General features: G+C 74.2%; 48 protein-coding genes and 1 pseudogene. 27 read left to right on the top strand and 22 right to left on the bottom strand.

The window, feature by feature from the left end:
• Positions 1-866: 866 nt before the first annotated feature.
• The gene (locus ACGFZP_RS37055; protein ID WP_392941280.1) at positions 867-1,850 is read left to right on the top strand and encodes a GlxA family transcriptional regulator; all 984 of its coding nucleotides are present in this window, start codon (positions 867-869) and stop codon (positions 1,848-1,850) included.
• A 131-nt stretch (positions 1,851-1,981) separates the two neighbouring features.
• The gene (locus ACGFZP_RS37050) at positions 1,982-2,644 is read left to right on the top strand and encodes an isochorismatase family protein (protein WP_392941278.1); all 663 of its coding nucleotides are present in this window, start codon (positions 1,982-1,984) and stop codon (positions 2,642-2,644) included.
• 34 nt (positions 2,645-2,678) lie between these two features.
• Here ACGFZP_RS37050 and ACGFZP_RS37045 read toward each other — a convergent pair whose 3' ends face one another.
• Positions 2,679-3,473 (bottom strand): glutamate racemase, encoded by a 795-nt coding sequence (locus ACGFZP_RS37045; protein WP_392941276.1) that lies wholly within the window; start codon positions 3,471-3,473, stop codon positions 2,679-2,681.
• A gap of 18 nt (positions 3,474-3,491) precedes the next feature.
• Between ACGFZP_RS37045 and ACGFZP_RS37040 the strand changes: the two genes are divergently transcribed.
• Together ACGFZP_RS37040 and ACGFZP_RS37035 are read left to right on the top strand one after the other, a co-directional pair.
• The gene (locus ACGFZP_RS37040) at positions 3,492-4,670 is read left to right on the top strand and encodes a glycosyltransferase (protein WP_392941275.1); all 1,179 of its coding nucleotides are present in this window, start codon (positions 3,492-3,494) and stop codon (positions 4,668-4,670) included.
• Positions 4,671-4,694: 24 nt separating this feature from the next.
• Positions 4,695-5,444, top strand: coding sequence for an SAM-dependent methyltransferase (locus ACGFZP_RS37035; RefSeq protein ID WP_392941274.1), 750 nt, complete (start codon positions 4,695-4,697; stop codon positions 5,442-5,444).
• Positions 5,445-5,509: 65 nt separating this feature from the next.
• Here ACGFZP_RS37035 and ACGFZP_RS37030 read toward each other — a convergent pair whose 3' ends face one another.
• From ACGFZP_RS37030 to ACGFZP_RS37005, 6 genes are all read right to left on the bottom strand, one after another.
• On the bottom strand, positions 5,510-6,388 hold the full coding sequence (locus ACGFZP_RS37030) for an alpha/beta fold hydrolase (RefSeq protein WP_392941273.1): 879 nt from the start codon (positions 6,386-6,388) through the stop codon (positions 5,510-5,512).
• A gap of 104 nt (positions 6,389-6,492) precedes the next feature.
• Complete coding sequence (locus ACGFZP_RS37025) at positions 6,493-7,692, bottom strand: glycosyltransferase family 4 protein (RefSeq protein WP_392941271.1); 1,200 nt, start codon at positions 7,690-7,692, stop codon at positions 6,493-6,495.
• A 2-nt stretch (positions 7,693-7,694) separates the two neighbouring features.
• The gene (locus tag ACGFZP_RS37020; protein WP_392941269.1) at positions 7,695-8,894 is read right to left on the bottom strand and encodes an ABC transporter ATP-binding protein; all 1,200 of its coding nucleotides are present in this window, start codon (positions 8,892-8,894) and stop codon (positions 7,695-7,697) included.
• Positions 8,884-9,789 (bottom strand): ABC transporter permease, encoded by a 906-nt coding sequence (locus ACGFZP_RS37015; RefSeq protein ID WP_392941268.1) that lies wholly within the window; start codon positions 9,787-9,789, stop codon positions 8,884-8,886. The genes ACGFZP_RS37020 and ACGFZP_RS37015 overlap by 11 nt, the downstream gene beginning before the upstream one ends.
• A gap of 260 nt (positions 9,790-10,049) precedes the next feature.
• A complete protein-coding gene (locus ACGFZP_RS37010; RefSeq protein ID WP_392941266.1) occupies positions 10,050-10,721 on the bottom strand; it encodes a thiol:disulfide interchange protein DsbA/DsbL in 672 nt (223 codons plus the stop codon).
• Between the two features lie 252 nt (positions 10,722-10,973).
• Positions 10,974-12,083: a glycosyltransferase family 4 protein gene (locus ACGFZP_RS37005; protein ID WP_392941265.1), complete on the bottom strand. Its 1,110-nt coding sequence runs from the start codon at positions 12,081-12,083 to the stop codon at positions 10,974-10,976.
• A gap of 306 nt (positions 12,084-12,389) precedes the next feature.
• On the opposite strand from ACGFZP_RS37005, the gene ACGFZP_RS37000 reads away from it, so the two are divergent.
• The 10 genes from ACGFZP_RS37000 to ACGFZP_RS36955 all read left to right on the top strand — a co-directional run bounded on the left by ACGFZP_RS37000 (position 12,390) and on the right by ACGFZP_RS36955 (position 26,257).
• Positions 12,390-13,535: a glycosyltransferase family 4 protein gene (locus tag ACGFZP_RS37000; RefSeq protein ID WP_392941263.1), complete on the top strand. Its 1,146-nt coding sequence runs from the start codon at positions 12,390-12,392 to the stop codon at positions 13,533-13,535.
• A 325-nt stretch (positions 13,536-13,860) separates the two neighbouring features.
• On the top strand, positions 13,861-15,708 hold the full coding sequence (locus ACGFZP_RS36995) for a tyrosine-protein kinase family protein (protein ID WP_392941262.1): 1,848 nt from the start codon (positions 13,861-13,863) through the stop codon (positions 15,706-15,708).
• The gene (locus ACGFZP_RS36990) at positions 15,705-16,844 is read left to right on the top strand and encodes a glycosyltransferase (RefSeq protein ID WP_392941260.1); all 1,140 of its coding nucleotides are present in this window, start codon (positions 15,705-15,707) and stop codon (positions 16,842-16,844) included. Before ACGFZP_RS36995 ends, ACGFZP_RS36990 begins: the two co-directional genes overlap by 4 nt.
• A gap of 65 nt (positions 16,845-16,909) precedes the next feature.
• Positions 16,910-17,968, top strand: a complete 1,059-nt coding sequence (locus ACGFZP_RS36985; RefSeq protein ID WP_392941258.1) for a GNAT family N-acetyltransferase — start codon at positions 16,910-16,912, stop codon at positions 17,966-17,968.
• Positions 17,968-19,491 (top strand): hypothetical protein, encoded by a 1,524-nt coding sequence (locus ACGFZP_RS36980; RefSeq protein WP_392941256.1) that lies wholly within the window; start codon positions 17,968-17,970, stop codon positions 19,489-19,491. The genes ACGFZP_RS36985 and ACGFZP_RS36980 overlap by 1 nt, the downstream gene beginning before the upstream one ends.
• Positions 19,488-20,681 (top strand): DegT/DnrJ/EryC1/StrS family aminotransferase, encoded by a 1,194-nt coding sequence (locus tag ACGFZP_RS36975; protein ID WP_392941254.1) that lies wholly within the window; start codon positions 19,488-19,490, stop codon positions 20,679-20,681. The genes ACGFZP_RS36980 and ACGFZP_RS36975 overlap by 4 nt, the downstream gene beginning before the upstream one ends.
• 128 nt (positions 20,682-20,809) lie before the next feature.
• Positions 20,810-21,253: a large conductance mechanosensitive channel protein MscL gene (gene mscL, locus ACGFZP_RS36970; protein WP_392941252.1), complete on the top strand. Its 444-nt coding sequence runs from the start codon at positions 20,810-20,812 to the stop codon at positions 21,251-21,253.
• A gap of 452 nt (positions 21,254-21,705) precedes the next feature.
• Entirely contained in the window at positions 21,706-22,518 is an 813-nt protein-coding gene (locus ACGFZP_RS36965; RefSeq protein ID WP_392941250.1) for a DUF6643 family protein, read from the top strand.
• A 186-nt stretch (positions 22,519-22,704) separates the two neighbouring features.
• Positions 22,705-23,583, top strand: a complete 879-nt coding sequence (locus ACGFZP_RS36960; protein ID WP_392941249.1) for an MOSC domain-containing protein — start codon at positions 22,705-22,707, stop codon at positions 23,581-23,583.
• A gap of 280 nt (positions 23,584-23,863) precedes the next feature.
• Entirely contained in the window at positions 23,864-26,257 is a 2,394-nt protein-coding gene (locus ACGFZP_RS36955) for a right-handed parallel beta-helix repeat-containing protein (protein WP_392941247.1), read from the top strand.
• 74 nt (positions 26,258-26,331) lie between these two features.
• Here ACGFZP_RS36955 and ACGFZP_RS36950 read toward each other — a convergent pair whose 3' ends face one another.
• Positions 26,332-26,922 carry a TetR/AcrR family transcriptional regulator gene (locus tag ACGFZP_RS36950; RefSeq protein ID WP_392941246.1) on the bottom strand — a complete coding sequence of 197 codons (591 nt, stop codon included), beginning with the start codon at positions 26,920-26,922 and terminating at the stop codon, positions 26,332-26,334.
• Positions 26,923-27,048: 126 nt separating this feature from the next.
• Between ACGFZP_RS36950 and ACGFZP_RS36945 the strand changes: the two genes are divergently transcribed.
• Positions 27,049-27,501, top strand: coding sequence for a DUF4267 domain-containing protein (locus tag ACGFZP_RS36945; protein WP_392941245.1), 453 nt, complete (start codon positions 27,049-27,051; stop codon positions 27,499-27,501).
• Positions 27,502-27,584: 83 nt separating this feature from the next.
• Here the strand turns inward: ACGFZP_RS36945 and ACGFZP_RS36940 are convergent, their stop codons facing one another.
• Positions 27,585-28,694 carry a PLP-dependent cysteine synthase family protein gene (locus tag ACGFZP_RS36940; protein ID WP_392941244.1) on the bottom strand — a complete coding sequence of 370 codons (1,110 nt, stop codon included), beginning with the start codon at positions 28,692-28,694 and terminating at the stop codon, positions 27,585-27,587.
• 159 nt (positions 28,695-28,853) lie between these two features.
• Positions 28,854-30,032 carry an ROK family protein gene (locus ACGFZP_RS36935; protein ID WP_392941298.1) on the bottom strand — a complete coding sequence of 393 codons (1,179 nt, stop codon included), beginning with the start codon at positions 30,030-30,032 and terminating at the stop codon, positions 28,854-28,856.
• A gap of 116 nt (positions 30,033-30,148) precedes the next feature.
• Here ACGFZP_RS36935 and ACGFZP_RS36930 point away from each other — a divergent pair, with 116 nt between their 5' ends.
• Together ACGFZP_RS36930 and ACGFZP_RS36925 are read left to right on the top strand one after the other, a co-directional pair.
• Positions 30,149-31,378 carry an MFS transporter gene (locus ACGFZP_RS36930; RefSeq protein ID WP_392941243.1) on the top strand — a complete coding sequence of 410 codons (1,230 nt, stop codon included), beginning with the start codon at positions 30,149-30,151 and terminating at the stop codon, positions 31,376-31,378.
• An 82-nt stretch (positions 31,379-31,460) separates the two neighbouring features.
• Positions 31,461-32,072, top strand: a complete 612-nt coding sequence (locus ACGFZP_RS36925; RefSeq protein WP_392941241.1) for a HutD family protein — start codon at positions 31,461-31,463, stop codon at positions 32,070-32,072.
• 74 nt (positions 32,073-32,146) lie between these two features.
• Here ACGFZP_RS36925 and ACGFZP_RS36920 read toward each other — a convergent pair whose 3' ends face one another.
• Entirely contained in the window at positions 32,147-33,118 is a 972-nt protein-coding gene (locus ACGFZP_RS36920; RefSeq protein ID WP_392941239.1) for an esterase/lipase family protein, read from the bottom strand.
• A 114-nt stretch (positions 33,119-33,232) separates the two neighbouring features.
• Here ACGFZP_RS36920 and ACGFZP_RS36915 point away from each other — a divergent pair, with 114 nt between their 5' ends.
• Positions 33,233-34,579, top strand: coding sequence for a PucR family transcriptional regulator (locus ACGFZP_RS36915; protein ID WP_392941237.1), 1,347 nt, complete (start codon positions 33,233-33,235; stop codon positions 34,577-34,579).
• Between the two features lie 24 nt (positions 34,580-34,603).
• On the opposite strand, the gene ACGFZP_RS36910 is transcribed toward ACGFZP_RS36915, so the two are convergent.
• Positions 34,604-35,359, bottom strand: a complete 756-nt coding sequence (locus ACGFZP_RS36910) for an acyltransferase (protein WP_392941236.1) — start codon at positions 35,357-35,359, stop codon at positions 34,604-34,606.
• A gap of 203 nt (positions 35,360-35,562) precedes the next feature.
• Here ACGFZP_RS36910 and ACGFZP_RS36905 point away from each other — a divergent pair, with 203 nt between their 5' ends.
• Positions 35,563-36,318, top strand: coding sequence for a maleylpyruvate isomerase family mycothiol-dependent enzyme (locus tag ACGFZP_RS36905; RefSeq protein ID WP_392941234.1), 756 nt, complete (start codon positions 35,563-35,565; stop codon positions 36,316-36,318).
• 43 nt (positions 36,319-36,361) lie between these two features.
• Here ACGFZP_RS36905 and ACGFZP_RS36900 read toward each other — a convergent pair whose 3' ends face one another.
• Complete coding sequence (locus ACGFZP_RS36900; RefSeq protein ID WP_392941233.1) at positions 36,362-37,135, bottom strand: enoyl-CoA hydratase family protein; 774 nt, start codon at positions 37,133-37,135, stop codon at positions 36,362-36,364.
• Positions 37,136-37,833: 698 nt separating this feature from the next.
• On the opposite strand from ACGFZP_RS36900, the gene ACGFZP_RS36895 reads away from it, so the two are divergent.
• Positions 37,834-38,313, top strand: coding sequence for a RidA family protein (locus ACGFZP_RS36895; RefSeq protein ID WP_392941231.1), 480 nt, complete (start codon positions 37,834-37,836; stop codon positions 38,311-38,313).
• A 71-nt stretch (positions 38,314-38,384) separates the two neighbouring features.
• Here the strand turns inward: ACGFZP_RS36895 and ACGFZP_RS36890 are convergent, their stop codons facing one another.
• Positions 38,385-39,677 carry an MFS transporter gene (locus ACGFZP_RS36890; RefSeq protein WP_392941230.1) on the bottom strand — a complete coding sequence of 431 codons (1,293 nt, stop codon included), beginning with the start codon at positions 39,675-39,677 and terminating at the stop codon, positions 38,385-38,387.
• An 81-nt stretch (positions 39,678-39,758) separates the two neighbouring features.
• Here ACGFZP_RS36890 and ACGFZP_RS36885 point away from each other — a divergent pair, with 81 nt between their 5' ends.
• Both ACGFZP_RS36885 and ACGFZP_RS36880 read left to right on the top strand, forming a co-directional pair.
• Positions 39,759-40,751, top strand: coding sequence for an ArsR/SmtB family transcription factor (locus tag ACGFZP_RS36885; protein ID WP_392941229.1), 993 nt, complete (start codon positions 39,759-39,761; stop codon positions 40,749-40,751).
• A gap of 286 nt (positions 40,752-41,037) precedes the next feature.
• Positions 41,038-43,308: a glycosyl hydrolase family 18 protein gene (locus ACGFZP_RS36880; protein ID WP_392941297.1), complete on the top strand. Its 2,271-nt coding sequence runs from the start codon at positions 41,038-41,040 to the stop codon at positions 43,306-43,308.
• Positions 43,309-43,463: 155 nt separating this feature from the next.
• Here ACGFZP_RS36880 and ACGFZP_RS36875 read toward each other — a convergent pair whose 3' ends face one another.
• Positions 43,464-44,750, bottom strand: coding sequence for a geranylgeranyl reductase family protein (locus tag ACGFZP_RS36875; protein ID WP_392941227.1), 1,287 nt, complete (start codon positions 44,748-44,750; stop codon positions 43,464-43,466).
• Positions 44,751-44,922: 172 nt separating this feature from the next.
• Between ACGFZP_RS36875 and ACGFZP_RS36870 the strand changes: the two genes are divergently transcribed.
• Positions 44,923-46,290: a dipeptidase gene (locus tag ACGFZP_RS36870; protein ID WP_392941226.1), complete on the top strand. Its 1,368-nt coding sequence runs from the start codon at positions 44,923-44,925 to the stop codon at positions 46,288-46,290.
• On the opposite strand, the gene ACGFZP_RS36865 is transcribed toward ACGFZP_RS36870, so the two are convergent.
• Together ACGFZP_RS36865 and ACGFZP_RS36860 are read right to left on the bottom strand one after the other, a co-directional pair.
• A complete protein-coding gene (locus tag ACGFZP_RS36865) occupies positions 46,266-47,078 on the bottom strand; it encodes a DUF4184 family protein (RefSeq protein WP_392941224.1) in 813 nt (270 codons plus the stop codon). The two genes, ACGFZP_RS36870 and ACGFZP_RS36865, sit on opposite strands and share 25 nt — an antisense overlap.
• Before the next feature lie 89 nt (positions 47,079-47,167).
• The gene (locus tag ACGFZP_RS36860) at positions 47,168-48,235 is read right to left on the bottom strand and encodes an NUDIX domain-containing protein (protein ID WP_392941223.1); all 1,068 of its coding nucleotides are present in this window, start codon (positions 48,233-48,235) and stop codon (positions 47,168-47,170) included.
• Positions 48,236-48,694: 459 nt separating this feature from the next.
• Here ACGFZP_RS36860 and ACGFZP_RS36855 point away from each other — a divergent pair, with 459 nt between their 5' ends.
• Entirely contained in the window at positions 48,695-48,913 is a 219-nt protein-coding gene (locus tag ACGFZP_RS36855; protein ID WP_392941221.1) for a hypothetical protein, read from the top strand.
• 89 nt (positions 48,914-49,002) lie between these two features.
• Positions 49,003-49,656 (top strand): class I SAM-dependent DNA methyltransferase, encoded by a 654-nt coding sequence (locus ACGFZP_RS36850; RefSeq protein WP_392941220.1) that lies wholly within the window; start codon positions 49,003-49,005, stop codon positions 49,654-49,656.
• A gap of 472 nt (positions 49,657-50,128) precedes the next feature.
• On the opposite strand, the gene ACGFZP_RS36845 is transcribed toward ACGFZP_RS36850, so the two are convergent.
• Positions 50,129-50,734, bottom strand: coding sequence for a TetR/AcrR family transcriptional regulator (locus ACGFZP_RS36845; protein WP_392941219.1), 606 nt, complete (start codon positions 50,732-50,734; stop codon positions 50,129-50,131).
• A 75-nt stretch (positions 50,735-50,809) separates the two neighbouring features.
• Between ACGFZP_RS36845 and ACGFZP_RS36840 the strand changes: the two genes are divergently transcribed.
• Entirely contained in the window at positions 50,810-51,715 is a 906-nt protein-coding gene (locus ACGFZP_RS36840) for an alpha/beta fold hydrolase (RefSeq protein ID WP_392941217.1), read from the top strand.
• 196 nt (positions 51,716-51,911) lie between these two features.
• Positions 51,912-52,820: a ribokinase gene (locus ACGFZP_RS36835; RefSeq protein WP_392941216.1), complete on the top strand. Its 909-nt coding sequence runs from the start codon at positions 51,912-51,914 to the stop codon at positions 52,818-52,820.
• A gap of 93 nt (positions 52,821-52,913) precedes the next feature.
• On the opposite strand, the gene ACGFZP_RS36830 is transcribed toward ACGFZP_RS36835, so the two are convergent.
• The 4 genes and pseudogenes from ACGFZP_RS36830 to ACGFZP_RS36815 all read right to left on the bottom strand — a co-directional run.
• Positions 52,914-53,810 (bottom strand): C40 family peptidase, encoded by an 897-nt coding sequence (locus ACGFZP_RS36830; RefSeq protein WP_392941215.1) that lies wholly within the window; start codon positions 53,808-53,810, stop codon positions 52,914-52,916.
• Between the two features lie 277 nt (positions 53,811-54,087).
• Positions 54,088-55,509, bottom strand: coding sequence for an acyl-CoA synthetase (locus ACGFZP_RS36825; protein WP_392941213.1), 1,422 nt, complete (start codon positions 55,507-55,509; stop codon positions 54,088-54,090).
• Between the two features lie 225 nt (positions 55,510-55,734).
• Complete coding sequence (locus ACGFZP_RS36820; RefSeq protein ID WP_392941212.1) at positions 55,735-56,697, bottom strand: electron transfer flavoprotein subunit alpha/FixB family protein; 963 nt, start codon at positions 56,695-56,697, stop codon at positions 55,735-55,737.
• A 45-nt stretch (positions 56,698-56,742) separates the two neighbouring features.
• A pseudogene (locus ACGFZP_RS36815) lies at positions 56,743-56,839 on the bottom strand (electron transfer flavoprotein subunit beta); the annotation flags it as partial.

Here is a 56,839-nt window from a genome sequence, read left to right as displayed (position 1 = left end):
GCCCCTAGAAGGGCGCCGCCTGCCGGCAACGCCCGGAGGCGGCAGAGCGGGCGTAGCCGGGCATCGGCCGTCCGGCGCCTGGAGGACCACACGCGCGCGTTCGCTGCGCTCGCGAGTCCAGCAGGTAGACCGGTCTACATATTCATCGCCCCGGGGCTTCGCGGCGCCCGAATATGTAGACCGGTCTACAGACCTTGCATCTGTCGCGCGGACGCACAGGAAGTCGGCCGGTCCGACTTTCCATGCCACGGGGCGCCGCGACCCCTCCGGTTACACCCGCGCCGGCTCTGGCACTGGCGCCGCCACTCAGTAGACCGGTCTACATATTCGCTGCCCTGGCAGCTGCGCGCAGGAAGTCGGCCAGTCCGACTTCCTGTGCCATGGCGGCCCCCGCGCCCCAAACTCAGCCCCCACTTGCGCCGGGGCAGAAATCAGTAGACCGGTCTACATATTCATCCCGGGCAGCCAGCGCGTAGGAAGTCGGACTGGCCGACTTCCTACGCCGCAGCCACACCGCCGAGCGCGGCTTCACGAGAAAAATCACTAGACCGGTCTACATAGTTGACCGCCACGCGCCCGCGCAGGAAGTCGGCCGGTCCGACTTCCTGCGCGACGAGGCCCGCAACACGCTCCCACCCCACCGACTCTGGTCGGCGGACTCGGACGGACAGGGCAGGCCGACGGGGCAGCCGGGCGGGCACCGGGCACCGGGCACCGGGCACCGGGCACCGGGCACCGGGCACCGGGCACCGGGCACCGGGCAAAACCATAGACCGGTCTACATATTCCACCGTCCGACGCCCGATGGCCGAATGTGACAGATCGCCGTCATTGCAGTCATCAAGCGATGCCGACACGATGGGTGCATGCCCACCCCCCACCGCGTTGTCATCGCGGTCTTCCCGGATGTCGACCTGCTCGACGTCACCGGCCCGGCCGAGGTCTTCGCCCTGGCCAACCGGGAGACCGGCGGTCGGGCGGCCTATGAGGTCCGTCTGGCGGGGCCCGACGGCGGTCTGGTCGTCACGTCGGCCGGCGTGCGGCTGATGGCGGACCTGGCCTTCGCCGACGTGGGCGCCGCGGTGGACACACTGCTGGTGCCCGGCGCGGTGGACCTGCGCCCGGACGGCCCGGTCGCCCGGGTCGACGACAACGTGGTCGAGTGGGTCAGGGCCACGGCTCCGCACGCACGGCGGATCGCGTCGGTGTGCGTGGGCGCCCACCTGCTCGCCGCGGCCGGGTTGCTGGACGGGCGGCGGGCGACCACGCACTGGTCGACCGCGGCGCAGCTCGCGGCCGAGCATCCGGAGGTGCGGGTCGACGCCGACCCGATCTTCGTCCGCTCCGGCCGGGTGTGGACCGGCGCGGGCATCAGCACCTGCATGGATCTGGCACTCGCCCTGGTGGCCGAGGACCACGGCGAGGAGCTGGCGCTGGCCGTGGCGAGGCAGCTGGTGATGTATCTCCGGAGGCAGGGCGGCCAGAGCCAGTTCAGCGTCCCGCTGAGCCGGCCCGCCCCTGCCCGCAGGGACATCGACGAACTTCGGGTGTTCATCACCGAGCACCTCGACGAGGACCTGTCGGCGCCCGCGCTGGCCGAACGCATGTGCCTGAGCGAGCGCCATTTCGCCCGGGTCTTCCGCCAGGAGACGGGCACCAGCCCGGCCGCCTATGTGGAGGCCGCCCGGGTCGAGGCGGCCCGCCGTCTGCTGGAGACCACCGACCAGCCGCTGGACCGGATCGCGGCGACCGTGGGCATGGGATCGGTGGAGACCCTGCACCGCGCCTTCCGCAAGCAGATCAGCACCACCCCGGCGTCCTACCGCCGCCGCTTCCGCACGGCTTCCTAACCAACCGCGCCACCGACGTCCCAAACCTCTCGACGTCCCGACCTCTCGACGTCCCCACCCCGTTCGGCCTGCGCGCACCCGCTCCCGCGGCTTCGCCATGCCGATTTCCGATCCGAAAGGACCCTCTGTCCATGAACGCCTCCGCCACCCTGCGCGACGTCATCGGCCTCGACAACACGCTGCCCCGCCTCGACGGGACCACCCTGGTGATGATCGACTTCCAGAACACCTACCGCACCGGCGTCATGGCCCTCGACGGCGCCGAGGCGGCCCTGGCCGCCGGGGCCCGGCTGCTGGCCGCCGCCCGCGCGGCCGGCACCCGGGTCGTCCACGTCCTCAACGACGGGGGCGAGGGCACCCCCTACGACATCCGCGCCGAGATCGGCGCCATCAGCCCCGAGGTGGCACCGATCGAGGGCGAGCCGGTCGTGGTCAAGCAGGTCCCCAACGCCTTCCACGGCACCGACCTGGAGCAGACCCTGCGCGATCTGGGGGCCGGACCGGATCTGGTGCTGGCCGGGTTCATGACCCACATGTGCGTCACCTTCACCGCCCAGGGCGCCTTCTACCTCGGCTACCGGCCGACCGTCGTCGCCGAGGCGACCGCCACCCGTTCCCTGACGGCGCCCGACGGCACCCTCGTCCCCGCCGCCACCCTCCAGACGGCGAGCCTGACCACCATCGCCGATCTCTTCGGCACGGTGGCCCCCATGGTCGAGCACCTCACCACCGACAAGCCCACCGCCGACAAGCCCACCGCCGAACTCACCACCGCCGAACACGCCGCCGTCTGACCCCACCGATCAGAGCGACGGCGCTCCCAAACGGTCAGCCCGCAGGAGTCGGCGCAGGAGCCGGCGCCGCACCGGCCAGGGCGCGCCCCTCCGCATAGCGCGCGGCCGCCGGCGAAAGGGCCACCGGCCGCCCGGCGTGCAGCACGGTCACCGTGCCCCCGCCCAGCCGGGCGGGACCGGTGACCCTGCGCAGCGCCTGGGCGACGACCGCCTCCGCGGAGCCGTGCAGCGTGAGCCCCGGCGCGGCCAGCGGGGCGACGGCGGCCCGGATGCGGTCGGCCACCAGTTCGTAGTGGGTGCAGCCGAGCACGATGGCCGCCGTCCCCGCGGGCGTGCGGGCCGTGGCGGCGGCGATGGCCCGGTCGATGGCGGCGTCGTCGGCGTGCTCGACCGCGTCCGCGAGCCCCGGGCAGGCGACCTCGGTGATCTCGGCGGTCCCGCCGAAGTCACGGATCAGCCCGCGCTGGTACGGGCTGCCGGTGGTCGACGGGGTCGCCCAGATGGCCACCCGACCGCCGAGGGCGGCGGCCGGCTTGACGGCCGGCACCGTGCCGATGACCGGCAGTCCCGGCTCCAGCTCGGCCCGCACCGCGGCCAGCGTGTGGACGGAGGCGGTGTTGCAGGCGATCACCAGCGCGTCCGGCTCCAGGGCTGCGGCGGCCCGGGCGCAGCCGAGCGCCAGCGCGGTCACCTCCTCGAGCGTGCGCGGCCCCCACGGCATCGAGTCGGGGTCGGAGGAGAGCACCAGGTCGGCGTCCGGGCGCAGCTTCCGAAGCGCGGCGGCGGCGGCCAGCAGGCCGATTCCGGAGTCCATCAGTGCGATCTTCACAGAGCAAGACTTTAGTCGATGCCCCGCTCCGGGCCCCCTGTGCGGCAGACTGCCCAGGTGACCGTCCTGCTGTGGATCGCCCTGCTCTCCCTGCTGGTCTGGCTCTGGCTGGCGTGCTGCCACGGCCTTTTCTGGCGCACCGACGTCCGCCTCCCGGCGCGCCGCCCGCCCGCCCGGTGGCCGCAGGTCGCGATCGTGGTGCCGGCCCGCGACGAGGCCGAGGTGCTGCCGGTCAGCCTGCCCGCCCTGCTCGCGCAGAAGTACCCCGGGCGGGCCCGGGTGATCCTGGTGGACGACCACAGCGGGGACGGCACCGGCGCGCTCGCCGCCGCACTGGCCTCCCCCGGGGGCCTGGAGCTGACCGTCACCACCCCTCCCCCGCTGCCGTCCGGCTGGACGGGCAAGCTGTGGGCGCTGCGGCACGGCGTGGAGCTGGCCGGCCCGGACCCGGAGTACCTGCTGCTCACCGACGCCGACATCGCGCACGGTCCGGACTCGCTCGCCGAGTTGGTCGCGGCCGCCGAGACCAACGGCCTCGACCTGGTGTCCCAGATGGCCCGGCTGCGGACCGGGAGCGGCTGGGAGCGGCTGATCGTGCCGGCCTTCGTCTACTTCTTCGCCCAGCTGTACCCGTTCCGCCGGAGCAACCGGCCGGGGGGCCGGACAGCCGCGGCGGCGGGCGGCTGCTCGCTGGTACGGCGTGAGGCGCTGGAACGGGCGGGCGGCGTGGCGGCGATCCGGGGGGCGGTGATCGACGACGTCTCGCTGGCCCGCGCGGTGAAGTCGACCGGCGGCCGGATCTGGCTGGGGCTGGCGGAGCAGGTGGACAGCGTCCGCCCGTACCCGCACCTGGCCCAGCTGTGGCGGATGGTGTCGCGCAGCGCGTACGCGCAGCTGAGGCATTCTCCGCTGCTGCTCGCCGGAACGGTCCTCGGCCTGGTGCTGGTGTACCTGGTGCCGCCCGCGGCCACCGTGGCGGGGCTGGCCACCGCCGACTGGGCGGTGGCGGCGGCCGGGGGCGCGGCCTGGGCGCTGATGGCGGGCACCTTCGTGCCGATGCTCCGCTACTACCGCCTGCCCGCCCCGGGCGCGTTGCTGCTGCCGTTCACGGCCTCGCTGTACCTGGTGATGACGGTGGACTCGGCGGTCCAGCACTGGCGCGGTCGCGGAGCCGCCTGGAAAGGGCGCACATACTGAGTCCGGTTGGTCCAGACTGTTCGAATGGACCGTCAAACGATCTCCCGGCTCGCCCATGTCCACCACCCGATCGCCGCGCCGATCACCGACGACTCGGTGGCCCGGCTGCTCGACCGGGCGAGCGCCCACACCGGGACGGGCCGGGCACTGGACCTCGGCTGCGGTGAGGGCGCCTGGCTGGTCCGCCTGCTGACCGCGCGCCCGAACTGGCAGGCCGTCGGGGTGGATCTGGACGTGGCGGCGCTGACCCGGGCCCGGGAGACCGCGCAGGCCCTCGGGGTCGAGCGGCGGATCGGCCTGCACCACACGGACGCCGGGGAGTTCAAGGCCGCCGAGCCCTTCGACCTCGTCCTGAACGTCGGCGCGACGCACGCCTTCGGCGGCCTGTTGCCGACCCTGGCCGCGGCCCGGGAGCACCTGGCGCCCGGCGGGCTGGTCCTGGTCGGCGAGGGCTTCTGGGAGCGCGAGCCGTCCCAGGCCGCCCTGGACGGACTGGGCGCCGCCCGGGAGGACTTCGCGGATCTCGCGACCACCACCGACCGGGTGATCGCGGACGGCTGGACGCCGGTGTACGGCTATGTGAGCAGCCCCCAGGAGTGGGACGACTACGAGTTCTCCTGGACGGGTTCACTCGCCGCGTGGGCGCTGGCCCACCCGGAGCACCCGGACGCGGCGGCCGCCCGCGCGGCCGCCGACCGCCACCGCACCGAGTGGCTGCACGGCTACCGGGGCACCTTCGGCTTCGTCACCCTCCTGCTGCGCCGCACCGACTGACGGCGGACCCGGACCGCCCGGCCGGGTCCGCCGATTCCCGCCGGGCGCGAATCGTCGGACGCGGCCTACGGCTTCTGGGTACGGGCCAGGAAGTCGTCGATCAGCGGCGCGATCTCCGGCAGCTTCTCCTCCAGCGCGAAGTGCCCGGTGTCGAGGACGTGCAGTTCGGCGTCCGGCAGGTCGCGCAGGAAGGCGCGGGCGCCGGGTTCGGTGAAGAACGCGTCGTTGCGCCCCCAGACGATCAGCGTGGGCGGCCGGTGGGTGCGCAGCCACTCCTGCCAGGCGGGGTAGAGCTCCAGGTTCGAGTGGTAGTCCAGGGCGAGTTCGACCTGGATGTCCTTGCGGCCGGGCAGGTCGAGGAAGTGCTGGTCGAGCGTCCAGCCGTCGGGGGCGACCAGTTCGGCGTCCCCGGTGCCGCCCTCGTACTGGCTGCGGGTGATCTCCAGGGTGAGGATGGCGCGGGCCCGCTCGGCGGCGCCCTCGACGCCGTGCCGGTTGGCGATGAACTCCCGTGCGAGGTCGGAGAGCCCCTCCTCGTAGGCGTTGCCGTTCTGGACCACCAGTCCGGTGATCCACTCCGGCCGCCGGGTGGCCAGCCGCAGGCCGACGGGGGCGCCGAAGTCGAAGACGTACAGGGCGAACCGGTCGAGGCCGAGGGACAGGCAGAAGCCCTCGACCACGTCCGCCAGCGTGTCGAACCGGTAGCGGAAGTCCGCCGGCGCCGGGCTGTCGCTGTGGCCGAAGCCGGGGTAGTCCGGGGCGATCAGGCGGTAGCGGGTGCCGAGCACGTCGAAGAGCCGTCGGAACTGGTGCGAGGCGGAAGGGAATCCGTGCAGCAGCAGGAGGACCGGCGCATCGGCCGGGCCGGTCTCCCGGTAGAAGATCCGCAGCCCGTCGACGTCGGTGTAGCGGTGCCGGATGTGCGGGATCGTCAGCTCTGTCATACCGCACATCCAACCACGGATAACGTTAAATGTCTCCAGTTAGCGTTAGCTAACCCGTTGGCGATAGCCAACCGTCCAGACCGCCACTCGCACCTCCGCCCGGGTCACCGTCCGAGCAGCCGCAGTGCGGCCGGCTTGGTGAACTCGTACCGGACCATCTGCTCCAGATCGCGCAGCCAACCGGCCGCCCCCGCCGGGCGGTCGAGCACCCGGGCGTACAACTCCTCGAAGGCGGTGGTGACGCTGTCCAGTGAGAACCGCCCGACCACCCACTCCCGGCCCCAGGCGCCGAGCCGCGCCCGCCGGTCCGGGTCGTCGAGCAGCGGGCGCAGCTGCCCGGCGAGCGCCTCCGGCGAGCGCTCGCCGCTCCCGAAGCCGTACATGCAGCGCGAGGCGTGCGGCTCGACCAGCGGGCCCGGTTCGTGCACGGCGGTGTACCCGGCCGCGCCGTGGACGACCACGGGCTTGGCGAAGGCCAGGCCGCGCAGGGCCGAGCCGCCCATCCCGAGGACGATGTCGGCCGCCTGGTAGGCGGGGCGCGGGTCGGCCAACGGGCCCGGGACGAGCACCGCCTGGCGCCCGAGCTCGGCGTTCACCGCGGCGGCCCGCGCGCGCAGGGCGGCCTGACTGGGCCCGGTGCCGACGACGACGAGCCGCACCCGCGGGTCGGCGAGCCGACGGACGGCCTCCACGGTGAGTTCGGCGCCGGCGTCCTTCTCCAGCGCCGGCACCAGCCTGGTCACGATGGCGAGCAGCAACTCGTCGTCGGCGATGCCGTGTTCGCGGCGGAACGCGGCGCCGTCCACCTGGCCGGGCGCGTCCGCCGCGGTGTTCACGGGCGGTTCGATCAGGCTGACGTCCCGGTGGCCGAAGGCCCGGCCGTCCCCCAACAGCGCGCCCAGGCCGAGTACCAGCGGCTGGTGGCGGGGCAGGCCACGCAGCATCCGGATGCCGTAGAACGTGGAGACCACCGGCAGCCGGCCGTAACGCCCGGGCCCGAAGTAGGAGTTGCGGGCGGCCCGGACCTCCCAGGCGTGCAGCAGCTGGCTGCCGTGCTCGGCGGCCAGTCGGCCGAGCCGGCGGCGGACCTCGCCGTGCGGGCTGTCGGGCCCGCCCGCGACGACCACCTCCAGACCGTGCCCGGCGGCGACCTCCACCAGCGGGGCGGGGCCGGCCACCCCCTGCGCGAACAGCACCGGGTCGTGCCCGCGATCGCGCAGGGTGCGGGCGATGTCGACCGCGTTGAGCTGGGCCCCGCCCAGGGCGAGGTTGTTGAGATGGACCAGCACCCGGACAGGTCTCAAGGTCACTCCTCCCAGCGGTGCGGGACGAACACCGGCGCGGCCAGCACGACGGCGCGCGGCGGGGTGTCCAACATCGGGCCGAACACGTCGAACTGGCCGACCGAGTGCCAGCTCATCAGCGTCCCGCCATCGGTGCGGCCGATGCTGTAGACGCCCGCCCAGAGCGTGTACCTGCCGCGGGGCACCGGCAACCTGGGTATCACGCAGGCCACTTGGTGGTCCTCGCCGGTGAGCCGGACTTCGTGGCTGATCTGGAAGATCGGGCTGGAGGTGCCCTCGCTGACACCAAGGTGCAGGGTGGCGTCGCCGCGGTAGTCGCCGCCGAGGGTCAGCTCGACGGTCATCGGCTCGTCGGTGGTGAGGCTGTCGCGGCCCTCCCCCCGGACCTCGTGCTTGAGCAGCTGCAGCGGCTCGCCCGTCCGGGCGCCGGCCTCGGACTGCGCCTCGATGCTGTCGCGGTAGCCGGACATGGCCTCCTTGATGCCGGCGTCCACCCGCACCGAGCCCTGCTCCAGCCAGATGCCGCGCCGGCAGATGGACTCCACGGCGGGCAGGTCGTGCGAGACGAAGACGATGGTGGTGCCCTGTTCGGCGACCTCGCGCATCCGGTCCAGGCAGCGCTGCTGGAAGACGGCGTCGCCGACCGCCAACACCTCGTCCACCAGCAGCACATGGGGCTCCAGGTAGGCGGCCACGGCGAAGCCCAGGCGCATCTGCATACCGGAGGAGTAGAACTTCACCTGCCGGTCGATGGCGCCGCCGAGCCGGGCGAACTCGACGATGTCGTCGAAGCGGGTGGCCACCTCGCGGCGCCGCAGTCCGAGCAACGCGCCGAAGAGGTAGATGTTCTCACGGCCCGTCAGGTCGGGGTGGATGCCCGCCCGGATCTCGATCAGGGCGCCGATCCGCCCGCGCACGTCGATGATGCCGCCGTACGGGTACATGACCCTGGTCAGCATCTTCAACAGGGTGGACTTGCCCGAGCCGTTGGAGCCGATCAGGCCGACCGACTCCCCGGGCTCGATGTGCATGCTGATGTCGCGCAGCGCCCAGCGCCAGTCCTCGCCCTTCTCGCCGCGCAGCCGGCGGGCCATCGACTCGACCTTGTCGCGCAGCAGCATCCGCTGCTGGTCGGCCTTGAAGCGCTTCCACACCTGCTCGGTCCGGATGGTGCCCAACGGCAGGGTCTGGTCAGGCGACATCGGCGATCCCCGTCTCCAGCTTCTTGAACAGCAGATAGCCGCCGACCAGGAACACCACCGAGGAGGCGGCCGCGATCGCGGTGAGTGTGAAGTCCGGTGCGCTGTCGTACAGCAGCGCGTTGCGGTAGCCCTCGATCACGGCGCCGAGCGGGTTGAGGCCGACGTACAGCTCCTGCAGGCCCGGCGGGATCTGCCCCAGCGGGTAGGCGACCGGGGTGGCGAAGACGCCCATCTGCGTGATGATCGGCAGCAGGTGGCGCACGTCGCGCAGATAGACCACGGCCACCGAGAGGACCAGCGCGACGCCGTAGGTGAAGGCGAACTGGACGGCCAGCAGCGGCAGCACCCAGAGGAGGGTGGCGGAGGGGGCCGTCCAGAACAGCAGGAAGAGCACGCCGAGGACGGCGGTGCCGATCAGCATGTCCACGGTGGCGACCAGCATGGTCGCCAGCGGGAAGACCTCCCGCGGGCAGTACACCTTGTTGAGCAGGCTGAGGTTGTTGGCCAGGCTCAGCGCGCCCTGGTTCATGGTGTTGGAGAAGAACTGCCAGACGATCAGGCCGACATAGGCGAACAGCGGGTACGCCGCACCCTCGGTGTCGACGTGCACGGCCCGGCGGAACACCAGCGTGAAGATGGCGCAGAGCGCGAGCGGGGTCAGCACCGCCCAGGCGAAGCCGAGTACCGCCTGCTTGTACCGCGCCCGCAGATCGCGCTCCGCCAGGGCGCGGACCAGCTCCCGCGCCCCCCAGAGCTCCCGGGCCACCTGCACGGGGCGCAGTCGGCGTTTGAAGACGAGTTCGGGCGGCGGCCCCTCGGCGACCGCGGGCCGCCGCGGGCCGGCCGCCGTCCGGCGTTCGTGCTCGTCGACGAGCTGCGCGCGTTGTCCCCCCACGGACCCCTGCTCTCTCCGGTACCGCCGGTATCGAGAAGTGGGCCCTCCGCCACGGCAGTTCCGCGCTCACACGGCTGCGCGCCGCAGCGGTGCGGCCCGGCGTCCACTCTGGCACAGAGTGTGGTCGTGGGGGGTCGGTTCAGTGAAGGTGATCGGGTCGGAATCGGCCGGATCCAGGCCGGACCGGTCCCGGATCCGGGCCGGGTCGGTACCGGGTCAGTGCCGGGTCGGTACCGGGTCAGTGCCGGGTCGGTACCGGGTCAGTGCCGGCGCTGGGACTGCTCCTGCTGGACGAGCTGGTCGAGGACCTCGGGCATCGCCTCGACGCCGCCGGCCCTGGTCGGCGAGGTGCGGTACTCGCCCTGGACGACGACGGTCGGCAGCTCGTTGATCTCGTAGCGGACGAACAGCGCGGCGGCCTCGTCGGTGGCCTGCTGGACCTCGGTGGAGCGGTAGGCGGTCCGGAACTGCTGCGCGTCCACGCCCTGGCTCACCGCCCAGTTGGCGGCGGAGTCCTCGGTGATGACGTCCAGCTCGTTGTCGTGGACGGCTCGGAAGGCGCTGACCTGCAGCCGCTCGACCAGGCCGAGGCGCTCCAGCGTGTAGTACAGGCGCGCGTGACCGCGCTGCGCGTGCTCCTCGGGGCTGCCCTGCCAGATCGCGGGCACCCGGCGCAGGTTGACGTCGGCGCGGTGCTTCTCCGTCCAGGCCTGGAGCGGCTTCTCCAGCTTCTGGGAGTGGCCGCAGTCGTACCAGAAGAACTCGATCGCCTCGGTGCGGGCGCTCTCGCGCACCGGCTGGGGGTGGTCGAGCCGGGCGTACTGGGCGCCCTCGCGGGGCGGCTCCTGGGTGACGGCGCCGGCCTGGACGGGGGATGCGGCGATCCCGGTGGCGACGGCGAGCAGAATGGTGGACCTCAGTAGTGATTTCACACCGCGAAGTGTGGCGGTGACGTTTCGTTACCGGCAGGTTCGGCCGGTGCTGCCGGGCCGGGATTCGCCCGTTCGGCGCAGCCCGGCCGGAGGCCCCGCCGGCAACCCCGCCGACAGCCCGGCCGACAGCCCGACCCGGCACGGTACGACTACGACCAGACCGCCTGCCGACCCGTGCCGGCCCGAGAGCACCCGGGCCGGCACGGCGCTACACGGCTCCGCATGGCACCCGGCGCACCCGGCGCACCCCGATCAGCGCGCCACCTCCGCGAACAGCCGCTGCCAGGCGTCCGCCACCACGCCGAGCTCGAAATGCGCCAGCGCGTGCTCACGGGCCGCGGCCCCGTACCCGGCGCGGTCGCCGGCCAGCACCTTGGCGAGCGCCTCGGCGAGGGCGAGCGGGTCGCCGGGAGCGACCAGCGCACCCGTCGCGCCGTCCCGGACGACCGTCGAGACCCAGCCGACGTCGGTCGCGACGGCGGGCACCCCGGCCAGCGCGGCCTCGATCAGGACGCCGGGCACGCCCTCGCTGTCGCTGGTGAGCAGCAGCGCGTCGGCGGCCCGGTAGAGCGGGGCCGGGTCGGCGAGGGTGCCGAGGAAGTGGGTGCGGGCGGCGGCCGGGTGCTGTTCGAGGGCGGCCCGCAGCGGACCGTCCCCGGCCACCGCGAGGCGGACGTCGGGCAGCCGGTCGAGGGCGTCGAGTGCCAGGTCGAGCCGCTTCTCCGGGGCGATCGCGCCGACCCAGGCGACCAGCAGTGCGTCGACCGGCAGGCCGAGCGCCTGCCGGGCGGCGCGGCGCTCGTCCTCGTCGGCGGCGGGCGGGTAGCGGTCGGCGGCCCGGGCGTTGGGGATGGTGCGGACCTTGGCGGCGGGCAGCCGGAAGCGCTCCAGCAGGACGGCGCGGGCCTCGTCGGCGAGGGCGGTGACGGCGGCCGCACGGTGCAGCAGGGTGCCGGTGCGCAGCCGGCGGACGGGGCTCGCGGTCCAGTGCCGGGGGTCGCCGATGGAGACGTAGGCGAACGGGGTGCGGGTGCCGGCCAGGGCGAGGGCGCAGGCGGGCAGGGTGCTGGAGCCGTGGGCGAGGACGAGGTCCGCGGTGCGGGCGGCGGAGCGCAGGGCGAGCAGGGTGGCGGGGTGCAGCCGGCCGGGGCCGAGCACGGTGGTGGCGAGGGTGTCGGGCGCGTCGGGGTGGGCGTCGGGGTGCGGGGCGAGGGCGCGCAGGGCGGAGGCCTGGCCCCGGCGGCGCAGCTCCCGGTGGAGGTCCCGGGCGAGGTTCTGGGCGCCGCGGCGGCGCGGGTCGGTGATCAGGTGCAGGATGCGGGGGCGGGTTCCGGCCGTCTTGGCCGACGCAGCGTCGGGCATGGGAACGACCTTGGCACAGGCCCCGGCGCGGTACAGCCCCTTCGCGCCAGCCGGTGGTGGCCCGTGCACCGGCGCGCCTGCCCCGACGGGCGCCGTTTTCGTGCGGTCGTACGCCGGTGCGGGTGCTTGTACGCCCTGTTTCGCGCCCTCGGCCGCTCTCGACCGCCCCCGCCTGCCCCACACCCCGGACGGCCGGGCTCACCGATTCCCTGGCGGGCCGCACCCGCCACCTGCGATGCTGATCGGCAGTCAGGGTGCCGGCCGGCATGGGAGACCGGCCGCGCCCATCAGGGCGGGGGTTGGCCGGTGCATGTGCTCTACGTGATCGACAGCGTCAGCCGGGTCGGCGGGGCCGAGCAGGGGCTGGTGGCGATGGCCCCCCAACTGGTGCGGGCCGGCGTGAAACTGGACGTCGCGTACCTCAAGGACTCGCCCGGCGGGTTCCAGCCGGAGCTGACCGCGGCGGGCGTCGACGTGTTCGGTGTCGGCCGGGCCACCCGGGGGCGGACGGCCGCCGCGCTGCACCGCCTGATCCGCGAGCGCCGTCCGGAGCTCGTCCACACCACCCTGTACGAGTCGGACGTGCTCGGCCGGGCGGCCGCGCTGTCGGCCCGGACCCCGGTGGTGTCCAGCCTGGTCAACTCCTCGTACGGTCCGGAGCACCGGCACGCGCGCGGGCTCAGCCCGTGGAAGGTCCGCGCCGCGCAGGCGGTGGACGCGGCGACCGCCCAGGGCACCCGCCGCTTCCATGCGCTGACCAGGCATGTGGCCGGGGCGATGGCCCGCCGGCTACGGGTGTCCTCGGACCGGATCGACGTGGTGCCGCGCGGGCGCGACCCGGAGCTGCTGGGCACCGTCACCCCGGACCGGCGGGCCGCCGTCCGGACGGCGCTCGGCCTGCCGCAGGACGTGCCGGTGGTGCTGGCGGCGGCGCGCCAGCAGTACCAGAAGGGCCTGGACGTGCTGCTGGAGGCCTGGCCGGCGGTGCTCCGGGCCGAGCCGGAGGCGGTGCTGCTGCTGGCGGGCAGCGAGGGCGGCGAGACGGCCCGGCTGGAGGCGCTCGCCGGGGCGGCCGGCCAGGTGCGGTTCCTCGGGCCGCGCGGCGACGTCTTCGACCTGATGGCCGCCGCCGACGCGTTCGCGGTGCCGTCCCGCTGGGAGGGGCTGGGCAGCGCGGCGATGGAGGCGATGGGCGTCGGTGTGCCGCTGGTCTGCGCGGACGTCCCGGCCCTGCGCGAGACGGTCGGCTCGGAGGACTACGCCCGGCTGGTGCCGCCGGAGCGGCCCGCCGAGCTGGCGGCGGCGCTGGTCGACACCCTGGACGACCGGGCGGCGGCCCGGATGCGGGCGAAGTCGGCCCGGGCCCGGTTCCTGACGTCGTTCACCCTGCACCAGGTGTCGGTGCAGATGGTCGAGTTCTACGAGCGCTCGCTGCGACTGCGCCCGATCTGACCGGATTCGGCCCCTGCCGGCTCCCGGTGGGCCTCCAACCGCGCCCAGTATCGCCAAAGCGGTTGCGCCGCACGTCGCGGCTCGGCAAGCATCGCAGGGGGACTGGCGGGAGCGGCGGGCCGAGGGCGGGCCCGGTACGCGCGCCGCCACGGGGGAGCGCGTCGTCAGGGGGCGAGTTGCGACATCAGCCGAGGGATTCCACCGTGCCTGCGTCACGGCACAGGGACGGTTAGCAGCACCCGGACCGCAGCGCTCCCCCACGGGCCGCCCCCCGGGTGGGAGTTCCACAGCACCACCGCACCACGAACGCGAGGGGATCCAACCGGTGGAACCGGCAAACCACTTCACCGTCCTGCGGCGGTACTGGCGGCTGCTCGTCGGCTGCACGCTCGCCGCGCTGGTCGTCGGCTGGGTGCTCACCCCGGCCGGGGACACGGTGGACAACGCCAAATGGAAGTGCAAGGTCGCCATCACGCCGGTCGCGGGGGCCGGCGACACCGTGCGGGCCGACCAGGTGCTCTCGTACGCGCAGGGCTCGGACGTCGCGACGGCGGCGGCCAAGCAACTCGGCATCGCCGACGCGGCCGCGGTGATCGCCCGCCGCACCGTGACGGCCGACAGCGCCCAGATGCTGTCGATCGCCACCACCGGACCGACCCAGCAGTCCTGCTCCGACCTGGCCTCCGCGTACTCGGCCGCGATCATCAAGGGCTTCAGCGACGAGTCCGCCAAGAGCGCCGCCGAGACCATCAGGAAGCTGCAGGCCCAGGCGGACGGGCAGCAGAAGCAACTCGACGACATCCAGCAGCAGTACAGCCGCTCCTCGTTGGCCGACCAGCCCAAGCTCCTGCCGAAGCTGACCGCGGCCTCCACCTCGCTGACCGCCACCCTCACCTCGATCAGCAAGCTGCAGAACGGCGCCCAGACCGACGCCATCCAGCAGTGGGGCAGCATCGACGCCCGGCAGGGCGCCGGGAACCTGCTCACCTCGCCCAGCCGCAGCCTTCGCCTGGGCCTCGCGGTGTCCCTCGGCCTCGCCCTCGGCATCGTCGCCGCGCTGATGCTCAGCCGGATGGACACCCGGCTGCGCACCCGCAACGCCGTCGAGGAGGCGTTCAACCTGCCGGTGATCGGCGAGGTGCCGCAACTCTCTCGCCGGCTGCGGCGGTTGCGTGAACCGCTGGTCCGGGCCAGGCCCTCCGACCCGGCCACCGAGGCGTACCGCTCGCTGCGCTCCACCCTGCTGCTGACCGGCCCGGACACGCTCGCGCTGCCCGCCGGGCACACCGACCGGGAGGGCGCCGAGTCGGTCTCCCGCCGACTGGCCAACCCCGCCCCGGTGGTGCTGGTCGCCTCCGGCCGCAGCGGCGACGGGCGGACCACCACGGTGGCCAACCTGGCCGCCGCGCTCGCCGAGACCGGGCGCAAGGTCCTCGTCCTGGACTGCGACTTCCGCCACCCGCAGGCGCACGCCCACCTCGGGGTGGGCGGCGGCCCGGGGATGGCCGAGCTGCTCAGCGGCGAACAGCTGGGCGAACTGGACGAGTTGATCCGCCCGACCAACGTCGAGGGGGTCTTCCTGATCACCGGCGGCAACACCACCGCCTACCCCGCCGCGCTGGTCCTGCGGGCCGGCGAGGTGCTGCGCCGGGCCCGCCTGCAGGCGGACGTCATCCTGGTGGACACCTCCCCGCTGCTGCACGCCAACGACGCCTACGACCTCGTCCAGCACGCCGACGCGGTGCTGGTCGCGGTGCGAAGCGGCAATGTGACGCCGGAACAGGCCGACCGGGTCGCCGAGTTGCTCTCCCGCACCGGGGTGCCGGTGGCCGGGGTGGCGCTGCTCGGCACCTACGGCGCGTCCGGGCGGCGACGGCGCACCACGGGCGGCGGCCCGGCCCCGCTCGGCGCCCGGTCCGCGCAGCCCGCCCTGCCGCGTGCCACGACCCCGCCGCCGGCCCCGTCGACCGACCGGTCCGGGCCGAGCTGGGCCCGGCGCAGCGCCGGTGGCGGCGGCGCCAACGGCCGCGGCGGGCCGGGCGGACAGGGCGGGCCGAGCTGGCAGGGCGGCCACAACGCAGCCGGCGGCCACCGCGCGTCCGGCGGCCACGGCGGTGCCGCCGGCGGAGACCACGACGAACCGGCCCTGCTGCGCGAGGCGGAGGAGCGGTGAGCGGACGCACCCGGGTGCTCTGGCTGGCCAAGGGACTGGGCCGCGGCGGAGCCGAGCAACTGCTGGTCAACTGCGCACGCCACGCGGACACCGAGCGCTACGAGATCGAGGTCGCGTACGTGCTGCCGTGGAAGGACGCGCTGGCGCCCTCCCTCACCAAGGCCGGGGTCCGGGTGCACTGCCTGGGCGGCGTCCCGGGCACCCCCGGCCGGGCCGACCCGCGCTGGCCGCTGCGGCTGCGCCGACTGCTGGCCGCCCGCCGCTACGGCCTGGTGCACACCCACATGCCCCTACCGGCCGCCGCAGCCCGACTGCTGGCGTTCGGGCTCGGCGCCGGCGGCACACCGCGCCTGGTGCACACCGAGCACAACGTGTGGGACCGCTACCGCCCGGTCACCCGCTGGGCCAACGCGCTCACCTACCGGCGCAACGACGCGGTGATCGCCGTCTCGCACGCCGTCGAGCGGACCATCCCGCCCGCCCGCCGCCGCCCCGGCGCCTGGGTGCACGTCGTCCACCACGGCCCGGACCTCGGCGGCGCCCCGCAGGGCCCGGCCGCCCGCGCCGCGGCCCGCGCCGAACTCGGCCTGCCGCAGGACGCGTTCGTGGTCGGCACGGTCGGCAACCTGACCCCGAAGAAGGACCAGGCCACCCTGCTGGCCGCGCACGCCGCGCTGCGCCGCCACCACCCCGGCGCCCGCCTGGTGCTGATCGGCGCCGGGCCGCTGGACGCCCGACTGCGCGCCCGCGCGGCCGAGCTGGGCCTGACCGACGGCGTCCTGTTCGCGGGCTCCCGCCCGGACGTGCCGGCCCTGCTGCCCGCCCTGGACGTGTTCACCCTCAGCTCCCGCCAGGAAGGCCTGCCGGTGGCCCTGATGGAGGCGATGACCAGCGGCCTGCCGTCCGTGGTCACCCGGGTCGGCGGCATGCCGGAGGTGCTGGACGACGGCGGGCAGGGCTTCCTGGTGGCACCGGGCGACCCGGGCGCCCTGGCCGACGCCCTCGGCCGGCTGGCCGCCGACCCGGGGCTGCGGACCCGGCTCGGCGCGGCGGCCCGGCAGCGGTCCGGGCGCTTCGACGTGGCGGGCGCCCAGCAGGCCGTCGAGGCGGTGTACGAGCAGGTCCTGCAGCGCTGAAGCCCCGTGCGGCCGCACACCCACCGTAGGCCCCCCTCACCACCCAAAGGAGAGCGAGTCCGGACGTGAGCGCCCTGCCCGCCCCCGCCGAGCCGACCTTCCGACCGCTTGCAGAGGCCGACCTCCCGGCGGTGCTCGACCTGCTGACCGCCTCCCTCGCGGGCGGTCCGACCGGCACCCGCACCGCCGACTTCTTCCGCTGGAAGCACCGGCTGAACCCCTTCGGCGCCAGCCCCGGGCTGCTCGCCGAGGCCCCGGACGGGCAGCTCGTGGGCGTCCGGCTGTTCCTGCGCTGGCAGTGGTACGACGGCGCGAGCGGCCGGACCGTCGCCGCCGTCCGTCCGGTGGACACCGCCACCCACCCGGACTTCCGGGGCCGCGGCATCTTCCGCCAGTTGACCCTCGACCTTCTCGAACAGACCAAGCGCGAGGCCGAGTTGGTGTTCAACACACCCAACGGCAACAGCCTGCCCGGCTATCGGAAGATGGGCTGGCAGGAGCTCGGGGCCGTCCCCGTGGCCCTGCGGCCGGTCCGGCCGGCGGCCTTCGTCCGCGGGGTGCGCGCCGCACTGGCCCGCCGCCCGACCGGCCCGGCCGCCCCGCTGCACTGCCGACTGCCCACCGCCGCCGACTGGTTCGCCGACCACCACGGCGAAGGCCCGCTGGCCGAGCTACTGCGCGAGCGGGCCGCCGCCGACGCCGCCGACCCGCGGCTGGCCACCGTGCGCACCCCGGAGTTCCTGCGCTGGCGCTACGGCGACGCACCCGGCCTGGACTACCGGGTGCTCACCTGCCACCGCGGCGGCGAGCTCACCGGCCTGGCCGTCGGCCGGCCCCGACGGCGCGGCCCGCTCGCCGAGTTCACCCTCGCCGACGTGCTGGTCCGCCCCGGCGACCGGGACAGCGCCGCCCGGCTGCTGCGCGCCGCCGCCCGGGAGTCCGGCTGCGACCACGTGGCCGGCCACCTCTCCCCCGGCACCGAGGCCGCCGGGGCCGCCCTGCGGGCCGGCTATCTGCGCGCCCCGCGCACCGGCCTGACCCTGGCCGCCCGCACTCCCACCGGCCGCACCGAACTCACCCTGGACTCCTGGCGGTTCACCCTCGGCGACCTGGAGGTCTTCTGATGCCGGCGGTCCTCCCGGCCCGGGCCGCGCTGCAGCGCATCCCCTGGCCGTCCGCCGTCGCGGCCGCCCTGGTGACGGCCTACGTCACGCTCTTCGTCCTCGCCATGGTGCACACCTCGTACGACACCTGGGGGGCTCTGCTGATCCTCCCCGCGCTGATGGCGATCGGCACCCCGATCCTGGCCCGGATCGCCACCGCCAACCCGGAGCGGGACGTCTTCCGCCTGCTGCTGCTGGCGATGACCGCCAAACTGCTCTGCGCCTTCCCCCGCTACCTGATGGCCTTCGTGCTGTACGGCGGCGCGGCCGACGCCAAGATGTACCACCAGAAGGGCGGCGAGCTCGCCGCCTTCCTCGACCAGGCCGACCTGCTCTCCGGCGTCCACTACGACCTCGGGATGAAGGTCGCCGGCACCGGCTTCGTCATCATCCTCACCGGCGTGGTCTACGCGATCACCGGGCCCTCGCTGATCGGCGGCTTCCTGGTCTTCTCCTGGGTGGGCTTCTGGGGCCTGCTGCTGTTCTGGCGCGCCCTGCAGATCGCCTTCCCCGAGGCCGACACCCGCAAGTACGCCAAGCTGGTGTTCTTCCTGCCCTCGCTGCTGTTCTGGCCCTCCAGCATCGGCAAGGACGCCTGGATGATGTTCTGCCTGGGCCTGACCACCTACGGCACCGCGCGGCTGCTGGACCGCCGCTTCGGCGCCTTCGCCTGCATCGCGCTCGGCTCGGTGGGCACCGCGATGGTCCGCCCGCACGTCACCGCGCTCGCCGGAGCCGGCCTGATGGTCGCGTACGTGCTGCGCAGGCGGCCGCGGCAGGTGAGCGCGCTCGGCCCGCTGCGCACCATCCTGACGGCCGTGGTGCTGGCCGCCATGGCGGTGCTGATGCTGCAACAGGTCTCCACCTTCTTCGGCACCGAGGGGACCGGCGGCGACGCCGTCAACCAGGTGCTGTCGGAGACCTCGCGGCGCACCAGCCAGGGCAACTCGATGATCAACGCCACCGCCCCGGAGGACGCCGCACCCCGGTTCAGCCTGAACCCGGCCGGGCTGCCGGTCGCGGTGATCAGCGTCCTGTTCCGGCCCTTCCCGTTCGAGGCCTCCAACATCCAGAACCTGATCCAGTCGGTGGAGTGCTTCGCGCTGCTGGTGATGTTCATCCGCGGCTGGCCACGGCTCAAACGGCTGCCCCGGCTGTTCGTCCAGCGCTCGTACATCGCCTTCACCGCCGTCTACACCCTGCTGTTCTGCTGGGCCTTCTCGACCATCAACAACATGGGCATCCTGTCGCGCGAACGCGTCCAGGTGCTGCCGCTGGTGCTGGTGCTGCTGGTCATCCCGGCCGCCGCCACCACGCGCGGCCCCGTCAAGCGCCGGCCGCCGCCGGTCTGGCGGGTCGCGCCGGGCCAGTGGGGCGAGCGCCGGCGGCCACCCGAAGTCCACCCCGTCCGCATCGGCGGGCCGGGGCCCGATGGAGCGTCACCGACCCAGTCACCTTCCCAGGGGGGATCAACCACGCCATGACCATCGACACCCCTGCCCTGCCCGCCGCCCTCGGTGGCACGCCCGCCTTCCCCGACGGGCTGCCGCTCACCCGGGTCGAGGTCCCGGACCGCGCCACCCTGCTGGAGCGGCTGGCCACCGTGCTGGACAGCGGGCAGCTGACCAACGGGCCGACCGTCGCCGAACTGGAGGAGAGCGCCGCCAAGCTGCTCGACGTGCCGCACGTGGTGGCCGTCTCCAACTGCACCACCGGGCTGATGCTGGTCCTGCAGGCCGCCGGCGTCGAGGGCGGGCGGCCGGTGGTGATGCCCGGGTTCACCTTCTCCGCCACCGCGCACGCCGCGCACTGGGCCGGCGGCACCCCGGTGTTCGCCGAGGCCCGGGAGCGCGACATCACCCTCGACCCCGAGGACGCCGCCGCCCGGCTCGCCGCCGCCGACCGCCCGGCCGCCCTGATGGCCACCCACGTCTACGGCACGCCCTGCCAGGTCGAGCGGCTGCAGGAGGTCGCCGACGCGGCCGGGGTACCGCTGGTGTACGACTCCGCGCACGGCTTCGGCAGCCGCCGCCGGGACGTGCCGATCGGCAACTTCGGCTGGGCCGAGGTGTTCTCGATGAGCCCGACCAAGGTCGCGGTGGCCGGCGAGGGCGGCCTGGTCGCCACCCGGGACGGCGACCTCGCCCGGCGGCTGCGCACCGCCCGCGACTACGGCAACCCGGGCGACTACGACACGCTGTTCCCCGGGCTGAACGCCCGGATGAGCGAGCTGCACGCCGCCGTCGGCCTCAACTGGCTGGCCGGGCTGCCCGAGCGGGTGGCCCACCGGGGCGCGCTGGTCGCGGAGTTCGCCGCCGAGACGGCCGGCCTGCCCGGACTGCGGCTCGCCCTGCCGGAGGAGGGCGACGTCTCCACCTTCAAGGACCTCACGCTGATCCTGGACGCGGCCGCATTCGGGCTCACCTCCCGTCAACTCGCCGCCGCACTGCGGGCCGAGGGCATCGACTCACGCCGCTACTTCCACCCCCCGGTGCAGCGCCAGCGCGCGTACGCCCACCTCGGCCAGGCCGAGGCGCTGCCGGTCACCGACCGGCTGGCGGACGCGGTGCTGACCGTCCCGCTCTGGTCGCAGATGGACGCGGCCACGGTACGGCGGATCGGCGCCGCGGTGGCCCGGATCCAGCCGTACGCGGAGCGCCTGCGCGCCGCCTGAGCCGGTGCGGTCCCGTTAGGCGGATCGGGTGAACCCGGTTGGACCGCGGGCGTGCCCGGTCGGCAGGATGTCCGGCCGGGGCCCGCGGTCCCATCTCACCCCTCCCCGTACGGATTTGGAGTCACCCGGTGTTCAAGGGATTCCGCAGCTTCCTGCTGCGCGGCAACGTGGTGGACCTGGCGGTCGGCATCGTGATCGGCGCGGCCTTCACCGCCGTGGTCACCGGGTTCGTCACGGCCTTCCTCACCCCGCTCATCGGGGTGGCGACCGGCGCCGTCGGCGACTTCACCCAGAAGACCTTCGCGGTCGCCGGCACCCGGTTCCCCTACGGCGTGTTCATCAACGCCCTGATCAGCTTCGTCCTGGTCGCCGCGGTGATCTACTTCATCGTGGTGGTGCCGGTCGGCAAGCTGCAGGCCCGGCTGGACGGCACCAAGCCGGCGCCGGTGGCCAAGGCGGACTGCCCGGAGTGCCTGAGCCCGATCCCGGTGGCGGCGGTGCGCTGCTCCTTCTGCACCTCCGAGGTGGCCGGCCACCCGGGCTTTCCGGCCCAGGCCCTGCCGACCCGCTGAGCCGCCGACCCCGGCGGTCGAGCACGCAGGTGAGCGGCCGACCGGATGAGCGCGCGGCCCGGCAATCCGTCGACCCGGCAGCCCGCTGACCAGCGCACGAGCCCGCCGAGCGGCCGCTCGGCAGCTCACGGGAAATTTATTCCCCAAACATTCACGAGCCCCCGCCGCGCGGACGACGGGGGCTCGAATGCGCCAGCGCACGCCCTGGCCGCAGAAGTTTCTTCGGACGGCCACGAAGGCTCCACCGGGCAGTCACCCCACCGGCCTTCCCGGCCCGCGTCCGGGTCGCGTTCGACCGCGCACGGCCGAATCAGGCTGGCCTGAACTCGATGCCGAAATGTCTGTTCTTCCTACTTTCGAAACCTTTGTGCGGGCGAAGACTGTGTAAACACTCGAACTGCTCGCCCTCCCACTCTCCTCAGCAGGCGCATTGTGGGCTTACCGTATGCCCCATGACCTCGCCCCGCTCCTACGACGGAGTCGGCTACCCCTCTCCGTCCTTCTCCTCCGGCACGCCCATCTACGACAGCCTCGTCGCAGAGCGCGGTGTCCCCCAGATCGCACCCATCAATGTGCCGGCCGCCCTGCCGCCGGCGCTGTCCTCCGGTTACGGATCAGGCCTCGGCCAGTCCTACGAGAACCGGTACGGCAACGGGTACGAGAGCGCCGGCAGCAACCTCCCCGCGCTGCCGCCCGCCCGCCTCGCACTCGGCCCCGGGCCGAGCAGCGCCCCCTCCTCCGGCCCCGCCACCGCGTACGTCCCCGCGCAGCCCGCGCCGGCGTACGCCTCGGCGCCCCAGCCGCCCGTCCCCGGTTACGGCGCCCCCCAGCCGTACCTGCCCGGACAGCGCCCGCAGGCCCCCGCCCCCGGCTTCTCGCAGGCCACCACCGGCGGCTACCAGCCGTCCGGCGGCCAGAGCTTCGGCGGGCAGAACACCTTCGTCGGCGCCGGACAGGGCGGGCAGCAGACCTTCGGCGCCCAGCCGCTCGGCGGCCAGAGCTTCGGCGGGCAGCAGAGCTTCACCGGACAGCCCCAGGGCGGCCCGCAGAGCTTCGGCGGCCAGCAGTCCTTCGGCGCGCCGAACCCCGGTGGCCCCGGCTTCCAGGGCCACGGCGGCGACCAGGGCTTCGGCGGCGCCCAACTGCGCCCGGCCGTCTCGCCGGTTGCCCCGGTCCGCCCGATGCAGCCGCAGCGCCCGGGCCCGTACGGCGAGCCCGGCCAGTTCCAGCAGGGCGGCTACCAGCAGCAGGGGCAGGGCTACTGACACCTCGGGGCCGGCTCCGACCGGCCCGCACCCGCACCACCTGAGCACCACCCGGCGCGCCACCGCGCGTCGGGCGTACGGAGAAACGGGTCATCCACGGACCGCCCGGACGCCTCACCGCGCCCGGGCGGTCCGTGCGCGTACCAGGGCAGAGCAGCGCCGCCACCCGCCTGGCAGGATGGGGGAATGCAGCTCACCGGACTCCACGTCCACCCCGTCAAGTCGATGTACCGACTGAGCCCCGCCGACGCCCGGGTGCAGCCGTGGGGCCTGGCCGGTGACCGCCGCTGGATGCTCGCCGACTCCACCGGACGCTTCGTCAGCCAGCGCGAGAACGCCGCCCTCGGCCAGATCCGCACCGGGCTCTCCGACGACGGCACCCTTACCCTCACCGCCCCCGGCGGCTCCCGGATCGAGATCCCCGCCCCCGCCGTCGCGGCCGGCGACCCGATCGCCGAGGTCGAGGTCTGGGGCACCCGCTTCCGCGCCGCCGAGGCGGTCAAGGAGGCCCACGAGTGGATCGCCGCACACCTCGGCGATTACCGCCTGGTCCACCTGGACGACCCGCGCGCCCGGCCCGTCGACCCGGGCTTCGCCCGCCCCGGCGACACCGTCTCGATGGCCGACGGCTTCCCCCTGCTGCTCACCGCCACCGCCTCGCTGGACGCGCTCAACGCGCTGATCTCCGCGGAGCACCCCGAGGGGCACGAGACCCTCCCGATGGACCGCTTCCGCCCCAATGTCGTGGTCTCCGGCTCCGAGCCGTGGGCCGAGGACGGCTGGCGCCGGATCCGGATCGGCGAGCTGACCTTCCGGGTGGTCAAGCCCTGCGGCCGGTGCGTGATCACCACCACCGACCAGGAGAGCGGCGAGCGCCGCGGCCCCGAGCCGCTGCGCACCCTGGCCCGGCACCACAGGCTGCTGAAGAAGGCGGCGTTCGGGCAGAACCTGATCCCCGAGCGCCCGGCCGGCACCGAGGGCGACATCCTCGGCACACTGCGGCTCGGCGACCCGGTCGAGGTACTGGAGGACGGCGCGCAGTGGCCGGAGAACGCCCTGGTCTGAGCCTGTGCGCCGGCACCGCGACCGCCCGGGGCCCGGCCGCCCGCCCGGGCGGGTGGCCCCACCGCCGCGCGGAACCCGAACTGTGCGCGTTCGTTGAAACATGTGTCGAACCGGACGCGTCCCTCGGGCCGGTGCGGCAGCGGGCGGCCGGACCATCCGCGCAGGCGCGCTACGGTGTGCGGACGGCCCCGTGCGTCCCCGCGCGTACGGCCCGTTGATCGCCGGCCCGTTCACCGCCGGTTCGATGAAGGCTCGATGAAGGTGGGGACGACAGACCGTCATGGCTGAGCACAGGGTCCGGGTCACCCAGGACAGCGCATCCCGCTGGCGTCGTCGCGCCGGCGAGTACGACACGCTCACGGAGGCCCTGGCGGCCGCCGAACCGGGCGACACCGTGAGCGTCCGGCCGGGCACCTTCCGGGAGAACCTGGTGCTCGACAAACCGGTCACCCTGGTCTGCGCCGAGGGCCCCGGCACGGTCCGGATCGACCCGTCGGCCGGGGTGCCGCTGACCGTCACCGCCGCCGCCACCGTCCGCGACCTGGTGATCGAGGGCAGCGACAGCTCCGTCCCCGCCGTCCTGATCACCGGCCCGGACGCCACGCCCGCCCTCGCCGGCTGCCGGGTGGAGACCCGCTCGGCCACCGGCGTGGAGGTCACCGGCGGCGCCCGGCCGACCCTGCGCGGCTGCGTGGTCTCCAATCCGGCCGGCCTCGGTCTGCGGCTGCGCGGCGAGGACACCGCGGCCGCCTTCGAGGACTGCGAGGTGGCCGCCGCCGGGCAGGCCGGGCTGGCCGTCCTCGGCGGCGCGACCGCCGCGCTGGACCGCTGCCGGGTGCACCACGCCGTCGGCGCCGGGGTGCTGCTCAGCGACCCGGGCAGCGCCGCCGAGCTGACCGGCTGCGAGATCTACGAGATCCGCGGCAGCGGCGTGCAGGCCGAGGCGCAGGCCGGCGGCCGGCTGGTGGACTGCGAGATCCACCGGGTCACCGGCAACGGTGTCACGCTGGACGGCGAGGCCGAGCTGACGCTCACCGGCTGCCGGGTGCACGACCTGCCGGAGAACGGCGCCGACCTGCGCGGACGGGCCCGGCTCACCCTGGTGAACAGCACCGTCCGGGACTTCGGACGCGGCGCGCTGTCGGTCTGGGACCAGGGCACCGAGGCCACCGCGGAGTCCAGCGAGATCCACGGCTCCACCGGCGAGTACCCGGCCCTGTGGGTCAGCGACGGCGCCCGGCTCACCCTCACCGACTGCTCGCTGCACGACCTGCCCGACGCGCTGTTCGTCCTGGACCGCGACTCCGCCGCCACCGCCGAGGGCTGCTCGTTCAGCCGGATCCGCAGTTCGGCGGTCTCGGTCAGCGGCGGCGCCGGGGTGACGCTGACCGGCTGCCGGGTCCAGGAGGCCGGCACCGGGCTGTGGTTCCGCGACCACGGCAGCGGCGGGCTGCTCACCGACTGCGAGATCTCCGACGTAGCCACCGGCGTGATCGTCACCAAGGGCGCCGACCCGGTCCTGCGCGACTGCCACGTCCGGGCCAGCTCGGACGCCGGCGTGTACGTCTCCGCCCAGGGCCGCGGCACGTTCGAGGACTGCCGGGTCTCGCACGGCAAGGGCTTCGGCTTCCACATCATCGACGGCTGCCGCACCGTGCTGACCCGCTGCCGGGCCGAGCAGAACGAGCGGGCCGGCTTCGAGTTCTCCGAGCCCGGCCCGGTGGTCGAGGCCTGCACCTCGGACGACGTCGCACCGGCCGCCCCCGCCGAGGTGCCCGCCCCCCGGACCACCCGGCTGACCGCGACCACCGCCGCCCCGCTGACGGCGCCGGCCGCGATCGGCCCGATCCCCGACTGCCGGCCCGCCGACGAGGCGCTGGCCGAACTGGACACGCTGGTCGGCCTGGCCACGGTCAAGCAGGAGGTGCGCACCCTGATCGACCTGATCTCGGTCGGCCGGCGCCGCCGCCAGGCCGGGCTCAAGGCGCCCTCGCTCCGCCGCCACCTGGTCTTCACCGGCGCCCCCGGCACCGGAAAGACCACGGTGGCCCGGCTCTACGGCGAGATCCTGGCCTCGCTCGGGGTCCTCCAGCGCGGCCACCTGGTCGAGGTGGCCCGGGTCGACCTGGTCGGCGAGCACATCGGATCCACCGCGATCCGCACCGCCGCCGCCTTCGACCGGGCCCGCGGCGGGGTGCTCTTCATCGACGAGGCGTACGCGCTCGCGCCCGAGGACGGCGCCCGCGACTTCGGCCGGGAGGCGATCGACACCCTGGTCAAGCTGATGGAGGACCACCGGGACGAGGTGGTCGTCATCGTGGCCGGCTACACCGCCGAGATGGAGCGCTTCCTCTCCGCCAACCCCGGTGTCTCCTCCCGGTTCTCACGGACCATCACCTTCCCCGACTACTCGGCGGACGAACTGCTGGAGATCGCCCGCTCGCAGTGCGCCGAGCACGAGTACGCGCTCGCCGAGGCCACCGAGGGCGCCCTGCTCGACCACTTCGCCGCCCTGGAGCGCGGACCGAACTTCGGCAACGGGCGCACCGCCCGGCAGGTGTTCGAGACCATGGTCGAGCGGCACGCGATGCGGGTCGCCCACCTGGCCGACCCGTCCACGGAGGAGCTCCAACTCCTCGTCCCCGCCGACCTTCCGGGGCCGCGGACGCCGTAACCGCCCGGCGTCCCGGGCCGCTTCGGACGGCGGCCGGTGGAGGTCGGGATCCCTCCCCCACCGGCCGCCGTCCGTCACCCGCCGTCGACGGCCTCCCCCAACAGCCGCTCGACCAGCAGCGCCAGGCGCTGCTCCGTCAGCCCCGGCCGCAGCCGGCCGACCCTGGTCAGCGTGACCAGCCCGTGCAGGGCCGCCCAGGCCACCTCGGTGAAGGTCTCCGGATCCCGGGCGCCCGCCACCCGCGCGACCGGGCCGGCCAGCGCGGCGAATCCCTCCTTCATCGGGGCCGGAGTGTCGGGCCCGCCGAACGGCAGGTCCGTCGCCAGGGTGAACATGGCGTCGTAGAGCGCGGGGTTGGCCGCCGCGAACCCCATGTAGGTGCGCGCCACCGCGGCGAACTCCTCGGCGGGGCCGTCCACCTTCCCCACCGCGAGCCTCAACTCGGCGGCCAGCGCGGAGAAGCCCTCCAGCGCGACGGCCGCCACGATGGCGTCCTTCCCCGCGAAGTGGCTGTACAGGACGGGCTGGCTGTACTCGATCCGCTCGGCCAGCCGCCGTGTCGTCACCGCCTCCCAGCCCTCGGCCTCGGCCAGTTCGCGGGCGGTTCGGATGATCAGCTGGTGCCGCTCGGCGCGCTCGCGCTCCCGGCGCTCGTGAATTGACATGCCATGGATCCTAGCAGCGCTAGACAAGGGAGCGCCGACCGCGCTAACGTCGTTTCAGTTCCTAGCGGCGCTAGCAAACGGCGCAGCGAAAGGCTCCGAACTCATCCGCATCCAAGGGGGATCACCATGTCCGACACCATTCGCACGGCCCGCACCAGCGCCGTCACCGTCACCGTCCGCACCGCCGACACCGTCCGCGAGCGGATCGCCACCGCCCTGACCATCCTGGTCGCCCTGGGCATCAGCTACGTCGGGATCAGCTACCTGTTCGCACCGGAGGCCACCGCCTCCGGGTTCGGCATGCCCGAGTGGCCGCACGGCGAGGCCGCCGAGTTCCTCGGCACCAAGGGCATCCGCGACATCGCCTCCGGCCTCGCCCCGCTCACCCTGCTCGTCACCGGCCACCGCCGGGCCCTCGGCCGGCTGCTGCTGGTCGAGGCGCTGATCCCGCTCGGCGACTGCCTCACCGTGCTGGGCCACCACGGCTCGACCGCCGCCGCCCTCGGCATCCACGGTGCGACGGCGGTCGTGGTCGCGGTCGCCGGTGCGCTGCTCCTGACCGAGCGCCGGACCGCCTGACCTGCCGGAACCGCCGACCGCCGGGGCGCGGCCACGCCCGGCCGCCAGGGCCCGGCGCGCCGGCCCCAGCGGCCCGGAGCGGGTCAGCCCGTCCAGGCGCCGCCGGCCAGGAAGGACTCCAGCCGGGCCCGGTAGGGCGCGATGTCGATCCGCTCGCCGGCCAGCCAGTCGTCCGAGTAGTACTTGTCGAGGTAGCGGTCACCCGGGTCGCAGATCAGGGTGACCACGCTGCCGCGCTCCCCCGCCGCCCGCATCTGGGCGACGATCCGCAGCGCGCTCCACAGCCCCGTCCCGGTGGAGGCCCCCGCCTTCTTGCCGAGCACCTGCTCCAGCACCCGGACGGCGGCGATCGAGGCGGCGTCCGGCACCTTCATCATCCGGTCCACCGCCCCCGGCACGAAGCTCGGCTCCATCCGGGGCCGGCCGATCCCCTCGATCCGCGACCCGTTCCCGCAGGTCGCGCCCGGGTCGTGGTTGACCCAGCCCTCGAAGAAACACGAGTTCTCGGGGTCGGCGACGCAGATCCGGGTGTCGTACTGCATGTAGTGCACGTAGCGGGCGATGGTCGCCGAGGTGCCGCCCGTCCCGGCGGTGGCCACGATCCAGGCGGGCTCGGGGTGCGGCTCCAGGCGCAGCTGGGCGAAGACCGACTCGGCGATGTTGTTGTTGCCGCGCCAGTCGGTGGCCCGCTCGGCATAGGTGAACTGGTCCATGTAGTGGCCGCCGGTCTCCTCGGCGAGCCGGGCGGAGGCCTCGTACACCTCGTCGGAGCGTTCGACCAGGTGGCACTCGCCGCCGTGGAACTCGATCAGGTCGATCTTGGCCTGGCTGGTGGACTTGGCCATCACGGCAATGAACGGCACGCCGATGAGCTGGGCGAAGTAGGCCTCGGAGACGGCGGTGGAGCCGCTGGACGCCTCGATCACCGGCTTGTCGGGGCGGATCCAGCCGTTGCAGAGCCCGTAGAGGAACAGCGAGCGGGCCAGCCGGTGCTTGAGGCTTCCGGTCGGGTGGGTGGACTCGTCCTTGAGGTAGAGGTCGATGCCCCACTCCGCGGGCAGCGGGAAGCGCAGCAGGTGGGTGTCGGCGGAGCGGTTGGCGTCCGCGTGGACCTTGCGCACCGCCTCCTTCAGCCAACTGCGGTAGGCCGCGTCGGAGCGGTCCACGTCGACGGTCGGCTCGGTGCTGGTCATGGCGACTCTCCTCGTTGCGGCCCCCCACGGCGGCCCCTCTTGCTCACAACGAGTGTACGAGAGTCACGATAAGTGACCGTTTTCGTAGCCCCAGCTTCCGCTTATCCCGCCCGGAGAGCGCCTCCCCGAAGTATTTCGGAGAGCGCCCGCCCGACCGGGCTACCCCGGGAGCACCGACTGCGGGTCCGCCAGGTACGGCCGCCAGGCCAGTTCGGCCGCACCCGCCAGCGCACCGTGCGCGAGCTCCGCGCCGACGATCGGCACCCGCCCGCTGCGCCCCCACAGGCAGCGCTCCGCGACCACCGCGCGCAGCCGCTCGGGCGCCGCCTCCAGCAGGTCGAGGTGGAGGCCGCTGAGCACCACCCGGTCGGGGTTGAGGATGTTGGCCACGCCGGCCAGCCCGAGGCCGAGCCGGTCGATGACGTGCTCGACGGCCTCCCGGGCCCGCGGGTCGGTCGCGGCGGACCGGCACAGCTCACGGGCCTGGTCGAGCAGCGGACGGTCCGGCGCGGGGGTGAGCCCGGCGGCGGCGAACAGCGCGTCCGGGTCGGTCTCGGAGTTGAGGCAGCCCCGGTTGCCGCACTGGCACGGGCGGCCCTGCGGGTCGACGGTCAGATGGCCGACCTCCAGGGCGAGCCCGGCGCTCCCGGTGTGCAGTCGGCCGTCGATCACCAGCGCGCCACCGACGCCGCGGTGCCCGGAGGTGACCAGCAGCAGGTGGCGCGCCCCGCGCCCGGCGCCGTGCCGGTACTCGGCGAGCGCACCGAGGTTGGCGTCGTTGGCGACGGAGCTGGGCAGCGGGTCGAGCGCGCCCGGCCCGTGGTCGGCGCGCCCCACCTCGACGTCGTACAGGTCGGCGACCGGGGTGCCGCTGGGCCAGGCGAAGTGCAGTGCGGCGAGCGCGGTGCCGTCCGGTTCGGTGACCGGGTTGGGCAGCGCGAGCGCGGCGCCGAGGCAGCGGCGGGTGGTGGCCCGGGCGAGTTCGGCGCCGGCCTGGGCGACGGCGCGCAGCATCCGGACCGGGTCGGTGGCGGCGGGCAGCGGCAGGTGGACCGGCGGGTCCAGCAGGCCGCCGAGCCCGGCCAGGGTGACGCTCAGCCCGTCGGCGTGGATCTGCCCGGCGATGACGAACGGCCCCTCGGGGTCGATGGCCAGCCGGTGGGACGGCCGGCCGCGGCCGCCGCCGGCCGGGCGGGAGTCGACGGTGATCAGGCCGAGTGCCTCCAGCTCGGCGGTGACGGCGCCGGCGGTCGCCCGGGTGACGTCCAGCGCGCGGGTCAGCGCCGAGCGGGTGGGGGCCTGGCCGGTGTGGATGAGGGAGAGCGCCGGGCCGAGCAGCGTCCGGCCGCGGTCGGGGGCCGCGCGACGGTGGGCGTCGCGCTGCGCGTCGGGGTCGGCCGCGTGGCCGGGCTGCGGACTTGAAGGTGTGAGCTGCACCCGCCTATTGTGACTTTGTGCCGCTTCTAAACAAAATCCGCGCCCACTCCCGATCCGACCGATCGCCCCTCCAGTCTCGCAGCACACCCCCCTCCCCCGACACCCCCTGGGGTGCCGCGCGGCTCGCACTCACCGCGTTCTTCGCCGTCGACGGCTTCCTCTTCGCCGCCTGGGTGGTCCGCATCCCGGACGTCCGCAGCCAGGTCAACGCCTCGCACAGCGCCCTCGGACTCGCCCTGCTCTGCGTCTCGGCCGGCGCCGTCGCCACCATGCCGCTGGTCGGCCGGCTCTGCCTGCGGTACGGCTCGCGGCCGGTCACCGTCGGCTCGCTCGCCCTGCTCGGCGTGGCCGTCCCGCTGCCCGCGCACGCCCACACGGTGGCCGCCCTCGGCGGCGTCCTGCTGCTGTTCGGCGCGGGGTACGGCGCGGCCAACGTCGCGATGAACAGCGCCGCCGTCGACCTGGTGGCCGAGCTTCGACGCCCGGTCATGCCCAGCTTCCACGCCGGCTACAGCCTCGGCGGCCTGCTCGGCGCGGGCATCGGCGGCCTGCTCGCCGGCACCCTCACCACCGCCTGGGCCCTCGGGCTGTCCGGTCTGCTCGGACTGGCCGTCACGGTGGCGGCGGGAGCCGTCCTGCTGCGCAGCCCGGCGGCGCCGCTGGTCGCACCCGCCCGACCGGCCTCCACCGACTCCTCGCCGGGCGCGCCGAAGGTCCGGCTGCTGGTGCTGCTGCTCGGCTTCACCGCGCTCTGCTGCGCGTACGGCGAGGGTGCCATCGCCGACTGGGCCACCCTGCACCTCACCGACGACGTGCACGCGACCGCCGGGACGGCGGCCGCCGGGTACGCGGCGTACGCCCTCGCGATGACGACCGGCCGGGTCAGCGGCACCTGGCTCTCCATCAGGCTCGGCCAGACCCGGGTGATGCTCCTCGGCGGCCTCACCGCCGCGGCCGGCATGCTGCTCGCCGCGCTCGCCCCCGCGGTGCCGCTCGCTCTCGCGGGCTTCGTCCTGGTCGGCCTCGGCCTGGCCAACATCTTCCCGCTGGCCATCGCCCAGGCCGGTGCGACCGGCGGCCCGCAGGGCGTCGCCCTCGCCTCCACCCTCGGCTACGCGGGGATGCTGGTCGGCCCGCCGGTCATCGGCTTCCTCGCCGACGCCGCGAGCCTCCCGCTCGCCCTCACCACCGTCGCCGCCGCCGCCACCGTCGCCGCCTTCCTCCCCCTCACCGTGCGCCGACGCTGACGCCCCCTGCTCGCCCCCGCTCGGCGCCCCGCCCTCGTCCGCCTGCCGGCCTGCCCGGCGGGCGCCGTGCGAGGATCACGCCATGACGGCAGAACGGATCAGGGCACTGCGGGCCGCCGAGCGCCCCGCGACGGCGTGGCTCAACGGGGGCGGGGTGACCAGGGAGGTGGCGGGCTTCCCGGCGGGGACCGGGCCGGCGGAGTTCGACTGGCGGGTCAGCCTCGCGGACGTCGACTCGGCCGGGCCGTTCTCGGCCTTCCCGGACATCGACCGGGTGATCACCCTGGTCGAGGGTCCGGGCATGGCCCTCACCGTGGACGGCGCCGAGCACGTGATCGACGCCCCCTTCCGGCCCTTCGCCTTCGCGGGCGACGCGACCACCGGCTGCCGGCTGCTCGGCGGCCCGGTGGTCGACTTCAATGTGATGACCCGCCGCGGGCGCACCACCGCCGACCTCGCCCTCGCCGACGCGCCGCGCACCGTGGACGTCGCGCCGGGCACCGTCGTCCTGCTGGTCTGCCTCGCCGGCACCGCGACCGTCACCGCCGAAGCCGAAGAGGCCGCCGAGGCCGCCCAGGCCGTGGCCCTCGCCCGCTTCGACGCCGTGCTGCTGTCCGGCCCCGGTGCGTACGGGCTGCGCCCCGGGGGCGTGACCGCCGTCATCGCCTTCCGCACGGCCGGCCGAAGCGCCTGAACGTGTAGGCGCGCAAACGCCGCTGCACGGGAGGTCGGCCGGTCCGACTTCCCGTGCAGCGGCGGTCAGCCGCGTCAGGCGCAGAACACCGGGGTCGCGTGCGCCGGATCGAGCGCGTTGGCGACCAGGTGCAGGGCCGTCGGCGAGAAGGCGATCGCCACGTGCTCGGCGAGCGAGACGGGGCAGTGCTCCTGCAGCACGACGTTGTTCACGTTCGGACCGCTGAGGAACTGGGTGCGGTACGGCGTGACGACCTCGTCGTACACGGTCGAGACCACCGTGTAGGCGACGCCGGGCACGGTGTCCGCCACCGTGGCCATCTTCCGGTTGAAGGCGGAGTCCACCACCTGGTCCCGACAGGCCGCGCAGGCGGTGTAGATGAGCTCGGTGACCCTGGGCAGGTACGGTGCCAGGTTGGCGATGCCGGAGAGGGTCGTCCCGTGGTTGGACGGCGCCAGCCCGATCACCTTGTCCACCTTGGCGGCGCCGCCGAGGAACTTCACGTAGTAGTTCGGGAGCATGCCGCCCTGCGAGTGGCCGACGATGTCGACCTTGGCGGCGCCGGTCGCACCGCGCACCAGGTCCACGAAGCGGCCGAGTTGGGCGGCGGAGTCGGCGGCCGGGCCGAGGCCCCCGACCGGCAGCAGCAGGCCGCTGCCCGAGGAGGTGATCCCGGGGATCATGCCGTAGTCCAGGGCGAAGACGCAGTAGCCCCGGCGCTTCAGCTCGGGCGAGAGCGCCAGCCAGTTCTCGTACCGGTTGGCGAAGGTGCCGTGCACCAGGACCACCGGGTTGGGGTGCGCCGCCGACGGCCGGCAGGACCAGTCGTTGGCACCCGGCGGCGAGGCCACCGTGTCACCGTCAGGCGGAAGTTCGGCTGCCGGGGCCGCCGGGGCGACGGACGCGCCGGGGGACGCGTCCGCCGCCTGCGCCGCGGTGGCGGGGCCGCCTGCGAGCAGCGCACCGGCCAGCAGGGCCGGACCGAGCGCCCCGAGGAGCCTGCGTCGCAAAGGTCTTGCGGCGAAGCGGAGAAGTGGGGTTCTCAACTGTTGCCTCCACGGCGGAAGTTTGTTACCAACAGGTAACTCGAGTGCCTCCATGATGCGGTCGCCCCTCCGACCCGGCCCTTGGGTGTCCCCCAGATCTGGACGGTGTTTTCTGTGACTGCTCACAATTCACCTGACTGCCCGCCCGACCGCACCGCCGGCCACAGCACCGGCCGTTCGACCAGCCGTTCAACCGACCGCGCCTCCGACTGGCGGATCCCGGTGATCGGCGGGGTGCCCGCCGACCGGCGGCTGCTCGGCACCGTCCCGGAGCTGGTCGAGGCCGTCATCGCCGCCCTGCTGGAGCGGGTGCCGACGTACCGCCGGCTGCCGCGCGAGCAGGTGAGCGGCGAACTCACCCGGGTCACCGAGCGCCGGATCCGCGCCCTCGCCCAGGCCGTCCGCACCGGACTGCCCGCCCCCGACGAGGAGTTCACCGCCGTCCGGGAGGCCGCCGCCCGCCGCGCCGAGGAGGGGCTGCCGCTGGACGCGGTGCTGCTCGCCCACCACCTCGGCATGGAGGTCTGCTGGGAACTGGTCACCCGGGACGCCCTCGACAGCGACGCCGCCGACCTGCTGGTCCTCAACCGGCTGCTGCTCGACCAGCTCCGCCAGGCCACCGCCGCGGCCGGCGCCGGCTACTTCGAGGAGCGCCGCACCCTCGCCGACGAACGGCACGCGGCCCGACACGCCCTGCTCACCGCCCTGTTGGACGGCACACCCGCCGAGGAGGCCGCCACCAGAGCCGGGGTCCGGCTGCCGGCCGCGTACGCCGTGCTCTGCCTCGCCGTCGCCGACCACCCCGACGAACAGGCCCCCGGCGTCGACCGGGCGGTGGCCGGCCACCGCAAACTGCGCCGGCTCCGCACCGAACTCGACCATCGCACCCGGCAGTCGGCTCTCTCGACGCTCTCCTCCTCGGGCGGCCTGGTGCTCGTCCCGCTGGACCACCGCCCGGACGCCGTCCCCGCCGCCGAGTGGCACCGCCTCGCCGACACCGTCGACCGGACGGCCCGGGCGGCAGGCGTCGCCGTCCTGGCCGGAGCCTCCGCCGCCGGACCGGCCGGGGTGGCCGTCGCGGCCGGCCTGGCCTACGAAGTCCTGGAAGTGGCCCAGGCGTTCGGCCGGCCCCCCGGTCTGCACCGCCTGGACGACGTACTGGTGGAGTACCAGCTCACCCGGCCCAGCCACGCCCGGTCCCGGCTCGCCGCACTCCTCGAACCCCTGGAGGACGGCGGCGAACTGCTCGCCACCCTGCGCACCCACCTGGCCGGTGGACTCAACCGCCGGCACACCGCCGGCGCCCTGCACCTGCACCCGAACACCGTCGACTACCGCCTGCGCCGGATCGCCGCCCTCACCGGTCTCGACCCGGCCCGTCCGGCCGACCTGCTGAGGATCACCGCCGCGATCGCCGCACGGGACGCGGAACGCGCCTCGGCCGCGACCTGCCGGCCCTGACGGGCCTGCGGACCGTGACGGTTCTCAGGACTCCTCGCCCGGCAGCCGCAGGTCCCAGCCGACCAGGGCGCGCAGCTGCTCGGCGGTGACACCGTCCGGTATCGGCATCGGCGGCTCGTGGCGCAGCGGCGGCTGCCAGCCCTCGGCCTCGGTCCAGCGGCGGACGACCTTCGCCGGCGCCCCGGCGACCACGCTGTGGTCGGGCACCTCACCGCGGACCACCGAGCCGGCCGCGACCACCACGTTGCGGCCGAGCCGGGCGCCGGGGAGGATCACCGCGCCGGTGCCGATCCAGCTGCCCGCGCCGATCTCGATCGGCTCGTTGCGCGGCCACTGCTTGCCGATCGGCAGGTCGGTGGCCCGGTACTCGTGGGCCTGGTCGGATATGTAGACGCCGGGGCCGGTCCAGACGTCGTCGCCGAGCACGATCGACTGGTGGCCGACGATGTGGCTGTCCCGGCCGATCACGCAGCCGCCGCCGATCCGGACTATCGGGTCGGGCCCGAGGTCGAGGCCGGGCAGGAAGCCCGCGCTGATGGTGACGCGCTCGCCGATGATCGAGAACGGGCCGATGGTGATCCACTGCTCGTTGAAGACGGCGCCGAGCGGGAACGCCAGCTTCGTCCCGTCGCCCAGCTCCGCGAACCGGTACGGGCCGGGGTTCTCGTTGGACACCGAGCCGACCCGCTGCACCCACCGCCAACCCCGGTGGACGAGGCGGCCCATGGCGCGTCGGCCACCGGCCCGGGCGGAGGGGAACAGGGTACGGGTGATCGGCATGCGCTCACGTTACCGGCCCGTAGACCGCCGCCGGCCGGTGAGGCGGCCAACATCACATCCCCCCGGCGGCCCGGCCGGAGCCTCGCCGGAGCACCGCCGGATCCCGGCCGGAGCACGGCCGTCCGGGCCTACGGGACCGCCCGCGCGGGGTGCCGCACAACACCCGTGTCCGAAAACCGCGATCGGTGCCAGACTCACCGATCATGATGATCTCCGAGCACATCGAGGCACTGCGCCGCGAGGGCGGCCTGCTCGCCGACGCCGCCGCCCGCACCGACCCCGCCGCCCCCGTTCCCACCTGCCCGGACTGGCGGCTGCGCGATCTGGTCCTGCACACCGGTCAGGTCCACCGCTGGGCCACCGCGTACGTGGCACACGGTCACCGGGCGCCGCTCGACGACGGCGGCGCGCGCGCCGCCTGGGGGCCGGAGCCCTCCGACGCGGCACTGGTCGACTGGTTCCGCGAGGGCCACGCCGCGCTGGTGGACGCGCTCGCCGCGGCCCCGGACGACCTGGACTGCTGGAGCTTCCTCCCCGCGCCGAGCCCGCTCGCCTTCTGGGCCCGCCGCCAGGCGCACGAGACGGCCGTGCACCGCTTCGACGCCGACGCGGCCGCCGGCGCCGAAGGCCCCCGGGTGTCCACCGCGCTGGCCCTGGACGGGATGGACGAGCTGCTGCGCTGCTTCATGGTCCGCAGCCACGCCCGGGTGCGCAGCGAGCGCCCGCGCACGGTACTCGTCCGGACCACCGACGAGCCGGGCTCCTGGCTGCTGACCATCAGCCCGGACCCGCTGGTCGTCGAGCCCGTCGACGGTCCGGCCGAGCTCACGCTCACCGGCCCGGCGCACGAGCTGTACCCGCTGCTCTGGAACCGCCTCCCGCTCGACCGCGCCCACGCGGAGGGCGACCTGTCGCTGCTGGACCTCTGGCGGGAGACGGCGGTCGTCCGCTGGAGCTAGGGCCTCTTTCGGATCACGTCGGACCCGGCCTGGTGCCGTGGGCTCACACCGCCCACGGCGCGGGCCGCTTCTCCAGGAACGCCCGCATCCCCTCCTGCGCCTGCTCCGATCCGAACAGCCGGGCCGACAGGGTGACCAGCTCGTCCGCGTCGCGCTCGAAGGAGCGCAGCACCTCGGCGTTGGCCAGCCGCTTGGACTCGGCCAGGCCCTGCGGCGCCCCCAGCCGCAGGGCGTCCAACAGGCCCTTCAGCGCGGTGCCGGTGTCCTCGGCGGAGTCCGTGGCCTGGGTGATCAGGCCGATCCGGGCGGCCTCGGCGGCGTCGAAGACCTCACCGGTCAGGTAGTAGCGGGAGGCGGCACGCGGGTCCAGCTTGGGGCGCAGCGGCAGCGAGATGACGGCGGGCGCCAGGCCGAGCCGGACCTCGGTGAACGCGAAGGTGGCGGCCGGTCCGGCGAGGGCGAGGTCCGCCGCGCCGACCAGCCCGAGGCCGCCGGCCCGGACGTGCCCGTCGATGACGGCGATCACGGGCTTGGCGCAGTCCACGATGGCCCGCTGGAGGTCGACCAGGCCGCGCGGGCCGACCGTCGGGTCCGTGCCGGTGGCCTCGGAGAGGTCGGCGCCCGCGCAGAACACCCTGCCGGTGTGGCCGAGGACCACCGCGCGCACCGCCGGGTCGGCCGCCGCGGCCGCCAGGCCTGCGGTCAGCTCGGCCATCAGCCGGGTGGAGAGGGCGTTGCGGTTGTGCGGCGAGTCGAGGGTCAGGGTGGTGACGGCGTCGGCGGTGGTGGCGCGGACGAAGGGCACTTCGCGGGTCATCGGTGCGGGCCTGCTTTCCGGCTGAGGGTGGGTCGGATTGCTGCGCGGCGCCCGTGGTGCTGGGGGCGGCGCCCGGACGACTCTGACATGCCCACCCGCTCCTCGGCCAGAGCCACCGGGGCGGAAAACCGGAGGTGGGGCGGTCGCCGGCCACGGCACCATCCGGGATATGACCACCGGCGCCCTGCTGCTGCTCGCACCCCGGATCAACGAGGCGGGGCTGCAGCTGCTCACCGCCGGCCGCCGCCGGGGGCTGCGGGCGCACACCGCGGCGGCCTGGCGCGTACCGGAGGGGCTGCTCGGCCCGCACCGCCTCGGGGACCAGACCGGGCAGGCGCCGTCCGTGCACCCCTACGGCGGGCCGCTGCTCGGCGACGCGGTCGGCGGGCCGCTCGGCCTGGCCCTGTTGGAGCCGCCGGACGGGTGGCTGACCGGTCCGCCGTTCGAGCTGACCCGGCGGCGGGTGGCGTACGTGCCGCTGGCCGAGGCCCGGCGGCTGCGCCGCCCGGCGTTCCGCCGCGCTGGCGCCGGCCGACCGCCCGTACTGCCGCGAGCTGCCCGAGGTCGTCGGCTGAGGCCGACCGCCGGTCCCGGTGGCTTCGAAGAGCCCGGTCCTGCGTCAACGGCCGGGCGCCCCGGCCCGCTTCGCGCGCGAATGCGGTGGTGCAGTGATCACCCGACCCGTCAGGATGGGCCCCATGACGATCACCGGCTCCCCCGACGCCTCCGGCTCCACCGCTACCGCGCGGCACCTGACGCATATCGCCGAACCACCGGGGGTCTCCCCGGGCCGCGGCTACACCAACGTCGTCACCGGCACCGGCCGACTGGTCATGGTCTCCGGCCAGGTCGCCCTGGACGAGCACCGCGAGCTGGTCGGTGCCGGTGATCCCGAGGCACAGGCCCGGCAGGTCTTCGAGAACCTGCGCCGCTGCCTGGCCGCCGCCGGCGCCGGCTTCCAGGACGTCGTCAAACTCACCTACTTCGTCACCGACATCGCGCACCTGCCCGCGGTGCGCGCGGCCCGGGACGCCGTCATGGACCCCGCCCGGCTGCCCGCCAGCAGTGCGGTGCAGGTGTCCGCGCTGTTCATGCCCGAACTCCTGCTGGAGGTCGAGGCGTTCGCCCTGGTCCCCGAGGGCGCGACCCCCGAGGACCAGGACGCTCCACCCGCGTGACGGCCGCACCCCCGTGACAGCCGTCCCCGCGCGGCGGCCGCGCCGCCGGCCCAAGCCGTGTCAGACACGGCCTAGGCCGGCCGCGCGAGGACGGGGCCGCGCCGGCGGGCCCAGCGCACCGTCGGGCCCATGGCCAGCCCGGCCGCGGCCAGCAGGACGCCGAGGGCGGTCCAGCCGAGCAGCCCGTACCCGATGACGGCGGTGCTGACCAGGGCCGGCCCGATCATCAGCGCCGCCGAGCTGCCCGCGTTGAACACGCCCTGGTAGGCGCCGTGATCGCGCTCGCCCGCCAGGTCGTAGCTGAGCGCCCAGCCGCCGGCCTGGCTCAGCACCTCGCCGAGGGCCTGCAGGGCGACCCCGGCGAGCACCACCAGGGCCGCCACGGCGGCCGGCAGCCCGTGGGCGACGGCCAGCACCAGGCAGGAGGCCCCGAGGATCAGCCCGGCCCGGCCACACACCCGGGCGGCCGTGGCCGGGTCCTCGGTGCCCCGGGTGGCCCGGACCTGCAGGGCGATCACCAGCACGGTGTTGACGATCAGGGTGCCGGCGACGGTGATCCGGGGCGCGTCGGTCTCCTTGACGATCCACAGCGGCACCCCGACCTCCAGCATCGCGAACTGCAGGCACAGCAGCGAGTTCAGCGCCGTCACCACCAGGAACGGCCCGTCCCGCAGTGCGGGGTTGCGCCGCCGGACGGCCTCCTCCGCGGCCCCCGGCCCGGCCGCCCGCTCCCGCATCGGGACCGGCAGCCGGGCGTAGAGCACCGCGACCACCAGGTAGGAGACGGCGTCGGCGAGGATCGCCGTCAGGTACGCCGACCTGGTGTCCAACTGGAGGGCGATCGCCCCGACCGCGGTACCCAGGCACATGCCGACGTTGGTCACCACCCGCAGGTACGCCCGGCCCGCCACCCGCCGGTCGGCGGGCAGCAGCTCGGCGTAGAGCGCGGCGCGCACCGCGGCCGAGCCCCGGTCGACGGCGGCCACCACGCAGGCCAGCCCCACGAAGGCCGGGTAGCTGTGCACCAGCGCATAGCCCGCGGTGCCCACCGCGTCCACCGAGACCAGCACCACCAGCACCCGCCGGGCGCCCCAGCGGTCGGCGGCCCGCCCGGCCGGCACGCTGGCGGCGACCCCGCACAGGCCGGCGGCGGTCAGCCCGAGGCCGAGCTGGGTGGCGCTGAGCCCGAGGACGCGGGTGAAGAAGAGCACCCCGACGGCCAACGAGAGCCCGTTGCCGACCGTGTTGACGAGGGTCACCCCGGCGAGCCGACGCACCGTCGGGTCGGGGTGCAGAAGCCTGGACGCCCCGGGCGGGGGCTGGTCCGGGGTCGGTGCGGTGGTGGCCGCCGGTGAACTGGTCATGCCACTGATCACACCGCCTCGCAGACCCCGAGCAGTACTGATTTAGGCTCTGCCTGAAAGCTCCAGGAAGGAACGCCCACTATGCACCGGTTCATGCTGGGGCTCTCCGACCTCGCCACCACCTCGTTCGCCATCTCGCCGATCCAGGAGGCCACGCTCAGCCTTCGGATGTGGACCCACCCCGGCCACTACGCCCTGCAGGCGCCGGCCTTCGAACGGCTGCGCCCCGCCTTCGAACGCGTCGACTCGGTACTGCTGCGCTCGCTGGTCGCCGAGAACCGCTGGGTCCCGGACTTCCTGACCCCCAGGCCCGGCACCCCCGGTCCGGACTTCCGCACCGAGCTGGCCGTGGTCCGCGCCCTGCCGCCGGAGCGGCTGCGCCCCGAGCTGGAGCAGACCTTCCTCCCGCACGGCCGCCCGCTGCCCGCCCCGCTGGCGGCCGGACTGACCGACCCGGCCCGGCTGCTGGCCCGGATCACCGACGCCCTGGAGGAGTACTGGGAGGTCTGCCTGGCCCCCGCCTGGTGGCCGCGGGCCCGCGCGGTGCTGGAGGCCGACCTGGTCTACCGGGCACGGCTGCTGGCCCAGCACGGCGCAGCGGCGCTCTTCGCCGACCTGGACGCCCGGCTGCACTGGGAGGACGGCGTCCTGTCGATCAACCGCCGCTGGACCGAGTGGGACCAGGACGTCACCGTGGACGGTCGCGGGCTGGTCCTCACGCCGACCTTCTTCGCCCGCGGCGCGGTCACGATGATCGGCAACGACCGGCCGCCGCAGATCAGTTACCCGGCCCGCGGCCAGGCCGGGATGGCCCGGCCGGCCGCTCCGGTGACGCCGCGCGCGCTGGAGCTGCTGCTCGGCGCCCCCAAGGCCCGGCTGCTCATCCTGCTCGCCGAGCCCGCCTCGACCACCGACCTGGCCTACCGCATGGGCGTCACGCCGGGCGCCGTCAGCCAGCACCTCGCGGTCCTGTTCAGCACCGGCCTGGTCACCCGGGCCCGGCACGGCCGCTCGGTGCTGTACACCCGCAGCCCGCTGGGCGACGAGCTGAGCGGCGGCCCGCGCCGGGGCTGAGCGGCGGCCCGCGCCGGCGGCGGGAGGCCCGGGCCGAGGCCGCGAAGCATCCCCGCGGAGCCCGCCCCCCAACTCCCCAGTGGTACAGACCTGTTGACGCATTGGTCCAGTCCTCCTACAGTGCCCATACCCCCGTCTCCCCGCGGCGCGGGCACCGATCGGCCACGTACCACCCGTACGGTTCTACGTCACCCTGTTCCACCCCCACGTCACAGGGAGAACCATGTCCGCTCGATCCGGGGCCGCCCGTACCAGGGCCGCCCGCCTGCGGGCCCACCGCCCGCGCATGCGCAGCAGACTGCTGGCGCTGCTCTCCGTCCTGCTCCTGCCGCCGGCCGCACTCACCGTGCTGGCCACCCCGGCGGACGCGGCCGGCAGGCTCACCGCCGCCTTCACCACCGCCGACAACGGCTCCTGGTGGAAGGGCACCTTCATCGTCCACAACGACAACGCCGCGGCCGTCTCCGGCTGGACCCTGGAGTTCGACCTGCCGGCCGGCGTCACCATCGCCAGCAGCTACAACGGCACCGCGACGGTCAGCGGCCGGCACGTCACCGCCGCCAACGCCTTCTACAACGCCAACGTCCCCGCCCACGGCAGCACCGAGCCGTACAGCTTCTGGTTCGTCGCCAACGGCCCGATCGCCGCCCCCACCGGCTGCCGGATCAACGGCGACAAGTGCGACGGGAGTTCGGACGTACTGCCGTCCGCGCCCGGCACCCCTTCGGTGACCGACTCGACCGCGCACAGCCTCGCCCTGAAGTGGTCGGCCGCCACCGGCGGGGACTTCCCGGTCGCCTCCTACGAGGTGCTGAACGGCTCCACCGTGGTGGCCAACAGCGCCACCACCGACGTGCTGGTCACCGGGCTCGCACCCGCCACCTCCTACACCCTGACCGTGCGCGCCAAGGACACCCGGGGCAACGCCGGCCCGGCGAGCGCGCCGGTGACCGCCTCGACCTTCGACCCGGCCACCGACCCCGTCCCGCCCACCGCACCCACCAACCTCCGTACCACGGCGGTCGGTTCCTCCGACGTGACGCTGGCCTGGAACGCCGCCACCGACAACCTCAAGGTCGCCGCCTACGACGTCTACCAGGGCGCCGCGCTGGTCCGGACGGTCACCGGCTCCACCCTGACCGCGGCCGTCAACGGCCTCTCGCCGTCGACGGCCTACACCTTCACCGTGAAGGCCAGGGACGGCGCCGACAACGCCTCGCCCGCCTCCGCGCCGCTCGCCGTGACCACCTCCGACCTGGTCGGCGCCGGCAAGTACGCCCGGGTCGGGTACTTCACCCAGTGGGGCATCTACGGCCGCCAGTACTTCGTCAAGAACCTCGACACCTCGGGCAGCGCCGCCAAGCTCGACGTCATCAACTACGCCTTCGAGAACATCGATCCGGTCAACCTGACCTGCCTGGCCGGCGTCACCAAGGGCACCACCGCCGACCCCCAGGACCCGGACCAGGGCACCGGCGCGGGCGACGCCGACGCCGACTACGCCCGCCCGATGAGCGCCGCCCAGTCCGTGGACGGCGTCGCCGACGACGGCTGGGGCAAACTGCGCGGCAACCTCAACCAGTTGAAGAAGCTCAAGGCCAAGTACCCGAACCTGAAGGTGGTCGTCTCGCTCGGCGGCTGGACGTACTCCAAGTACTTCTCCGACGCCGCCGCCACCGACGCCTCCCGGCAGAAGCTCGTCAAGTCCTGCATCGACGTCTGGATCAAGGGCAACCTGCCGCTGTACAACGGCGCCGGCGGCGACGGCGTGGCGGCCGGCATCTTCGACGGCATCGACCTCGACTGGGAGTGGCCCGGCTCCGGCGACGGCCACGCCGGCAACCACTACAGCGCCAACGACAAGGCCAACCTGACCGCCCTGCTCGCCGAGTTCCGCAAGCAGCTGGACGCCCTCGGCGGCTCGCACAAGCTGCTGACCGCCTTCACCCCGGCCGACCCGGTCAAGATCAACCAGGGCTGGGACCTCTCCAGGATCTTCAACTACCTGGACATCGCCAACGTCCAGGGCTACGACTTCCACGGCGCCGGCAGCGACAACTCGTGGGAGCCCAACAAGACCGGCCACCAGGCCAACCTCTACGCGGACACCCAGGACCCGTACAACTTCCACTTCAGCGTGGACGCCGCCGTCCAGGCCTACCTGGGCGCCGGGGTCAACCCGCGCAAGCTCACCATCGGCTTCCCGTTCTACGGCCGCGGCTGGCAGGGCGTCGCCGACGGCGGCGCGTCGGGCGAGTGGCAGTCGGCGACCGGGGCGGCCCCCGGCCAGTTCGCCGAGGAGGCCGGCACCCGCGGGTACAACAACCTCATCACCACCTTCCCCAACCTGACCGTCCGCCACGACACCCAGTCCATCGCCACCTACGGCTACACCGGCGCCGGCGGCCAGTGGTGGACCTTCGACGACACCTGGTCGATCGCCCAGAAGACGGCCTACCTCAAGTCGAAGAACCTGCTCGGCTCGATGATCTGGGAGATGTCCGGCGACACCCCGACCGGCACCCTGATCACCGCGCTCGACGCCGGTCTGAAGTAGCCGCCCGCACAACCCGGAACCGCCGGGCGCGACCGCCGGCCGCCCCGAAGACGCCCGAGCACCACGCGGGCGCACCCGGCACCGAGGCCCCGAACGGCCGTTGGGTCCTGTCCGGACCCAGCCGTTCGGGGCCTCTCCACAGACCGCGGCAGCCGCTACCGCGAGGCGATCGCCGCCAGTCGGCGGGCGGCCCGGTACTGGCGCAGGACCTGCGCGAACGTGGTGTGGCCCTGGGTGGTGCGGGCGAAGGCCCGCCAGGCCGGGTCGACCAGGCAGACGGCGGCGTGGAACAGGTACGGCCGACGCTCGAAGGCCGCCAGCATCTGCTTGCCGGCCCGCATCTCCACGCCCAGCCCGGCCTTGATCGCGAAGGCGTAGTTCAGCGCCTCGCGCCGCACCCCGGCGGCGTTGCCCGCCTCGGCCACCTTGACCGCCCACTCGCCGGCCAGCCGGCCCGATCGCAGCGCGTACGAGATGCCCTCGCGGGTCCACGGTTCCAGCAGACCGGCCGCGTCGCCGGCCACCAGCACCCGGCCGCGGGAGAGCGGCGAGTCCTCGGCCCGGCAGCGGGTCAGGTGCCCGGACTCCACGCTCGGCGTGAACCCGGACAGGCCCAGGCGGCGGATGTAGTCGGCCAGGTACTGCTTGGTCCGCTCGCCGTCGCCGCGCGCCGAGATGACACCGACGGTCAGGCTCGCGGACTCGGTCTTCGGGAACACCCAGCCGTAACTGCCGGGCAGCGGGCCCCAGTCCAGGTGGATCCGGCCCGCCCAGTCCGCGGCGACCTGCGGCGTCACCGGGATCTCGGCCTCCAGGCCGAGGTCGATCTGGTCGAAGGAGACCCCGACGTGCCGGCCGATCCGGCTGGCGCTGCCGTCCGCGCCGACCACCGCGCGCGCCTCGAAGGTGCGCCCGTCGGCTGCGGTGACGACGGCCGTCCGGTGCTCGCCGCCCTGCTGCTCCACCCCGGTGACGGTCACTCCGGTGACCAGCACCGCACCCGCCTGCTTGGCCGCCTGCACCAGGCGCAGGTCGAACTCGTCCCGGTTGACCAGACCGAACAGCATCCGCTTCGAGCGCCGCGTACGGGTGAACCGCCCGCGGTACGCGAAGGTGACGGCATGCACACGGTCCTGCAGGGGAAGCCGGAAGTCCGGCGGCAGACTGTCCCGGGACGGGCCGATGATGCCGCCGCCGCAGGTCTTGTAGCGGGGGTGTTCGGCCTTGTCGAGGAGCAGGACGCGTCTGCCCTGCGCGGCGGCGGCGTACGCGGCCGAGGCCCCCGCCGGCCCGGCGCCGACCACGACGACGTCCCAGACACCGTCGAGCCGGTCTGGCCCGGGCTGCGGCTGGTGCTGCGGCCCGCCCTGCGGCTCGGACGGGCTTCCGGACGCCTCGGCGTCGAGCGGGCTACGGGAATCGGAGCTACCGGAGTCAGTCACGTCGAGCAATCCTATGCGTCCCACCCGGCTGCCCGCCGCAGCACCACCCCCGAACTCCCGGCCGACTCCCCGGTCCACCCGTTCGACTCGGCCTATGATCGTGGGCAACCCCTGCAGTCCCGTTCGGCCGAACCATCCTGCTCGGACGAACCAGCCCCCTCGGAGCGCCCTGATGCCACAGCAGCCCCTGGCCGACGCCGTCCGGTCCCTGATGGACCGTGCCCGCACCGACCTCGCCGAACTGGTCGCCTTCCCCTCGGTCGCCGACCCGCGCCAGTTCCCGGTCGAGGAGTGCCGCAAGGCCGCCCACTGGGTCGCCGACGCCTTCACCGCCGAGGGCCTGACCAACGTGCAGCTGCTGGACACCCCCGACGGCACGCAGTCCGTCTACGCCGAACTGGCCGGCCCCGAGGGCGCGCCGACCGTGCTGCTCTACTCCCACTACGACGTCCAGCCGCCGCTCGACGAGAAGGGCTGGCTGAGCCCCGCCTTCGAGCTGACCGAGCGCGACGGCCGCTGGTACGGCCGCGGCGCCGCCGACTGCAAGGGCAACATCCTGATGCACCTGACGGCCCTTCGGGCGCTGCGCCAGGTGTACGGGGACGCCTACCCCGTCAGCCTGAAGATCATCGTGGAGGGCTCGGAGGAGCAGGGCACCGGCGGCCTGGAGCAGTACGCCGAGGCGCACCCCGAGCTGCTCACCGCCGATGCGATCGTCATCGGCGACACCGGCAACTTCGCCCCCGGCCTGCCCACCGTCACCGCCTCGCTGCGCGGCATGACGACGGTCGAGGTGACGATCACCACGCTCGCCGGGAACCTGCACTCCGGCGCGTTCGGCGGCGCCGCCCCGGACGCCCTGCAGGCCCTGGTCAAGGTGCTGGCCTCGCTGCACGACGAGCACGGGGACGTCGCGGTGGCCGGGCTGGTGAACGACCAGAGCTGGACCGGTGTGCAGTACACCGACGAGCAGTTCCGCGCCGACGCCAAGGTGCTGGACGGCGTCGAGCTCACCGGCACCGGCACCGTCGCCGACCGGCTCTGGGCCCGCCCGGCCGTCACCGTCCTCGGCATCGACGCCCCGCCGGTGATCGGCGCCACCTCCTCCGTCCAGGCCTCCGCCAAGGCGCTGGTCAGCCTGCGGGTGCCGCCGGGCACCGACACCGCGGCCACCCAGGAGGCGCTGGTCGCGCACCTGGAGGCCCAGGTGCCGTTCGGCGCCCGGATCCGGATCGAGCGGCAGGGCAACGGCGCCCCGTTCAGCGCGGACACCTCCGGACCGGCCTACGAGGCGATGGGCGAGGCGATGGAGCAGGCCTTCGGCACCCCGATGGTCGCCTCCGGCGAGGGCGGCTCGATCCCGCTCTGCAACACGCTGCGCTCGCTCTACCCGCAGGCCGAGATCGTCCTGATCGGCGTCGAGGACCCGACCACCCAGATCCACGCGGTCAACGAGAGCGTGGACCCGCAGGAGCTGGAGCGGATGGCCCTGACCGAGGCGCTGTTCCTGCGCCGCTACGCGGAGCTCCGCTCGGTCTGAGCCGCCTTCCCGACCGGCACCGCCACCTCGGTCCGGCGGCCACCGCGCCGCCAGACCTGCGCGGCCACCGCATAGGCCGCCGCGCCGACCGCGAGGCCCGCGCCGGCCCCGAAGCAGAACTCCGGGATCAGGTTGCGCTTCAGGGGCACCAACCGGTGCACCACTCCGGCCGCCGTCGCCGCGCCCAGCGCCGCGACGGCGGCCCGCCGCACCCGGGGCGGAAGCCGCAGTTCGGGCCGCACGGGCTCGGTGGCCCGGACCACCCGCCCGGCGTACCCGGCCAGCGCCGCCAGGGCCAGTGCCGAACTGCCGTACTGCAGGGCGGTGTACAGGGGCAGCCCGGCCACCTTGTGCTCCAGGACGGGCAGCAGCGAGACCCCGAGCCGGCCCTCGTGGGTGAAGGCGTCCCACCCGACGTGGGTGGCCGCGCCGACGGCGGCGGACGCCGCGAACCAGGCCGCGCCGCCGCCACCGCCGCGCGGGGCGGTCAGGGCCTCGGCCGGCCCCGCCCACCGCTCGGGGAGCAGGGCGACCAGCGGCCCGCGCAGCAGTCCGTGCCAGCCGGCCACCAGCGCACCGGCGATCGCCACGTCCACCGTCGGGACCGCCCACCAACGGTGGGTCAGCCCGCCGTGCCCGTAGGCCCCGGGCAGCAGCGACTCGGCGAAGAACGGCACGTCCGGCGCCATCGAGCCGGCGACCAGCGCCGAGGCCACCAGAGGCCCGCGCTCCCCGGCCAGGCGCAGCAGGGGCAGGACGGCGGCCGGGTGGCTGAAGGTGAAGGGCATGCCCCTTATCCTGCCCCAGCCGCCCGAGGCCGCCGCCGCCCGGTAGGCCGTGCCCGGTGCGCCGTCCAGCGCCCGTGCGCCGCCTGCTCCTAAGCCGCGTCCGCCGCCCGGGTCAGCCCGACGGCGGCCCGACGGCCCGCCTCCAGGTACCGCAGCTCCCCGGACCGCCGGGCCTCCAGGGCGGCGGCCAGTCGGCGGTACCGGCCGGGCGGCAGCAGCCCCGCGGCCTCGTCCAGGTCGACGAAGCGCCAGCCGCGCAGCTCCTCCTGCTGGAGCAGCAGGCCCTGCCGGGCGGTCGCGTCCAGCAGACCGCCGTCGTAGACCAGCCTCAGGCCGCCGCGGCGCGGGCCGGTCCGCGGCTCCCAGTCGACGGCGAGCAGGCGCAGCGCGGTCGGCTCCAGCCGCAGGCCCAGCTCCTCGGCGGTCTCCCGCAGGGCGGCGTCGGTGGGCGCCTCGCCGCGCTCGACCACCCCGCCGGGGAACTCCCAGTCCGGTTTGTACACCGGGTCGACCAGCAGCACCCGGTCCTGCTCGTCGAAGAACAGGACCGCGGCGGCGACGGTGTCACCGGTGGGGTCGGGGGTCTGGACGATGGGGCAGCGGGCGGATCCGTCCCGGACCAGCTCCGCGATCCGGACGGCCGTCTCGTGCGGGGTGAGGCCCCCGGTGTCGAGCAGCCGTGCGTCCCGCCCGAGCCAGCGCCGGGCGGCCCGGTAGCGGGGGAGGTGCTCCAGGCACCACTGCCGGATTCTCTCACTGCGCTCCGGATCGTCCGGGCACTCGTCGCGCTGGACTATCCGCTCGCGCAGGATCGTTTCTCCAGGGTCCAGGACCAGGTGATGCACCGCGATGCCCTGGGAGGCGAGCGAACCAAAGATCTCGTCCCGGTAGTCCTCCCGAAGCAGGGTCATCGGGACGATCAGCGGCCCCGGGACTTCGCCGAGCAGGGCGGCCGCCGTCTCGGGGACGAGCCTGCGCCAGGCCGGCAGGTCCTGGAAGTCGGACACCGCGGCCAACCGGTCCGCGGGCAACATCCCGCGCAACCCGAACCCCACCAGCTCGGGGTCGAACAGCATGCTCCCGGGCAGCAGTTCCACCAACTCGCGACAGGCACTCGTCTTGCCCGCCCCGAACGTGCCATTGACCCAAACGATCACAACGTCCCCTGTCCTCGACTCCCCCGATGCCGTTCGCACCGGGCGGCGCCCCCGTCAGTCGAACCAGCGCCACCCGAGGTGGTACCCCCGCCGCGCCGGTCCCCATACCTTCCCATGGCCCCCACCCGCCGGACCTCACCCCGCCCCTTGACAGCGGCATGTGCCCAGATCAGACCCCCACCCACCCATCCCCCACCCGAGCAGGCCACCGTCCCGACCGGCTCCCCCTCCCCCACGAGCAGTGACCCCGGAGCCGCACCGGAGCCCCGCTCAAGCCGCAGTCACCCGGCTACACCACGAGGGGTCGCCTCCCGATCGAATATGTAGACCGGTCTACAGATGACCTGGAGGTGATAGGGCATCCGCGGCAATGAGATCGTCGAGGCGGCCGAGAAGGAGCTGGAGGCCGATCTTGATGCGCTGGCTGCCGTTCTGACCGCCCGTTGGGGCAGCCCCAGGGTGGTCGATCTGTGGCCGTATCTCGGGTTCGACAATCCAGACCCCGAGTTCACGGCTCCCGAGCCGCTCGGATTCCTGTGCAACGTCGCTGTCGGCATGCGGCTGTGGCAGCCGCCGTCCTCCGACCGATGGCTCGCACTGACCATCGGCCAGGCGGATCGCGAGTTCCCGTTCGAACTGCTCGCCGCGATCGGTGAGGTGTCCCCGCTCCCGGCATGAGCCGGGCCCAGAGGCCGACGCCGGACGACGGCCTTCCCGGGCCGTGGTCGCGGTGGGCGCGCCTTGGTCATGGACTACGGCGTCAGGCTGTGAACACCGAAGGCTGGTTGGCAGACACCCGCACGTCCTACGACACCGTCGCCACCAGCTATGCGGACCAGGTGCGCGACCTCCTGGACCAAACGCCCTACGAACGCGCGGCCCTGAAGCTGTTCGCCGATCACGTGCAGACCACCGGCGGCGGGCCGGTTGCGGACGTGGGATGCGGGTCGGGGAGGATCACGGCCCACCTGCGCGAGCTGGGCGTGGACACGTTCGGGATCGACCTGTCGCCCGCGATGATCGAGGTGGCCCGGCGCGATCACCCCGGTCTACGGTTCGAGGTCGGTTCCATGACGGACCTCGACCTCGCCGACGCCTCGATGGCCGGCCTGGTCGCCTGGTACTCGCTGATCCACGTCCCCGACGACGAGATCGGCCCGGTCTTCACGCACTTCCGGCGGGTGTTGCGGCCCGGCGGCCCGCTGCTGCTCGGCTTCCACGTCGGCGATGAGTCGCGGTTGAAGACGCAGGGGTACGGCGGTCACCCCATGAAGATCTACGTCCATCGCCGCCGGCCTGACCAAGTCGCAGCCCGGCTCAACGACGCCGGCTTCACCGTCGAGGCACAGATGACTCTCAGCTCGGCGGAGAGCTCGCTCGGGGGAGTTCTCTTCGCACACCGCCGGTCTGACACCCAGTAGGGGTCCGCAGTTCGACTCACCCCGCAGGTTCCGGCCGCTCTTGGCACGGCAGCCCGCACCCGCAGGCTGACGGCACTCCCGCGCCGGCATCCCCCGGGCACTCCCCTCCGACCGGCACATCACCGGTTCTCCACTGGCCTCCGGGCTTGCCCGGGTGCGCCACCCGGTCGAGCCCGGGGAACGCCGGGGAGCCCGGGTGACTGGTCGGACAGCGGGGATCGCGTCGCACGGCGGATGTAGCGGCCGGTCTGCTCGACCGCAAATCCCGTCGACCAGCACGCCGGTCGTTTCCCAGGATCGGCGCATGCGACCCGCCTCGGATCGCAGTTGGCCTCGGTCGACCAGGGCGACAGCCCGGAGCGGGGCGGTCGGCTCGTAAGCCCGGCTGGCCAGAGCTCCCGGCTGCTCGTCGGGGCGCGCAGGTTCGAATCCTGCCGGGTGAGGAGTTGCGGACCCGCCCCGGCGAGGAGGCCTACGAGCCGGGGAAGAGCCGGCCGAGGTGGTAGTGCAGGGTGGCGGTCGCGTCGTCCGCCCCGCGTTGGCCGAGCAGGACGCTCAGGCCGAGGCCGGCCGAGATGGACAGGAGGACGGCGGCCTCCTGTCGGGCGTCCATTCGCGGATCCGCGTCCCCGGCCTGCTGGGCGGCTGCGAGCCGGTCGGCGAGGAACCCTTCCATCTCGTCGGGCGCCGCGAGGAACGCCTGGCCCCCGAGGGCGGGATCGGTGATGGAGAGCACCGCGTACTCGGTGTGGACGAGGTGGAAGATCCGGCTCTCCTCGTCGGTGGGCACGGCTTCGAGCAGGACCGCTTCGACGATGTCGCGCGGGGTGGGTGCGGAGCCGGCCCTCCTCACCCGGTCGCGGACCCGCTCGCCCATGCGCGCCGTCAGGCGGTTCATCGCGGCGAGCAGCAGCTGCTCCTTGGTGTCGAAGTAGTACTGCACGAGCCGCACCGAGACACCCGCCTCGATGGCGACGGATCGCATGGTGACGGCGTGCAGCCCGGTGTCCGCCGCCGCGCGGAGCAGGGCGTCGACGATCTGGGCCCGCCGCTCCTCATGGTCCACCAGCTTCGGCATCAGGTTCCCTCCGAACGTTTTTATGGTACAAACATACCATCAAGTCCTGCTGTTTCGCGTGCCAGGAGGGGACCCATGACCAGGACGAGCGTCGGACGTTTCGTCAGCGAGGAAGCCCGCGGGAAGTTCCTTGCGGCGTACGACCGCGCCATGGAGCTGTGGCCGGGCCCGCGCGAGGAACTGGACGTCGAAACCGCCTACGGCACCGTCCGCGTCCACCGCTACGGGGCCCGGACCGGCGAACCGGTCGTGCTCCTGCACGGCCACGCCGGCCACGCCTCCAACTGGTACCCGCAGGTCGCCGCCCTCGGCGAGAACCACCCGGTCTACGCGATCGACACCCTCGACGACCCCGGCCGCAGCGTGCAACGCGCCGTCGCGGCCGGCTCCGCGGAGAACGCGGCGTGGCTCGGCGAGGTCCTCGCCGGACTCGGGCTGGAGCGCGTCCACCTGGTCGGCGTCTCCTACGGCGGATGGCTGGCCCTCAACCAGGCCGTCCACGCACCCGAGCGCCTCGCGTCGATCGCACCGCTGGACCCGGGCGGGATCGAGAAGGTCCCCGCACGGTTCTACGCCCACATGATCGGCGGGCTGTTCGCCATGCTCGCCCCGCGCCCGCTCCGACCCGCCCTGGGGCGCCTGCTCGCCAACCCCGCCCTCAGCTCACCGCCCGAGATGATCGCCCCGCTGATGCTGGGCATGCGGACCTACAAGCCGAACTCCCGCCCCGCAGCCAGGCCGTTCACCGACGAGGAACTGGGCTCGATCCAGCTGCCCGCCCTCGTCCTGCTCGGCCGCCGCAGCGCCCTCCTCCGACCGCACCAGGCGCTGAAGCGCGTCACCGCGCTGATCCCGGACGTCCAGGCCGAGATCGTCCAGCGGGCCGGCCACGGACTCAACCTGGAGCGTCCCGAGCTGGTCAACGAACGCCTCCTGCAGTTCATCACCGCAGTCCGGCCCGCACCCACCCGCAGCGAGTGACATCGCCGAGCCGCGCGCGTGGGAAGTCGGACCGGCCGACTTCCCACGCGCGGCCCCCGTTCCCGCTCCGGCGCACCCATGGGCGGTACGTGCTCCTCACCAAGCGCCGCCACCGCCTCCGGCGTCGCACTGCACGGGCCGCACCGTATAGACAGGAGAGGTGAACCCACCTTCCCCCACTGACCAAGGCCGAGTCGTGGCCATCGGCTCCGTGAACACCGACCGGATCCTGCGCTGCCCCGTCCTGCCCGCCCCCGGCGAAACCGTGCTGGCCGTCTCCGCCACCCGGGGATTCGGGGGCAAGGGAGCCAATCAGGCCGTCGCGGCCGCCACCCTGGGAGCGCCCACCCACCTGGTGGCGAAGGTCGGCGCGGACACCGACGGGGTCGAGGCGCTCGCCGACCTGCGGAACGCCCGGGTCGACGCCGACACGGTGCTCACCGATCCGGCGGCACCCACCGGCCAGGCCGTCGTCATGGTCGACCCCCACGGCGAGAACAGCATCGTCGTCATCCCGGGCGCGAACGCCCGCCTGAGCCCGGCGGAGGTCACCGAGGCGCTCGCCGCCCTCCGGCCGACCCCCGCCGACGTGCTGCTCACCAGCGGCGAGGTGCCACCGGACTGCGTCCGGGCCGCCGCCGCGGCACTCCCCGCCGGCACCCGCTGGGTCCACAACGCCGCCCCGGCCGGAACGCTCCCCACCCTGGTGGGCCGCCGCCCCCTGATCGTCGCCAACGCCGTCGAGGCACGCCAGCTGACCTGCGCAAACAGCGAAGCCGATCCGACCGGTACGGCCGTCGCCGAAGCCCTGGCCGCGCTCGGCGACGGCGCCGTGGTCACGCTCGGCGGCGGGGGCGCCCTCGTCACCGAGGGTGGCTCCGAGGGTCGGACGAGCCGTGTCCCCGCCCCGCGCGTGACCGTGGTCGACACGACCGGCGCCGGCGACGTCTTCTGCGGCGCGCTGGCCGCCGAACTCGCCCGCGGCGTCCCCCTGGCCGAGGCGGTCGCCACCGCCGTGGGAGCCGGCGCCTTCGCCGTCACCGCCCTGGGTGCCCGCGGCGCGCTGCCCACCCCCGCCGACGTCCGGCGCCTGCACACCCCCTGACCACCCCGTACCCTCCCCCACCCCACAACGCGGCCGGTCCCGCACAGGGTGACCGACACCCCGTGCGGGACCGCAGCACAGCCGAGGACGCGGTCAGGGCCGCCCCATGTGCGTGGGGTAGTACCCGCTGCTGATCCGCGAGACCCGGATGTTGGTGCCGGGCCGGGCGGCCTCCACGTACTGGTTGTTGCCGAGGTAGATCGCCACGTGGTGGATGCCCCGCGCGCTGCCGTCGTCCGACCAGAAGAGCAGGTCGCCGCGCTCCAGCTGGCTGGCACGGACCGGGGTGGTGGCCGCGTACTGGTCGTTCGCCACCCGCGGCAGGTCGATGCCGCCGCGCCGGAACGACTGCTGGACCAGGCCCGAGCAGTCGTAGCCGTCCGGACCGTTGCCGGCCGTCTTGAACGGCTTGCCGAGCTGGGCGAGCGCGAACTGCACGGCCGTCTCGACGTCGCCGTCGGCCGCCGGCGCCGAGTCCGACGACGCGTCGGAGCCCGCGGACGAACCGGAGGAGGAACCGGACCCACCTCCCGTCCGGTCCAGGTAGACGTCGTAGTGCGTGGTCCAGCGCCACTGCCCCTGGCTGTTCTTGAACCAGTACCGCGAACCGTCCCAGCCCTGCGTGATGCCCCCGGAGGAGGTGGGGGCGGTGGAGACGGTGGTGGACGAGGAGGAGCCACTCCCCGTCCGGGCCTGGTAGACGTCGTAGTGCGTGGTCCAGCGCCACTGGCCCTGGCTGTTCTTGAACCAGTACCGCGAACCGTCCCAGCCGGCGTGGGCCGGCGCGGGCTCGGCGGCCGCACTGCCCACGCTGGTGCCGAGGCCGATCACGCCGGCTCCGGCCGCGATCACGGCCACCATGCCTATCCCCCGGCGGACCCGCGCCGCCCGGGAGCTGCGGACGGGCTTCGCCGGCCCGTCGGTGGTGGCGGTGGTCTGCCCGGTCGGGTCGTCGGCGGCACTCGGTGCGCCGGTGTTGACGGTCGTCATCCTGCTGTCTTCCTTTGCTGACTCCGCAGGCCCTGCGGACTCCGCCGGGTCTGGCGGCGCCGCAGTCATGCCACGGAACGCTGAACGGGAAAGGCACACGTTCCCCGGCCGACATGCCGCGGCTTCCGGTCCTGCGACCGGAAGCCGCGGCAACTCGCCCAGGGATTCAGTTCTGCCTGCGTGTCACGTTAGGCACGCGTCCGCTCACGGCGCGCAGTGGAGTGCGCCAAAGGAAGGGTTCACGGAAGGTGAGCGACCATCACCGAATGACCCCTCGTCACCCCTGCGCCGACTCCGCCGGCAACTGCTTCTTCAACACCTTCCCCATGGCGTTCCTGGGCAGTTCGGCCACGAGCACCACCCGCCGCGGCCGCTTGTGGACGGAGAGCCGCTCCGCCACAAAGACCGTCAGCTGTTCCCCCGTCACCGGGCCGTCGGGGACGACGTACGCCACGACCGCCTGCCCGAGGTCCTCGTCGGGCACGCCGACCACGGCGGCGTCCGCGACCGACGGGTGGTCGCGCAGCGCGGCCTCCACCTCGCCGGCGCCGATCCGGTACCCGCCGCTCTTGATCAGGTCGACCGAGGCCCGGCCGACGATCCGGTGGAAGCCGTCCTCCCCGATCACCGCGACGTCCCCGGTCCGGAACCAGCCGTCCGCCGTCCAGCACTCGGCGTCGGCGTCCGGCCGGTTGAGGTAGCCGGTGAACAGGGTGGGCCCGGAGACCTGGAGTTCGCCGACGCTCTCCCCGTCGTGCGGAACGGGCCCGCCGTCCTCGCCGACCAGCCTGGTCCGCACCCCGTCCAGCGGCAGTCCGACGCTGCCGGGGCGGCGCTCCCCCGCCGCCCGGGTGCTGACGGTGATCAGCGACTCGGTCATCCCGTACCGCTCGATCGGCGCGTGGCCGGTCAGCGCGGCCAGCTTCTCGAAGACGGGGACGGGCAGCGGGGCGCTGCCGGAGACCAGCAGCCGGGCGGCGGACAGCCGTCCGGCGGCCTCCGGGTCGGCGGCCAGCCGGGACCAGACCGTCGGCACCCCGAAGTACAGGCTCCCCCCGGCGGCCGCGTACCCGGCCGGGGTGGGGCGGCCGGTGTGCACCAGTCGGCTGCCGGTGCGCAGGGCGCCGAGCACGCCGAGCACCAGGCCGTGGACGTGGAACAGCGGCAGTCCGTGCGCGAGGGTGTCCTCGGGGGTCCACTGCCAGGCGGCGGCGAGCGCGTCCAGGTCCGCGGCGACGGCGGCACGGCGGATCACCGCCCCCTTGGGCGCGCCGGTGGTGCCCGAGGTGTAGAGCACGAAGGCGGTGGCGTCCGGATCGGGCTCGGCGTACGTGGTGGCGGAGCGCTCCGCCAGGTCGACCGGGAGGGCCGGCAGCCCGGCGTCCGGCGCCTGCGGATCCGTCGCCGCGTGGGCGAGCAGTGCCGCGCCCGAGTCCCTCAGGATGTGGGCGCGCTCCTTGGGCCCGGAGTCGGGCGGCAGCGGCACCACGGGCACGCCGGCCAGCAGCCCGCCGACCACGGCGACCACGGTCTCCGCGGTGGGCCGGGCCAGCACGGCCAGCGCGGGGGCGCCGGCCACCCGGTCGGCCACGGCGGTCGCCGCCCCGAGCAGCCCTTCGCGTGACAGCGCCCCTCCATCGATCCGCAGCGCGTCACCGGAGTCCCCGAAGCCGCCCTGAAGTGCCGTCAACAGTGTCATGCCCTCTGCCCTCACCGTCGCTTGCGATATCCGGTCTGCGGCCGACTCTACGGCCAGCCCCGACCCCGCCCGAGGCGGCCGCGCACCACCGGCCCCGCCCCGGCGGGCGCCCTCCGGGCAGCCACGGCGAGGCCTCCCGGCGGCACCGTCAGACGCCGGAGGGCGTGGCACCGGGTACCCGGTGCCACGCCCTCCACGCTGCGCGTCGGCGCTATGCGTTCACACTCAGCCCTTGCGGCTCTTCACCTCGTCGGTGAGCTGCGGCAGGACGGCGAACAGGTCGCCGACCACGCCGTAGTCGACCAGCTCGAAGATCGGGGCCTCCGGGTCCTTGTTGACGGCCACGATGGTCTTCGAGGTCTGCATGCCGGCCCGGTGCTGGATCGCGCCGGAGATGCCCGCCGCGACGTAGAGCTGCGGGGAGACCTGCTTGCCGGTCTGGCCGACCTGGTTGCTGTGCGGGTACCAGCCGGCGTCGACGGCGGCGCGCGAGGCGCCGACGGCCGCGCCGAGCGCGTCCGCGAGGTCCTCGACCACGCCGAAGCCCTCGGCGGCACCGACGCCGCGGCCGCCGGAGACCACGATGGCGGCCTCGGTCAGCTCGGGGCGGCCGCTGGAGACGCGCGGGGTGCGGGAGGTGACGGTGGCGGCGTTGCCGGTGAAGGCGACGGCGACGTTCTCCACCGCGCCGGCGGCCGCGGCGGCCTCGGGGGCGACGGCGTTCGGCTTGACGGTGATGACCGGCACACCGCGCGAGACCTTGGACTTCACCTGGAACGACGCCGCGAAGACCGACTGGGTGGCGACCGGGCCGCCGTCGCCGGCCTCCAGGTCGACGGCGTCGGTGATGATGCCGGAGCCCAGGCGCAGCGCGACGCGGGCCGCGATCTCCTTGCCCTCGCCGGAGGAGGTGACCAGGACGGCGCCGGTGTCGGCGGCCTTGGCGATCTGGGTCAGCGCGTCGACCTTGGGGACGACCAGCTGGTCGGTGAACTCGGCGCCGTCGGCGACGTAGACCTTGGCCGCGCCGTACTCGGCGGCCTTGGCGGCGATGTCGGCGGCGGCCGGACCGGCGCCCAGGACGACGGCCGAGGGCTCGCCGATCCGGCGGGCCAGGGTCAGCAGTTCGAGGGCCGGCTTGCGGACCACACCGTCGGCGTGGTCCACGAGAACCAGGATCTCAGCCATGATTCGTTGCTCCTGATCGATCGTTGGATGCCCGTACGGGTGGGATTAGATGAACTTCTGCTCGGCGAGGTACGCGGCGAGCTGTCGGCCGCCCTCGCCCTCGTCCTTGACGACCGTGCCCGCGGTACGCGCCGGACGCGCC

The organism is Kitasatospora sp. NPDC048239 (genome assembly GCF_043202015.1).
In the GTDB taxonomy this organism is placed as follows: Bacteria; Actinomycetota; Actinomycetes; order Streptomycetales; family Streptomycetaceae; genus Kitasatospora.
The sequence above is the reverse complement of the archived record's forward strand: the minus strand, read 5'-3'. Positions and strand labels throughout refer to the sequence as shown.

Excerpts from the sequence above, each read along its gene's own strand:
- ACGFZP_RS36905 (WP_392941234.1), top strand. The coding sequence starts at position 35,563 with ATGATGATCTCCGAGCACATCGAGGCACTGCGCCGCGAGGGCGGCCTG.
- ACGFZP_RS36845 (WP_392941219.1), bottom strand. The coding sequence starts at position 50,734 with ATGCCGAAGCTGGTGGACCATGAGGAGCGGCGGGCCCAGATCGTCGAC.
- ACGFZP_RS36840 (WP_392941217.1), top strand. The coding sequence starts at position 50,810 with ATGACCAGGACGAGCGTCGGACGTTTCGTCAGCGAGGAAGCCCGCGGG.
- ACGFZP_RS36925 (WP_392941241.1), top strand. The coding sequence starts at position 31,461 with ATGACGGCAGAACGGATCAGGGCACTGCGGGCCGCCGAGCGCCCCGCG.
- ACGFZP_RS37020 (WP_392941269.1), bottom strand. The coding sequence starts at position 8,894 with ATGTCGCCTGACCAGACCCTGCCGTTGGGCACCATCCGGACCGAGCAG.
- ACGFZP_RS37030 (WP_392941273.1), bottom strand. The coding sequence starts at position 6,388 with ATGACAGAGCTGACGATCCCGCACATCCGGCACCGCTACACCGACGTC.
- ACGFZP_RS37050 (WP_392941278.1), top strand. The coding sequence starts at position 1,982 with ATGAACGCCTCCGCCACCCTGCGCGACGTCATCGGCCTCGACAACACG.
- ACGFZP_RS36870 (WP_392941226.1), top strand. The coding sequence starts at position 44,923 with ATGCCACAGCAGCCCCTGGCCGACGCCGTCCGGTCCCTGATGGACCGT.
- ACGFZP_RS36830 (WP_392941215.1), bottom strand. The coding sequence starts at position 53,810 with ATGACGACCGTCAACACCGGCGCACCGAGTGCCGCCGACGACCCGACC.
- ACGFZP_RS36960 (WP_392941249.1), top strand. The coding sequence starts at position 22,705 with ATGCAGCTCACCGGACTCCACGTCCACCCCGTCAAGTCGATGTACCGA.
- ACGFZP_RS36980 (WP_392941256.1), top strand. The coding sequence starts at position 17,968 with ATGCCGGCGGTCCTCCCGGCCCGGGCCGCGCTGCAGCGCATCCCCTGG.
- ACGFZP_RS36965 (WP_392941250.1), top strand. The coding sequence starts at position 21,706 with ATGACCTCGCCCCGCTCCTACGACGGAGTCGGCTACCCCTCTCCGTCC.
- ACGFZP_RS36865 (WP_392941224.1), bottom strand. The coding sequence starts at position 47,078 with ATGCCCTTCACCTTCAGCCACCCGGCCGCCGTCCTGCCCCTGCTGCGC.
- ACGFZP_RS36950 (WP_392941246.1), bottom strand. The coding sequence starts at position 26,922 with ATGTCAATTCACGAGCGCCGGGAGCGCGAGCGCGCCGAGCGGCACCAG.
- ACGFZP_RS36820 (WP_392941212.1), bottom strand. The coding sequence starts at position 56,697 with ATGGCTGAGATCCTGGTTCTCGTGGACCACGCCGACGGTGTGGTCCGC.
- ACGFZP_RS36945 (WP_392941245.1), top strand. The coding sequence starts at position 27,049 with ATGTCCGACACCATTCGCACGGCCCGCACCAGCGCCGTCACCGTCACC.
- ACGFZP_RS36900 (WP_392941233.1), bottom strand. The coding sequence starts at position 37,135 with ATGACCCGCGAAGTGCCCTTCGTCCGCGCCACCACCGCCGACGCCGTC.
- ACGFZP_RS36955 (WP_392941247.1), top strand. The coding sequence starts at position 23,864 with ATGGCTGAGCACAGGGTCCGGGTCACCCAGGACAGCGCATCCCGCTGG.
- ACGFZP_RS36975 (WP_392941254.1), top strand. The coding sequence starts at position 19,488 with ATGACCATCGACACCCCTGCCCTGCCCGCCGCCCTCGGTGGCACGCCC.
- ACGFZP_RS36940 (WP_392941244.1), bottom strand. The coding sequence starts at position 28,694 with ATGACCAGCACCGAGCCGACCGTCGACGTGGACCGCTCCGACGCGGCC.
- ACGFZP_RS36825 (WP_392941213.1), bottom strand. The coding sequence starts at position 55,509 with ATGACACTGTTGACGGCACTTCAGGGCGGCTTCGGGGACTCCGGTGAC.
- ACGFZP_RS36910 (WP_392941236.1), bottom strand. The coding sequence starts at position 35,359 with ATGCCGATCACCCGTACCCTGTTCCCCTCCGCCCGGGCCGGTGGCCGA.
- ACGFZP_RS37005 (WP_392941265.1), bottom strand. The coding sequence starts at position 12,083 with ATGCCCGACGCTGCGTCGGCCAAGACGGCCGGAACCCGCCCCCGCATC.
- ACGFZP_RS36895 (WP_392941231.1), top strand. The coding sequence starts at position 37,834 with ATGACGATCACCGGCTCCCCCGACGCCTCCGGCTCCACCGCTACCGCG.
- ACGFZP_RS36885 (WP_392941229.1), top strand. The coding sequence starts at position 39,759 with ATGCACCGGTTCATGCTGGGGCTCTCCGACCTCGCCACCACCTCGTTC.
- ACGFZP_RS37040 (WP_392941275.1), top strand. The coding sequence starts at position 3,492 with ATGCCCCGCTCCGGGCCCCCTGTGCGGCAGACTGCCCAGGTGACCGTC.
- ACGFZP_RS36880 (WP_392941297.1), top strand. The coding sequence starts at position 41,038 with ATGCGCAGCAGACTGCTGGCGCTGCTCTCCGTCCTGCTCCTGCCGCCG.
- ACGFZP_RS37035 (WP_392941274.1), top strand. The coding sequence starts at position 4,695 with ATGGACCGTCAAACGATCTCCCGGCTCGCCCATGTCCACCACCCGATC.
- ACGFZP_RS37055 (WP_392941280.1), top strand. The coding sequence starts at position 867 with ATGCCCACCCCCCACCGCGTTGTCATCGCGGTCTTCCCGGATGTCGAC.
- ACGFZP_RS36890 (WP_392941230.1), bottom strand. The coding sequence starts at position 39,677 with ATGACCAGTTCACCGGCGGCCACCACCGCACCGACCCCGGACCAGCCC.